This is a genomic window from Mycobacterium heidelbergense (assembly GCF_050205645.1).
GTDB lineage: Bacteria > Actinomycetota > Actinomycetes > Mycobacteriales > Mycobacteriaceae > Mycobacterium > Mycobacterium heidelbergense_A.
This window is the reverse complement of record NZ_JBNMQT010000014.1, coordinates 1-57,307: the sequence shown is the minus strand read 5'-3', so window position 1 is coordinate 57,307 and position 57,307 is coordinate 1. Positions and strand designations below refer to the sequence as shown.

At 67.9% G+C, this 57,307-nt stretch carries 54 protein-coding genes (1 of these 54 cut by a window edge); 27 read left to right on the top strand and 27 right to left on the bottom strand.

Features of this window, described 5'->3' with window-relative positions:
• The 3 genes from ACQI5H_RS16965 to ACQI5H_RS16955 all read right to left on the bottom strand — a co-directional run.
• A protein-coding gene (locus ACQI5H_RS16965) for a fumarate reductase/succinate dehydrogenase flavoprotein subunit (RefSeq protein ID WP_427080496.1) crosses the window boundary here: on the bottom strand, window positions 1–876 show its start. 1,044 nt of this gene lie to the left of the window's left edge; only the first 876 of its 1,920 coding nucleotides appear in the window; it begins with the start codon at window positions 874–876; its stop codon lies beyond the left edge, outside the window.
• A 48-nt stretch (window positions 877–924) separates the two neighbouring features.
• Window positions 925–1,746, bottom strand: coding sequence for a hypothetical protein (locus tag ACQI5H_RS16960; protein WP_427080495.1), 822 nt, complete (start codon window positions 1,744–1,746; stop codon window positions 925–927).
• Window positions 1,747–1,823: 77 nt separating this feature from the next.
• On the bottom strand, window positions 1,824–2,129 hold the full coding sequence (locus ACQI5H_RS16955) for a hypothetical protein (RefSeq protein WP_076123650.1): 306 nt from the start codon (window positions 2,127–2,129) through the stop codon (window positions 1,824–1,826).
• Window positions 2,130–2,242: 113 nt separating this feature from the next.
• On the opposite strand from ACQI5H_RS16955, the gene ACQI5H_RS16950 reads away from it, so the two are divergent.
• Window positions 2,243–3,004 carry an isocitrate lyase/PEP mutase family protein gene (locus tag ACQI5H_RS16950; RefSeq protein ID WP_427080494.1) on the top strand — a complete coding sequence of 254 codons (762 nt, stop codon included), beginning with the start codon at window positions 2,243–2,245 and terminating at the stop codon, window positions 3,002–3,004.
• A gap of 99 nt (window positions 3,005–3,103) precedes the next feature.
• Here ACQI5H_RS16950 and ACQI5H_RS16945 read toward each other — a convergent pair whose 3' ends face one another.
• The gene (locus tag ACQI5H_RS16945) at window positions 3,104–3,544 is read right to left on the bottom strand and encodes an Hsp20/alpha crystallin family protein (RefSeq protein WP_427080493.1); all 441 of its coding nucleotides are present in this window, start codon (window positions 3,542–3,544) and stop codon (window positions 3,104–3,106) included.
• A 215-nt stretch (window positions 3,545–3,759) separates the two neighbouring features.
• Between ACQI5H_RS16945 and nirB the strand changes: the two genes are divergently transcribed.
• Both nirB and nirD read left to right on the top strand, forming a co-directional pair.
• Complete coding sequence (gene nirB, locus ACQI5H_RS16940; RefSeq protein ID WP_427080492.1) at window positions 3,760–6,327, top strand: nitrite reductase large subunit NirB; 2,568 nt, start codon at window positions 3,760–3,762, stop codon at window positions 6,325–6,327.
• 13 nt (window positions 6,328–6,340) lie between these two features.
• Entirely contained in the window at window positions 6,341–6,697 is a 357-nt protein-coding gene (nirD, locus tag ACQI5H_RS16935) for a nitrite reductase small subunit NirD (RefSeq protein WP_427080491.1), read from the top strand.
• Between the two features lie 4 nt (window positions 6,698–6,701).
• On the opposite strand, the gene ACQI5H_RS16930 is transcribed toward nirD, so the two are convergent.
• The 10 genes from ACQI5H_RS16930 to ACQI5H_RS16885 form a co-directional block, all read right to left on the bottom strand.
• Window positions 6,702–7,151: a hypothetical protein gene (locus tag ACQI5H_RS16930; RefSeq protein WP_427080490.1), complete on the bottom strand. Its 450-nt coding sequence runs from the start codon at window positions 7,149–7,151 to the stop codon at window positions 6,702–6,704.
• A 31-nt stretch (window positions 7,152–7,182) separates the two neighbouring features.
• Window positions 7,183–7,938, bottom strand: a complete 756-nt coding sequence (locus ACQI5H_RS16925) for a sirohydrochlorin chelatase (protein WP_427080489.1) — start codon at window positions 7,936–7,938, stop codon at window positions 7,183–7,185.
• Window positions 7,935–9,080 carry a uroporphyrinogen-III synthase gene (locus ACQI5H_RS16920; RefSeq protein WP_427080488.1) on the bottom strand — a complete coding sequence of 382 codons (1,146 nt, stop codon included), beginning with the start codon at window positions 9,078–9,080 and terminating at the stop codon, window positions 7,935–7,937. Before ACQI5H_RS16920 ends, ACQI5H_RS16925 begins: the two co-directional genes overlap by 4 nt.
• A 77-nt stretch (window positions 9,081–9,157) precedes the next feature.
• Entirely contained in the window at window positions 9,158–10,555 is a 1,398-nt protein-coding gene (locus ACQI5H_RS16915) for a nitrate/nitrite transporter (protein ID WP_427080487.1), read from the bottom strand.
• 262 nt (window positions 10,556–10,817) lie between these two features.
• Window positions 10,818–11,363, bottom strand: a complete 546-nt coding sequence (locus ACQI5H_RS16910) for a GNAT family N-acetyltransferase (RefSeq protein ID WP_427080486.1) — start codon at window positions 11,361–11,363, stop codon at window positions 10,818–10,820.
• A 35-nt stretch (window positions 11,364–11,398) separates the two neighbouring features.
• Window positions 11,399–12,313, bottom strand: coding sequence for a 5-oxoprolinase/urea amidolyase family protein (locus ACQI5H_RS16905; RefSeq protein ID WP_427080549.1), 915 nt, complete (start codon window positions 12,311–12,313; stop codon window positions 11,399–11,401).
• Between the two features lie 29 nt (window positions 12,314–12,342).
• Window positions 12,343–13,017, bottom strand: coding sequence for a 5-oxoprolinase subunit B family protein (locus tag ACQI5H_RS16900; RefSeq protein ID WP_427080485.1), 675 nt, complete (start codon window positions 13,015–13,017; stop codon window positions 12,343–12,345).
• 99 nt (window positions 13,018–13,116) lie between these two features.
• Window positions 13,117–14,106, bottom strand: a complete 990-nt coding sequence (locus ACQI5H_RS16895) for an ABC transporter substrate-binding protein (RefSeq protein WP_427080484.1) — start codon at window positions 14,104–14,106, stop codon at window positions 13,117–13,119.
• Between the two features lie 56 nt (window positions 14,107–14,162).
• The gene (locus tag ACQI5H_RS16890; protein WP_427080483.1) at window positions 14,163–14,747 is read right to left on the bottom strand and encodes a TetR family transcriptional regulator; all 585 of its coding nucleotides are present in this window, start codon (window positions 14,745–14,747) and stop codon (window positions 14,163–14,165) included.
• Entirely contained in the window at window positions 14,734–16,026 is a 1,293-nt protein-coding gene (locus tag ACQI5H_RS16885) for a DNA polymerase domain-containing protein (protein ID WP_427080482.1), read from the bottom strand. The genes ACQI5H_RS16890 and ACQI5H_RS16885 overlap by 14 nt, the downstream gene beginning before the upstream one ends.
• 59 nt (window positions 16,027–16,085) lie before the next feature.
• On the opposite strand from ACQI5H_RS16885, the gene fadD2 reads away from it, so the two are divergent.
• Window positions 16,086–17,765: a long-chain-fatty-acid--CoA ligase FadD2 gene (gene fadD2 / locus ACQI5H_RS16880; RefSeq protein ID WP_427080481.1), complete on the top strand. Its 1,680-nt coding sequence runs from the start codon at window positions 16,086–16,088 to the stop codon at window positions 17,763–17,765.
• On the opposite strand, the gene ACQI5H_RS16875 is transcribed toward fadD2, so the two are convergent.
• A complete protein-coding gene (locus ACQI5H_RS16875) occupies window positions 17,762–18,106 on the bottom strand; it encodes an ATPase (RefSeq protein ID WP_427080480.1) in 345 nt (114 codons plus the stop codon). The two genes, fadD2 and ACQI5H_RS16875, sit on opposite strands and share 4 nt — an antisense overlap.
• A gap of 442 nt (window positions 18,107–18,548) precedes the next feature.
• On the opposite strand from ACQI5H_RS16875, the gene ACQI5H_RS16870 reads away from it, so the two are divergent.
• Window positions 18,549–18,998, top strand: coding sequence for a hypothetical protein (locus ACQI5H_RS16870; RefSeq protein ID WP_427080479.1), 450 nt, complete (start codon window positions 18,549–18,551; stop codon window positions 18,996–18,998).
• A gap of 177 nt (window positions 18,999–19,175) precedes the next feature.
• Here ACQI5H_RS16870 and ACQI5H_RS16865 read toward each other — a convergent pair whose 3' ends face one another.
• From ACQI5H_RS16865 to ACQI5H_RS16850, 4 genes are read right to left on the bottom strand one after another with little or no spacing between them, the layout of a single operon-like run.
• Entirely contained in the window at window positions 19,176–21,374 is a 2,199-nt protein-coding gene (locus ACQI5H_RS16865; protein ID WP_427080478.1) for an acyl-CoA dehydrogenase, read from the bottom strand.
• Window positions 21,375–21,419: 45 nt separating this feature from the next.
• On the bottom strand, window positions 21,420–22,382 hold the full coding sequence (locus ACQI5H_RS16860) for an NAD(P)-dependent oxidoreductase (protein WP_427080477.1): 963 nt from the start codon (window positions 22,380–22,382) through the stop codon (window positions 21,420–21,422).
• Between the two features lie 7 nt (window positions 22,383–22,389).
• Window positions 22,390–23,523 (bottom strand): alpha/beta hydrolase, encoded by a 1,134-nt coding sequence (locus ACQI5H_RS16855; protein WP_427080476.1) that lies wholly within the window; start codon window positions 23,521–23,523, stop codon window positions 22,390–22,392.
• Complete coding sequence (locus ACQI5H_RS16850; RefSeq protein ID WP_427080475.1) at window positions 23,520–24,173, bottom strand: TetR/AcrR family transcriptional regulator; 654 nt, start codon at window positions 24,171–24,173, stop codon at window positions 23,520–23,522. Before ACQI5H_RS16850 ends, ACQI5H_RS16855 begins: the two co-directional genes overlap by 4 nt.
• A gap of 90 nt (window positions 24,174–24,263) precedes the next feature.
• On the opposite strand from ACQI5H_RS16850, the gene ACQI5H_RS16845 reads away from it, so the two are divergent.
• A complete protein-coding gene (locus ACQI5H_RS16845; protein WP_427080548.1) occupies window positions 24,264–24,845 on the top strand; it encodes a VOC family protein in 582 nt (193 codons plus the stop codon).
• A gap of 36 nt (window positions 24,846–24,881) precedes the next feature.
• Window positions 24,882–25,430, top strand: coding sequence for a hypothetical protein (locus ACQI5H_RS16840; RefSeq protein WP_427080474.1), 549 nt, complete (start codon window positions 24,882–24,884; stop codon window positions 25,428–25,430).
• On the opposite strand, the gene ACQI5H_RS16835 is transcribed toward ACQI5H_RS16840, so the two are convergent.
• The gene (locus ACQI5H_RS16835) at window positions 25,363–26,052 is read right to left on the bottom strand and encodes a TetR/AcrR family transcriptional regulator (RefSeq protein ID WP_427080473.1); all 690 of its coding nucleotides are present in this window, start codon (window positions 26,050–26,052) and stop codon (window positions 25,363–25,365) included. The two genes, ACQI5H_RS16840 and ACQI5H_RS16835, sit on opposite strands and share 68 nt — an antisense overlap.
• A 98-nt stretch (window positions 26,053–26,150) precedes the next feature.
• On the opposite strand from ACQI5H_RS16835, the gene ACQI5H_RS16830 reads away from it, so the two are divergent.
• From ACQI5H_RS16830 to eccE, 15 genes are all read left to right on the top strand, one after another.
• Complete coding sequence (locus ACQI5H_RS16830; protein ID WP_427080472.1) at window positions 26,151–27,038, top strand: oxygenase MpaB family protein; 888 nt, start codon at window positions 26,151–26,153, stop codon at window positions 27,036–27,038.
• A gap of 92 nt (window positions 27,039–27,130) precedes the next feature.
• Window positions 27,131–28,723: a PPE family protein gene (locus ACQI5H_RS16825; RefSeq protein WP_427080471.1), complete on the top strand. Its 1,593-nt coding sequence runs from the start codon at window positions 27,131–27,133 to the stop codon at window positions 28,721–28,723.
• A 10-nt stretch (window positions 28,724–28,733) separates the two neighbouring features.
• On the top strand, window positions 28,734–29,639 hold the full coding sequence (locus ACQI5H_RS16820) for a class I SAM-dependent methyltransferase (protein ID WP_427080470.1): 906 nt from the start codon (window positions 28,734–28,736) through the stop codon (window positions 29,637–29,639).
• 144 nt (window positions 29,640–29,783) lie between these two features.
• Window positions 29,784–31,316: a PPE family protein gene (locus ACQI5H_RS16815; RefSeq protein WP_427080469.1), complete on the top strand. Its 1,533-nt coding sequence runs from the start codon at window positions 29,784–29,786 to the stop codon at window positions 31,314–31,316.
• A gap of 507 nt (window positions 31,317–31,823) precedes the next feature.
• Entirely contained in the window at window positions 31,824–33,677 is a 1,854-nt protein-coding gene (gene eccA / locus ACQI5H_RS16810; RefSeq protein WP_427080468.1) for a type VII secretion AAA-ATPase EccA, read from the top strand.
• A complete protein-coding gene (gene eccB, locus ACQI5H_RS16805; protein ID WP_427080467.1) occupies window positions 33,674–35,299 on the top strand; it encodes a type VII secretion protein EccB in 1,626 nt (541 codons plus the stop codon). The genes eccA and eccB overlap by 4 nt, the downstream gene beginning before the upstream one ends.
• The gene (eccCa, locus tag ACQI5H_RS16800) at window positions 35,296–39,276 is read left to right on the top strand and encodes a type VII secretion protein EccCa (protein WP_427080466.1); all 3,981 of its coding nucleotides are present in this window, start codon (window positions 35,296–35,298) and stop codon (window positions 39,274–39,276) included. Before eccB ends, eccCa begins: the two co-directional genes overlap by 4 nt.
• Before the next feature lie 31 nt (window positions 39,277–39,307).
• A complete protein-coding gene (locus tag ACQI5H_RS16795) occupies window positions 39,308–39,616 on the top strand; it encodes a PE family protein (RefSeq protein ID WP_076058332.1) in 309 nt (102 codons plus the stop codon).
• Between the two features lie 2 nt (window positions 39,617–39,618).
• Window positions 39,619–41,100, top strand: coding sequence for a PPE family protein (locus ACQI5H_RS16790; RefSeq protein ID WP_427080465.1), 1,482 nt, complete (start codon window positions 39,619–39,621; stop codon window positions 41,098–41,100).
• Window positions 41,101–41,140: 40 nt separating this feature from the next.
• Entirely contained in the window at window positions 41,141–41,434 is a 294-nt protein-coding gene (locus ACQI5H_RS16785) for a WXG100 family type VII secretion target (protein WP_076058335.1), read from the top strand.
• Window positions 41,435–41,463: 29 nt separating this feature from the next.
• A complete protein-coding gene (locus ACQI5H_RS16780; RefSeq protein ID WP_427080464.1) occupies window positions 41,464–41,754 on the top strand; it encodes a WXG100 family type VII secretion target in 291 nt (96 codons plus the stop codon).
• A 10-nt stretch (window positions 41,755–41,764) separates the two neighbouring features.
• The gene (locus tag ACQI5H_RS16775; protein WP_427080463.1) at window positions 41,765–42,649 is read left to right on the top strand and encodes an ESX secretion-associated protein EspG; all 885 of its coding nucleotides are present in this window, start codon (window positions 41,765–41,767) and stop codon (window positions 42,647–42,649) included.
• Window positions 42,650–42,728: 79 nt separating this feature from the next.
• A complete protein-coding gene (eccD, locus tag ACQI5H_RS16770; protein ID WP_427080462.1) occupies window positions 42,729–44,126 on the top strand; it encodes a type VII secretion integral membrane protein EccD in 1,398 nt (465 codons plus the stop codon).
• Entirely contained in the window at window positions 44,123–45,514 is a 1,392-nt protein-coding gene (mycP, locus tag ACQI5H_RS16765; protein WP_427080461.1) for a type VII secretion-associated serine protease mycosin, read from the top strand. Before eccD ends, mycP begins: the two co-directional genes overlap by 4 nt.
• Window positions 45,511–46,509: a type VII secretion protein EccE gene (gene eccE / locus ACQI5H_RS16760; RefSeq protein ID WP_427080460.1), complete on the top strand. Its 999-nt coding sequence runs from the start codon at window positions 45,511–45,513 to the stop codon at window positions 46,507–46,509. Before mycP ends, eccE begins: the two co-directional genes overlap by 4 nt.
• Here the strand turns inward: eccE and ACQI5H_RS16755 are convergent.
• A complete protein-coding gene (locus ACQI5H_RS16755) occupies window positions 46,496–47,680 on the bottom strand; it encodes an alpha/beta hydrolase family protein (protein ID WP_427080459.1) in 1,185 nt (394 codons plus the stop codon). The genes eccE and ACQI5H_RS16755 overlap by 14 nt on opposite strands.
• Before the next feature lie 154 nt (window positions 47,681–47,834).
• Here ACQI5H_RS16755 and ACQI5H_RS16750 point away from each other — a divergent pair, with 154 nt between their 5' ends.
• On the top strand, window positions 47,835–48,605 hold the full coding sequence (locus ACQI5H_RS16750; protein WP_427080458.1) for a trans-aconitate 2-methyltransferase: 771 nt from the start codon (window positions 47,835–47,837) through the stop codon (window positions 48,603–48,605).
• Between the two features lie 2 nt (window positions 48,606–48,607).
• Here ACQI5H_RS16750 and stf0 read toward each other — a convergent pair whose 3' ends face one another.
• From stf0 to bluB, 3 genes are all read right to left on the bottom strand, one after another.
• Window positions 48,608–49,405, bottom strand: a complete 798-nt coding sequence (stf0, locus tag ACQI5H_RS16745; RefSeq protein ID WP_427080457.1) for a trehalose 2-sulfotransferase — start codon at window positions 49,403–49,405, stop codon at window positions 48,608–48,610.
• A 66-nt stretch (window positions 49,406–49,471) separates the two neighbouring features.
• Complete coding sequence (locus tag ACQI5H_RS16740) at window positions 49,472–50,854, bottom strand: sulfatase family protein (protein ID WP_427080547.1); 1,383 nt, start codon at window positions 50,852–50,854, stop codon at window positions 49,472–49,474.
• A gap of 5 nt (window positions 50,855–50,859) precedes the next feature.
• Window positions 50,860–51,537, bottom strand: a complete 678-nt coding sequence (gene bluB, locus ACQI5H_RS16735) for a 5,6-dimethylbenzimidazole synthase (RefSeq protein WP_427080456.1) — start codon at window positions 51,535–51,537, stop codon at window positions 50,860–50,862.
• 67 nt (window positions 51,538–51,604) lie between these two features.
• On the opposite strand from bluB, the gene ACQI5H_RS16730 reads away from it, so the two are divergent.
• Window positions 51,605–51,898 carry a hypothetical protein gene (locus ACQI5H_RS16730; RefSeq protein WP_427080455.1) on the top strand — a complete coding sequence of 98 codons (294 nt, stop codon included), beginning with the start codon at window positions 51,605–51,607 and terminating at the stop codon, window positions 51,896–51,898.
• Here ACQI5H_RS16730 and ACQI5H_RS16725 read toward each other — a convergent pair.
• Entirely contained in the window at window positions 51,882–52,364 is a 483-nt protein-coding gene (locus ACQI5H_RS16725) for a hypothetical protein (RefSeq protein ID WP_427080454.1), read from the bottom strand. The two genes, ACQI5H_RS16730 and ACQI5H_RS16725, sit on opposite strands and share 17 nt — an antisense overlap.
• A gap of 141 nt (window positions 52,365–52,505) precedes the next feature.
• Here ACQI5H_RS16725 and ACQI5H_RS16720 point away from each other — a divergent pair, with 141 nt between their 5' ends.
• Entirely contained in the window at window positions 52,506–53,159 is a 654-nt protein-coding gene (locus ACQI5H_RS16720; RefSeq protein WP_427080453.1) for a L,D-transpeptidase family protein, read from the top strand.
• 6 nt (window positions 53,160–53,165) lie between these two features.
• Here ACQI5H_RS16720 and ACQI5H_RS16715 read toward each other — a convergent pair whose 3' ends face one another.
• Complete coding sequence (locus tag ACQI5H_RS16715; RefSeq protein WP_427080452.1) at window positions 53,166–53,657, bottom strand: nuclear transport factor 2 family protein; 492 nt, start codon at window positions 53,655–53,657, stop codon at window positions 53,166–53,168.
• A 109-nt stretch (window positions 53,658–53,766) separates the two neighbouring features.
• A complete protein-coding gene (locus tag ACQI5H_RS16710) occupies window positions 53,767–54,387 on the bottom strand; it encodes a TetR/AcrR family transcriptional regulator (RefSeq protein WP_427080451.1) in 621 nt (206 codons plus the stop codon).
• 38 nt (window positions 54,388–54,425) lie between these two features.
• Between ACQI5H_RS16710 and ACQI5H_RS16705 the strand changes: the two genes are divergently transcribed.
• Both ACQI5H_RS16705 and ACQI5H_RS16700 read left to right on the top strand, forming a co-directional pair.
• A complete protein-coding gene (locus tag ACQI5H_RS16705) occupies window positions 54,426–55,652 on the top strand; it encodes a hypothetical protein (RefSeq protein ID WP_427080450.1) in 1,227 nt (408 codons plus the stop codon).
• 154 nt (window positions 55,653–55,806) lie between these two features.
• A partial coding sequence (locus ACQI5H_RS16700) for an Hsp70 family protein (RefSeq protein WP_427080449.1) occupies window positions 55,807–57,307 on the top strand: 1,501 nt, incomplete at its 3' end.

Sequence of the window (57,307 nt, the reverse complement as noted above, 5' to 3'; positions counted from 1 at the left end):
GAACACCGGTGGGATGTACTCGAACATGAATCGCTTGCCGTCAGAGCTCTTCAGCACGCCGCCGTCACCGCGGACGCCTTCGGTGACCAGGATCCCCTTCACACTCGGGGGCCACACCATGCCCGTCGGGTGGAATTGCACGAATTCCATGTTGATCAGCGACGCCCCGGCCCGCAGCGCCAGCGCGTGCCCGTCACCGGTGTACTCCCAGGAGTTCGAGGTCACCTTGAACGACTTGCCGATTCCGCCGGTGGCCAGCACCACGGCCGGCGCCTCGAACACGACGAACCGCCCGCTTTCGCGCCAATAGCCGAAGGCTCCGGAGATGACGTCGCCGTCTTTGAGCAGCTCGGTGATCGCACATTCGGCGAACACCTTGATCCGCGCCTCGTAGTCACCGAGTTCGGCGTAATCCTCCTGCTGCAGCGAGACGATCTTCTGCTGCATCGTGCGGATCAGCTCCAGGCCGGTGCGGTCGCCGACGTGTGCGAGCCGGGGGTAGGTGTGGCCGCCGAAGTTGCGCTGGCTGATCTTTCCGTCCTTGGTGCGGTCGAACAGCGCGCCGTAGGTCTCCAGCTCCCAGACCCGGTCCGGTGCCTCCTTGGCGTGCAGCTCTGCCATCCGCCAGTTGTTGAGGAACTTCCCGCCGCGCATGGTGTCGCCGAAGTGGGTCTTCCAGTTGTCCTTGGGATTGGTGTTGCCCATCGACGCCGCGCAGCCACCCTCGGCCATCACCGTGTGCGCTTTGCCGAACAGGGATTTGGACACCACCGCGACCTTGAGGCCACGCTCGCGCGCCTCGATGACCGCGCGCAGACCCGCGCCGCCGGCACCAATGACGACGACGTCGTAGTTGTGCCGCTCGACCTCAGTCATGAAACCCTCGCTCAGCTTTTTCTATCTAGTAATCGGCGAATTGGCTTTTCAGCCAACAAATCTCAAGTCGGTGATGGTGCCGCTGGCCACCAGCATGATGTAGAAGTCTGTGAGTGCCAGCGTCCCCAGCGTGATCCATGCGAATTGCATGTGCCGGGTGTTCAGCTTGCTGACCTGTGTCCAGATCCAGTACCGCACCGGGTGTTTGGAGAAATGCTTGAGCCGCCCGCCGGTAACGTGCCGGCACGAATGGCAGGAAACGGTGTAGGCCCAGAGCAGCAGCACGTTGGTGACCAGAATGACGTTGCCCAAACCGAATCCGAATCCGGATGGGGAGTGGAACGCCATGATCGCGTCGTAGGTATTGACCAACGAGACCACTAGCGCGACATAGAAGAAGTAGCGGTGGCTGTTCTGAATGATCAGTGGAATCCGGGTCTCGCCGGTGTAGTGGGCCCGCGGTTCGGGCACCGCGCATGCGGTGGGCGACTGCCACACCGAGCGGTAGTAGGCCTTCCGGTAGTAGTAGCAGGTGATCCGGAAGCCGAGCAGGAACGGTAATACCAGCATTCCCAACGGAATCCACCACGGGAAATGGCCGAACCAGACACCGAGATGGCTGGCGCCCGGTTCGCAGGACGCGCTGACGCACGGCGAGTAGAACGGCGTCAGATAGTGGTATTTGTCCACCCAATAGCTATTGCCCCAGAAAGCGCGGGTGGTCGCGTAGAGGATGAACGCCAACAGGCCGAGGTTGGTCACCAGCGGCGGTTGCCACCAGCGGTCGGTGCGAAGTGTCCTTTCGGGCAATTGCGCGCGAGTGGCTGAGAAAACGCCGGACGCAGGACGGTTCGCCGTTGGTGCGCTCATCTAGTGTTCCTCTTCGAACGGGCTGTTGGTCGAAGGGTACACAGAGAGAGGCCTCCCTTTTACGGGGGGCTTGGTTGTCAGGACCTGCTGTGACCCCCGACACCCTCGTCGTCGACATCGCGCCAGAAGTCGGTGTCGTACTGGGTGTCGGGAATGGTGATCTTCTCGCCGGACTGCTGCACCGTGGCGCGGGCCAAATCCAATTCGGAGACGTCGGTATCGAGCAGTTCGATGTCGGACAGGATCCGGTCGGCGTCGATCACGATGCGACGCAGCGCCGGGCTGTCGCCATAGCGCGCCTTCAGGGAGCTCACGCACCGCCGCAGACCGCCGATGAGGTCGTGAAGTTCGGCGAGTTCGGTGGTGTCAGCGGGGCTCGACAACGGATCTCCTAGGGCAGAAGGGTGTTACGGATCACAGTACGCTCCCGATACTATCCACCCGACCGACCGCACGTGAGGCAGGTCACTCCGCACGGCCCCAGGGGGCAAACACCATGACAGGTCAGACCGCGCTGGCGCGCCGCGCCGCGGCGCTGCTCGAACTGCATCGGCCGGGCCGGCCGGTCATCCTTCCGACCGTGTGGGACGCCTGGTCGGCGCGCCTCGCCACCGACGCCGGATTCGTCGCGCTGACCGTCGGTAGCCATCCGCTTGCGGATTCGATCGGCAAACCGGACGGCGAGGGCATGTCGTTCGACGACGTCGTGGCCCGGGTCGCCCAGATCACCGCGGCCGTCGACGCCCCGGTATCGGTGGACCTCGAGTCCGGCTACGGCCAGCCGGCGGGGCGCCTGATCGAGGGCCTGCTCAGCGCGGGCGCCGTCGGGCTGAACATTGAGGACACCGTGCACTCCGAGGGCAAGCGGCTGCGGTCCGCGGCCGAACACGCCGAACTGGTGGGTGCGCTGCGGTCGGCCGCCGACGCGGCCGGCGTCCATGTCGTGATCAACGCCCGCACCGATCTCTTCCTGCGCAGGGACGGCGACGACGCCGACCGCGTCGACCGGGCGGTGGCGCGGCTGACCGAGGCCGCCGCCGCGGGCGCCGATGTCCTCTATCCGGTGGGCCGCCACGACCCGGAGACCTTGCGGCGCTTGGCCACCGAGTTGCCGCTGCCGATCAACGCGATCGCGCTGCCGGATCAGGATGACCCGGCGTCATTCGGCCCGCTGGGGGTCGCCCGGATCAGCTTCGGCCCGTTCCTGCAGGCCGCCCTCGCCGGTAGGGCCCGCGAGTTGCTCGCCCGCTGGGGTTAAACCCCGCAACGGGAACCGTTGTCGGGCAACGGTTTTAGTATTAGCGGGTGCGACGAATCCGGCGAAGCCGTTGCGGCCCCGCCGGATTCATTCGTCTGATTACTTACTGATGGCGATCCGCTGCGCTTGGGCACCCGCGTAGGCTCCGGTGACCCGGACCGTCAGCACGCCCGCGTCGTAGGAAGCCGCGACGGCCTCGCTGGTGACGTGGCCGGGCAGCCGGAACGACCGGCGGAACGAACCGTAACGAATCTCACGCAATGTGCGGCCGTTCTCCTCCTCGGAGCGCTCGTCACGGTGTTCGCCATGGATAACCAGGTGGCCATTCTCCACCTCGACGTTGACGTCCTTGTCGACGTCGATACCTGGCAGTTCGAGACGCACCACCGCGTCGTCGCCCTCCTTGGCGATCTCCGCAGCGGGCATAAAGCCACTGGTGACCGGCTTGAACCAGTCCGCGGTCGCGGCGGGACCGAAAAAGTCGCGCAGCCACCGGTCGGTGTCCCAGGCCGGTCGCGACCACAATGCGAGGTTACTCATGTCCGTCTCCTTGAACTCTGTTGGGAGTTTGCTGTGACCGGCAACTTGCCAGCCGGCTACTAGTACAAACATGAGTCGAGCACGCTAAAGTTCCACCTGCTCGTTCGCCGTGGGAGAAACACGTTCACAACCGCCCGCGTGAGGTGTGAGGTGGCCGTCATACGAGTGTCACATTGGGCGACGTTTCCTTAATTTCTCGCTTCTACTCTCTTGGCATGGCTTCCGCCGGAACTCCGTCCGCACACTGTGCCGCGCGCCACATCATCGTGGTCGGGCACGGCATGGTGGGGCATCGCTTCGTCGAGGCGCTCCGCGCCCGCGATGCCGACGGGACTTGGCGGGTTACGGTTTTGGCCGAGGAGGCCGATGCGGCCTATGACCGTGTCGGCCTGACGTCGTACACCGAAAGCTGGGACCGCGGCCTGTTGGCGTTGCCCGGCAATGACTACGCCGGCGACGAGCGGGTGCGCCTGTTGCTGAACACGCGCGTCACCGAAATCGACCGCGCGACAAAGTCGGTGATCACCGCGGACGGCCAGCGGCACAGCTACGACGCCCTGGTGCTGGCGACCGGCTCGTTCGCTTTCGTGCCGCCGGTGCCGGGTCACGACCTGCCCGCGTGCCACGTCTACCGCACGCTCGACGACCTCGACGCCATCCGCGCCGGCGCCGAACGCGCGCGTGACGGCGCTCACGACCTGGCGGGCGTTGTGATCGGCGGTGGCCTGCTGGGGCTCGAGGCCGCGAATGCGCTGCGCCAGTTCGGGTTGCAGACACACGTCATCGAGATGATGCCGCGGCTGATGGCTCAACAGATCGACGAGGCCGGTGGCGCGCTGCTGGCCCGGATGATCGGCGAGCTTGGGATCGCGGTGCATGTCGGCACGGGTACCGACTCGATCGAGAACATCCAGCATCCGGACGGCTCGACCTCGGTGCGGGTGCGCCTGAGCGACGGCGAAGTCATCGATGCCGGCCTCGTGATCTTCGCCGCCGGCATCCGGCCGCGCGACGAGTTGGCCCGGGCGGCCGGGCTGACGATCGCCGACCGGGGCGGCGTGATGACCGACTTGTCTTGCCAGACAAGCGATCCCGACGTATACGCCATCGGCGAGGTCGCCGCGATCGAGGGGCGCTGCTACGGCCTGGTGGGCCCCGGCTACACGTCCGCCGAGGTTGTGGTGGACCGGCTGCTGGAGGGCGCCGCGGAGTTTCCGGATGCGGACCTGTCGACGAAGCTCAAGCTGCTGGGTGTCGACGTCGCCAGCTTCGGTGACGCGATGGGGACGACGGAGAACTGCCTCGAGGTCGCCATCAACGACGCGGTGAACCAGACGTACGCCAAGCTGGTGCTCTCCGACGACGCCAAAACCCTGCTGGGCGGGGTGCTGGTGGGCGATGCCTCGGCGTACGGGGTGTTACGGCCGATGGTCGGCAGCGAGCTGCCCGGGGATCCGCTTGCGCTGATCGCTCCCGCGCAGTCCGGCGGGGGCGCTTCGGCTTTGGGGGTTGGGGCGCTTCCGGACTCGGCGCAGATCTGCTCGTGCAACAACGTCACCAAGGGCGATCTGAAGTGCGCGATCGCCGACGGCTGCGGCGATGTTCCCGCACTCAAGTCGTGCACCGCGGCCGGCACCTCGTGCGGGTCGTGTGTGCCGCTGCTCAAGCAGCTCCTGGAAGCCGAGGGCGTGGAACAGTCCAAGGCGCTGTGCGAACACTTCAGCCAGTCGCGGGCCGAGCTTTTCGAGATCATTTCCGCCACCGAAATCCGGACGTTCTCGGGCCTGCTGGAGCGCTTCGGTCGCGGAAAGGGTTGCGACATCTGCAAGCCCGTGGTCGCATCCATCCTCGCGTCGACCGGCTCCGACCACATCCTGGATGGCGAGCAAGCATCGCTGCAGGATTCCAACGACCACTTCCTGGCCAACATTCAGAAGAACGGCAGCTACTCGGTGGTGCCGCGGGTCCCCGGCGGTGACATCAAGCCCGAGCATCTGATTCTGATCGGGCAGATCGCCCAGGACTTCGGGCTCTACACCAAGATCACCGGCGGCCAGCGGATCGATCTGTTCGGCGCGCGGGTAGATCAGCTGCCTCAGATCTGGAAGCGATTGGTCGACGGCGGCATGGAATCCGGCCACGCCTACGGGAAGGCACTGCGCACGGTGAAGAGTTGCGTGGGCAGCGACTGGTGCCGTTACGGGCAGCAGGATTCGGTGCAGCTGGCCATCGACCTGGAATTGCGCTACCGGGGTCTGCGGGCACCGCACAAGATCAAGCTCGGCGTCTCGGGTTGCGCGCGGGAGTGTGCCGAGGCGCGCAGCAAGGACGTCGGCGTCATCGCGACCGAGCAGGGGTGGAACCTCTACGTCGCCGGCAACGGCGGCATGACTCCGAGGCATGCGCAGCTGCTGGCCAGCGATCTCGACACCGAGACGCTGGTCCGCTACATCGACCGGTTCTTGATGTACTACATCCGTACCGCCGACCGGCTGCAGCGCACCGCGCCCTGGGTCGAATCGCTCGAAGGCGGGCTCGATCACGTGCGCGAGGTCGTGTGCGACGACTCGCTGGGCCTGGCCGAGGAATTCGAGGCCGCGATGGCGCGGCACGTGCAGAACTACAAGTGCGAATGGAAGGGCGTGCTGGAGGACCCGGACAAGATGTCGCGGTTCGTGTCCTTCGTCAACGCCCCGGACGCCGTCGACTCGACGGTGACATTCACCGAGCGCGCCGGTCGCAAAGTACCTGTGCCTATTGGGATGCCGCGGGTCCGCGGGTGACGAGGGAGGAATTGTGACACTTCTCAACGACATTCAGGTGTGGACCATCGCCTGCGCCTACGACCACCTCATTCCGGGTCGGGGTGTCGGCGTGCTGCTCGACGACGGCTCGCAGGTGGCCCTGTTCCGGCTGGACGACGGGTCGGTGCACGCGGTCGGCAACGTCGACCCGTTCTCCGGCGCGGCGGTGATCTCGCGCGGCATCGTCGGAGACCGCGGCGGCCGCGCCACCGTCCAATCCCCCATCCTCAAGCAGGCTTTCGCACTCGACGACGGCATTTGCCTGGACGACCCAGAAGTGTCGGTGCCGGTGTACCCGGTGCGCGTCACGACCGATCGCCTCATCGAGGTCGCGCGCGTCGCCCCCTGATCGTTCAGTCGATATCGCCGACAAGGTAGCGCTGCATCGTCGGCCCGATCGCGTCGACGAGCGCGTCCACCGACATCGAGTGCAGCGGCTCGGATCGAACGCCGTAGCGCAGGATGCCCAGGCCGACCAACTGAGAGGCGCACAGCGACGCCCGCACGGCGACCTTGTCGGCCCCGAGGATTTTCAGCAGCGGTCCGAAAACCGGGCCGATGAACATTCCTTGGACGATTTCGGCGGTCTTGGCCATGCCGGTCGACGCGACCGCGCTCGCAGCGAAGGGCCCGCCACCGGCGGCATCCCAGGTGGTGATCAGCATGTGCAGCGTTCGGCGGCCCACCTGACTGGCCCCGCCGGTGACGATTCGATCGATGAACTCCGGTGTGCCGAACGGCAAACGCAGCATCTTGGCGACCGGGTCGAGGAGCCCACGCGATGGCTCTTCGCGACGCGACATGGTGCCAGGATCACCCGTCAGCGAGCAAAGATCAAGCGTTGCGAGCCTCGGCGCGCCTTGCGTACAAGGCTTTGTGCTCCACGGATTTCGACCTCAGCCTCGGCCGTTGGCCCGGGTATGGCACGGCCCTACGGAATCGGTTCGCGATCAACCGCGCCAGGCCGGGATGCGGGCCGAGAGGTTGGCTGACGAAATCGGCGCCGCAATCACGCAGCCGTTGCTGAAACAGCCCGTCGGCCAACAGGTACGAGGCGACCGCGACCCGGCGGGCGCCGTCCCGGCGAGCGCGCTCGACCGCCTCATCCACATAGGGTCCGCCGGTCGCCGCGAATCCCAGGGTCACCCGCGATCCGGTGAGCGCAGACAACAACGTCGCGGTGGTGTGCAGATCCGCGCGCGCTCGATGATCGGAGGTTCCCGCCGCACCGAGAATCACCGAATCCCCAGGCCGCCAACCCGATTGCATCAACTGGTAGAAGACTATCCGCGCGATCTCGCCGCTGGGCCCCAGGGCCGGGGTGACGATGACGTTCGAATGTCCGCTGGCGGCCACGTGGGCGGGCAGATCGGTGCGGACGTGATATCCGCGAGACAAGAACGCCGGCACCACAATGGCGCGCCGGCCGTCTGACTGCGACAGCACCTCGCTGGGGGTCGGGCCCAGCACGTCGACGAACGCCACCTGCACCCTGCGGTCCAGCAGCGTACCCACTTGCGCCGCAAGGTCTCCAATCATCGCGACGCCGCCCGGCGCGCGGGTGCCGTGTGCGGTCAGTATCAGGTTCATAGCCGTCCCGCGGGTTCGTCGACGGCCAGCCGGTAGCCGCGCTTGACCACGGTCGCGACAATGTTCCTGTCGCCCAAAGCCGTCCGCAGCCGCAGCACCGCCGTGTCGACGGCGTGCGGATCGTTGCTGTTGCCGGGCAGCACCCGTAACAGGTCGTCGCGGGCGACGACATCGCCGGGCCGTTGCGCCAGCGCGCGCAGGATCGCCATCCCGGAGCCCGACAGCGATTTGACCGAACCGTCCACCAGAGCGCAGGTTCCCCGGATGTCCACGCGGTGACCGGCGGCCTTCACGTTGCACGAGCCCAGCAGCGGCAGCTCTTCGGCAATGTGGCGGGCCAAGGCCCCCAACCGCATTCGCTCGGGGGACGACGTCGGGACGCCCTGTCGGATCAGCGGCTGGGACGTCACCGGGCCCACGCACATCGCGTGCACGTCGGTGCGCAGGGCCTTCAGCAGTTGGTCCTCGATATCCAAGTCGCGGCTGCGTTCCAGCACCGCCGCCGCGGCCGGTGCCGACGTGAAGGCGACGGCGTCGAATTGCCGTCGCGCAAGCTCGGTGACCAGCTGGTCGAACTCACCGCCCAGCGGTGTCGGTTTCCACCGGTACACCCGGATGGGCACCACTTCCGCACCCGCCGAACGCAATCCACCGACAAATTCCGGGAACGGATCCCACGCGTCGGCGGCGCCGTGCAGTTGGACCGCCACCCGCATTCCGGAGACATCGGATTCGAGCAGGTATTTCAGCAACTCGGTGGAGGATTCGGATTTCGGCGACCATTCCTCGTGCAGGCCGGCGGCGCGCAGCGCGCCCGTCGCCTTCGGTCCGCGCGCCACGATCCGGGCCGACGACAGCGCCGCGACGAGCTGATGGCCCACACCCCACCCCTCGGCGGCGGCCAGCCAGCCGCGCATGCCGATGCCGGTGTGCGCGACCAGGATGTCGGGTGGCTTGGCGATCAACGCCTCGGTGTTGCCGTGCAATTCGTCGTCGTCGGGCAGTGCGATCATGTTGATCGCGGGCGCGCTGAAGACCTCGGCGCCGTTGCGGCGCAGTAGCGCGGACAGCTCCTCGGCGCGGCGCGCGGACGTCACCGCGATCCGATAGCCGGTCAGAGGCACAGAGGGCTGCTGGGCCATATCAACTGTGTATGCCTACGACGTTTCCGCCGCGTTACCGCACAATTGCTGACGCATTGCCCTCGTTGCGACCACGATCACACCCGAGCCGGCTCGGCCTCGAGCGCCGGTCCTCCGACACTGTGCGCACTGACCGGACGGCGAACATATGTGGTCCAAGTCAAGACCGCGGCCACCACATAGGACGCTAGGAACAGCCAATACGCCGACGTTTCGGTGCCGCTGCGGAGGTAGGACTCGCGTAGCGCCAAGTTGATCCCCACGCCGCCGAGTGCGCCGACCGCGGCGCACCAGCCGATCAGCGATCCCGACATCGCGCGCGACCAGTGCCGGCGGTGCGCCTCGCCGGCGTCGAGCGTGCGACTGCGCGCCTCGAAGACCGACGGGATCATCTTGAACACCGAGCCGTTGCCCATGCCCGACAGAATGAACAGCACGACGAAGCCGATGACGTAGCCGATCATCGCGAAGGGGCCGTTGCGGCCACCGCGGTCGTCGAGCGTGCTGATGGTGACCAACAACCCGGCGCCCAGGATCATGCCGGCGAGGACGCCGAGGGTGACCCGGCTGCCGCCGAACCGGTCGGCCAGCCTTCCGCCGTAGATCCGCGCCAGCGATCCCAGCAGCGGCCCAACGAAAGCGATCTGCGCGGCGTGCAGCGATGCGTGCGAGGCGCTTTCGCCGCCCGCCACGAAGTTGACCTGCAGTACCTGACCGAACGCGAAGGCGAACCCGATCCAGGAGCCAAAGGTGCAGATGTAGAGCAGCGAGATCACGTACGTGTCGCGCTCGAAGAGGACCGAGCGCATGGTGTGCACCTCGATACCGTGGTCGAGGTTGTCCATCCACAGCGCGGCCGCGATGCCGACGATCGCGAGTAGGACCAGATAGACCGCGCACACCACGTACGGCGCCTGGTGACCGGCCGTGGCGAGCACCAGCAGGCCGACCAGTTGGATCACCGCGACGCCGAGGTTGCCGACGCCGGCGTTGATCGCCAGCGCGGCGCCCTTGAGGCGCTGGGGGTAGAAGGCGTTGACGTTCGCCAGCGAGGCCGCGTAGTTGCCGCCGCCCAGCCCGGTCAGAGCGGCGCACACGACATAGGGCCACAGCGGCAGGCCGGGATTGGCCAGCAGCACGATGGTGCCGACGGTGGGGATCAGTAGCACGAAAGCGGAAAAGGTCGTCCAGTTGCGGCCACCAAAGGACGCGATGCCCAGGGTGTAGGGGATACGAGCGCAGCCGCCGACCAGCGTCGCGACCGCGCCGAGCAGCAGCTTGTCGCCCGCGGTAAAGCCATACACGGATGCGGGCATGAACAGCGCCATCACCGACCAGAGGGACCAGATGGAAAACGCCGCATGGTCACCGGCCATCGTGCACAGCAGATTGCGGCGGGCGACCTTGTTGTTGCCCGCCTCCCAGGCCGCGGTGTCCTCCGGGTCCCAGTCCGTGATGCGGTGGTTGCGACCCATGAGGTATTCGCCTTTCCTGGACGGGATTTGGGGTGGCGCGGGTAAGGCGGCCACGCCCTGCCGCGAGTTTCGATGCTCACATTCGCGACCGAACCCCGTCAACTCGATTGCGCCGAAATCGCCTGTCAGTTGAATCCCAGTTGTCTGGTAACTCGCTGAAGGACAATCGGATTCGCGACTGTGGTATGACTCAGGCCCCGCTGTGAAATCCGGTGTGAGGTGCAATACATTTTGTGCTATACGGGCTTTCGCCCGATAGCACTTACCACACATCTCCCGCGCGCCAATCGCACATCAGGTCCGCGGAGGTATCCAGGCTGATTCCGACCGGCAGCACGAATATCGTCTCGTCGTCGTCGGGCGTGCGGGTCGGCCCGGTCGGGGCCAGTACGGAGGTGGGGCCGCGCCAGGGCAACCAGCCGCGGGTCGCGTAGAGCCCGCGCGCCCGGGTCGACGAACTGAGGGCCCCCACTTGGTAGGCGCCGCGCACCACCTGTTCGACGCCGTCGAGCAGCGCGTGCACCAGGCCCCGGCCGCGGCAGTCCTCCCGCACCGCGACGCCCTCGACGTAGCCGCAGCGCAGCGCGGTTCCCCGGTAGAGCAGTCGCCGCTGGACCACCGCGGCGTGCGCGATGATCGCGCCGTGACGCCAGATCAGGGCGTGCATGCCGCCCAGTGCGTGCTCCCAATCGTTTTCGGTGAAGTCGCCGGCGAAGGCGGTGCTGACCATCTGGCAGACGTCTTGCCGAGTCTCGACGTCGAGATCGGCGGTATGGACCAGGCGAGCGGTGTGAACCTGGGCGGTCACACCCCTTGTCTACCAGCCTTGTCCAGAGCCTGGTACTACGAGAACTGTCCGCCCACCGAGCTCGCGTGCGCCCCGGCCCCGACCGGAACGCGGGGCCGTGCCCAGTGGAACCGCACGTACTGGCCGGGCCGCACCTGGGCGACCTTGTCGACGTCCTCGTCGATCACCACGCCGACGACGGGGTACCCGCCGGTGACCGGGTGATCGGGCCCCAGGATCACCGGTAAACCGTTGGGCGGCACCTGAATTGCGCCGCGAGTCGCACCCTCGCTGGGCAGCTGGCGATCCGGGTAGCGATACTGCAGCGGGCGGCCCTCCAACCGCATCCCCACCCGGTCGCTGCGGTCCGAGGCCATCCAGATCGTGTGCACCAAGGCGTCGGGATCGACGAACCAGTCGTCGCGCGGTCCCGGCACCACCCGCAGTTCCACCAGATGCCGGGAAATGGCCGCCACGGGCGCCTGGTCGAGTTCGGGGTAGTCGTCGGTGTGCTCGCCGATCGGCAGCCGGTCTCCAGCCGCGAGGGGCGACGGGCCGATCGCGGACATCACGTCGTAGCTGCGCGAGCCGAGCACCGGTTCGACACAGATGCCGCCGCGCACGGCCAGATAAGTGCGCAGCCCGGCCCGCGGGGCGCCCAGCGAGATCACCTGGCCGTCGTGGACATGCTGAATGCTGTTGGTGCCGAACGTGATTCCGTCGACGGTGGGGTCGGTGTCGGCCCCCGTCACCGCGATGTCGACGTCGCCGCCGCGGACGCGCGCGCAGAATCCCCCGAACGTCACCTCCACGGTGGCGCGGTCGTCGGGGTTGGCCACCAGACGGTTGGCCAGCCTGTGCGAGCGGCGGTCGGCGGCCCCGGAGCGTCCGACGCCGAGGTGGGCCAGCCCCGTGCGGCCGAGGTCCTGGACGACGGCCAGGGGTCCGGTGCGCAAGATTTCCAGCTGGATATCCGGATTTGTCACGACGCCCTCCCTGGTCATGCGGCGCGGAACTGGACCCACATGCCCTGCGTCAGCAACGCCGGATTGGGCCGCTCGAGGTCCCACAGCACCGCGTCGGTGTGGCCGATGAGTTGCCAGCCGCCGGGCGACTGGCGTGGATAAATCGCGCTGAATTCGCCGGCACGGGCGACCGAGCCGGCCGGCACCGAGGTCCGCGGCTCGGAGCGGCGCGGTACCCGCAGGCGTGGATCGCCGTCGACCAGGTACGCGAAACCCGGTGCGAATCCGCTGAATCCGACCCGCCACAGGGTGGAGGTGTGGGCGTTGATCACCTGCGCAGTCGACAGCCCGGTGTGGCTGGCGACCTCCGCGAGGTCCGGGCCGTCGTAGACGACATCGATCACCACGTCGGCACGGCGATCCTCGGGGGCGGTCTCGGTGGCGGTGACCGGCATCTTGCGCAGACGCCGCCGGATGACGCCTTGGCTGCGCGGGCCGTCGAGCTTCACCAGCACGGTGCGCGCGGCCGGGACGATGTCGACCACGCCGGGCAGGGCCGCGGCGCGCAACGCGTCGGCCCACGCCAATACCTCTGCGGTGCTGCCACATTGCACCATCAGAGCTCGGTCGCCGTAGTCGAGTACGGTGTTGCCGACCAGCTCCGTGGGCAGGCCCCGGGAAAGGCCGCTGGTGAGGTCAGTCACGCTCATTACTCGACGGTAACCTCGGAATCCGGGCAGGTCGAGGGAATGCCCGCGGATTTTCGAGCACTGCCAGAGGTGCCTTAGCAAACGCTCAAACAGTGGGATCTAGCCCAGGATCTTGCTGATCTGCGGGGGCAGTTGGTCGGCGACCAACGGGTAGCTCAGCGGTGAGGAAAAGGCGATCGCGCCGGCCTGGTCCTTGGTGGTGAAGATGTGGCGGCTCTGCGCGGTCGCCTGCGATGCCGCCACCTCGGGGTCGGCGAGTATCGCCTTCTGGTCGTCCGGGCTTTCGGTCGTCCAGATCACCACGTCGGCGGAATTGAGCACCGTCTTGATCTGATCGCGCGGGATGATTGCGCGATGATCGCTACCGAACGGTTTGATGCTGTCGGCGATCACGAGGCCCATCTGGTTGAGGAAGTCCGTGCGCCAGCCCGCCGTGGTTGCGACCACCGTGCCCTGAAAAAGCGTGCCCTGCATCAACAATGCCTTCTTCGCCTGCCACTGCGGATTCTTCTGGGCGACCGCGACGAACTGTTTGTCGACGGCGTCGATCAGTGACCTCATCTGGTCGGCCTGGAACACCGCCTGCCCGATCGCGGTGGCCTGCTCCTTCCACGGCTCGAAGAACGCGTCGCCGTCCGACTGCGCGATGGTCGGGGCGATCGCCGACAGCTTCTGATAGGTGTCGGCGTCCACCCCGGCATTGACGGCCACAATCAAATCGGGCTTCAGCCCGGCGATCTGGTCGACCGGAATCCCGTTGTCGAGGTTGAGCACCACCGGATGTGCGGCGCCGAGTTTGGGCTGTGCCCACGGCCACACGGCGAACGGTTGGTCGCCGAACCAGTTGGTGACCGCAATGGGCACCACGCCCACCGCGAGCAGGTCGTCTTGTTCGGTGTAGCCGGCGCTGACGACGCGCTTGGGTGGCTCTTTGACGACGGTCTGGCCGAACAGGTGGCTGACCGTCACCGATCCGCGGGGAGCGGCGCCCGGCGCCGGCTTGGGTGACGAGCACCCCGGCGAGACGGCGGCGACCCCGACCGCCGCGGCGGCCCCGGCGAGCCGCAAGAATCCCCGCCGATTCTTCATCGCGTGAGAGTATCGCGTTTCGCGCTCTCACCTGCGCCGCCGCGCGGTTTGGCCGCTCAGCCCAGCGGCATGCCGGCGTCGACGAAGTCCATGGCCCGATAGACCGTCTCGGCGGTCTGTGGCGCATTGTCGAAGGCGGCCATCATGGCGCCGGTCAGCGCACCGACGAACACCCGGACCTCGAAATCGCTTGCGGGCCGGCCGATTCGGCGGCTGATCGCTTCGGCCATGACGTTGACGGTGCGGTAGTACTCGTCGTACATCGCCGCCTTGAGCTCCGGGATGGAGAACATCAGCCGCTGCCGGGTGTTCTCGAACTCCAGCTGGTCGGCGGGAAGCTGCGCCATGACGGTCTGATAGGCCCGGCGAAACGCCTGGATCAGCGACAGGTCGGGTGGCGCTGACTCGAAGGCCGCCAATATCAGCGGGTCCAGATCGTCGGCCAAAAGCAACGACTCCTTGGACGGGAAGTACCGGAAGAAGGTGCTGGGTGACACCTCGGCGGCCTCCGCGATCTGCTCGACGGTGGTGGCGGCGTAGCCGTTCTGCTCGATCAGGCGGAACGCCGCGCGCCTGATGGCCTGGCGGGTCTTGATCTTCTTGCGCTCCCGCAGACCCAGGGGCGGCTCAGTCGCCTGCATGAGGCGATTGTCCCGCATCCGCGGCGCCCCGTCTGGAAGCCGGCGGCGTGTAGCCCTCCCACGGGGAGTAGTCGGCGATCAGCTCTTCCTGCGGCGGGCGCTGGTCGGCCGGCACGTGCTGCAGGTTGATCCGGATCCGGTACCAGATCGAGCTCGGCCCGCGCATCCCGTCGACCAGAACGTCGGCCGGGTGCAGCCGGTCGGCGACGGCGGGGTAGCGGCCGCGCCACGTGTCCAGCGCGGCCATCGCCTCGTCCCTGGTTTTGGTGCGAGCGATCTCGATGAGCGGCTTCGAGGACTGGCGCCGGCCGTCGCCGCGCGACCCGGCGCCTTTCGGCGCCTTTTCCGCCGGCCCCAGTTCCTCGGCCAGCATCAGGAGCCGATCCAGCTCGCCGATGGCGTCGTCCATGCCCGCCCACGGATCACCCAGGTCGGAAAACCGGTCCGGCACGGTGGCGATGGTGAACGCCTCGGGTTTACAGCCGGCGACCTCGTCCCAATGCAGCGGCGTCGACACCCGGGCATCGGCGGTGGCCCGCACCGAGTAGGCCGACGCGACCGTGCGGTCCTTGGCGTTCTGGTTGAAGTCGACGAAGACGCCCTCGCGCTCCTCCTTCCACCAGCGGCTCGTCGCCGCCTCGGGCACCCGCCGCTCTACCTCCCGGGCCACCGTCTGGGCGGCCAGCCGCACCTGACGGAAGCCCCAGCGGGGCGCGATGCGTGCGTAGATGTGGAAGCCGCGCGACCCGGATGTCTTCGGCCACGCCGTCAGCCCGTAGTCCTCCAGCACCTCGCGGGCCACCAGCGCGACGTCGACGATCCGCTGCCAGGGCACCCCGGGCATCGGATCCAGGTCGACCCGCAATTCGTCGGGGTGATCGAGGTCGACGGCTTGCACCGGATGCGGGTTGAGGTCCACGCAGCCCAGATTGATCACCCACGCCAGCCCGGCGGCGTCGTGGATGACGGCCTCCTCGGCGGAGGTGCCCGACGCGTAGCGCAGCTCGGCGACGTCCACCCAGTCCGGCCTGTTCTTGGGCGCACGCTTCTGGAACACCGCCTCTTGCGAGATCCCCTTGACGAAGCGTTTCAGAATCATCGGCCGGCCGGCGACGCCGCGCAGCGCCCCGTCGGCGACGGAAAGGTAGTAGCGGACCAGGTCGAGCTTCGTGTGGCGGCCCGCGCCCGCCCCGCCGGGGAAGACCACTTTGTCCGGATGGGTGATGGTGACCTCGCGCCCGGCCACGTCCAGTGACACCGGAGCGGTCATGGGGTTCATGGTAATTCCGGGGAAATTTTCTCGGCCCATTGCGACCTGCGTCACATAGGGTGGAATTCATGCCTAACCTCTTCGACCTGCCCGGCCAGGCTGTCTCCAAAGTTCAGCAGTACCTCGAGCGGGGCACGGCCGAACTGCACTACGTACGCAAGATCTTCGAATCGGGCGCGTTCCGGATCGAGCCACCGCAGAACTACGCCGCGATGGGCGCGGAGATCTACAAGTGGGGCGAGTTCGGCATGCTGCCCTCGCTCAATGCCCGGCGCCATCCCGACAAGGCGGCGTGCATCGACGAGGAGGGCGAATTCTCCTATAAGGACCTCGACGAGGCCGCGCACGCGGTGGCCAACGGGCTGCTCGAGAAGGGCGTCAAGGGCGGCGACGGCGTCGCCATCCTGGCGCGCAACACCCGCTGGTTTCTGATCGCCTACTTCGGTGCAGCCCGGGTCGGCGCCCGCATCATCCTGCTCAACAGCGAGTTCTCCGGCCCGCAGATCAAGGAGGTGTCGGAGCGCGAGGGCGCCAAGCTGATCATCTACGACGACGAGTACACCAAGGCCGTCAGCAAGGCGGAGCCGGAACTGGGCTTCTTGCGCGCCCTCGGTTCCAACCCGGACGCCGACGAACCGTCGGGCAGCAAGGACGAGACGCTGGCAGACCTGATCGAGCGCGGCGACAAGTCACCCGCCCCGAAGGCGTCCAAGCACGCGTCGATCATCATCCTGACCAGCGGAACCACCGGCACGCCCAAGGGCGCGAACCGCAGCACCCCGCCGACGCTCGCGCCAATTGGGGGCATCCTGTCGCACGTTCCGTTCAAGGCCGGCGAGGTGACCTCGCTGCCGGCGCCGATGTTCCACGCACTGGGTTTTCTGCACGGCACCATCGGGATGTTCCTCGGCTCGACCCTGGTGCTGCGCCGCAAATTCAAGCCGCCGCTGGTGTTGGAGGACATCGAGAAGCACAAGGTCACCGCCATGGTCGTGGTGCCGGTGATGTTGTCGCGCATCCTCGACGCGGTGGAGAAGATGGACAAGAAGCCCGACCTGTCCAGCCTGAAGATCGTGTTCGTATCCGGATCGGCGCTGGGGTCCGAACTGGCGGAACGGGCGCTCAAGGACCTGGGCCCGGTGGTCTACAACATGTACGGCTCGACGGAGATCGCCTTCGCCACGATCGCCGAGCCCAAGCACCTGGAATTCAATTCGTCGACCGTCGGGCCGGTCGTCAAGGGCGTCAAGGTCAAGATCTTCGACGACAACGGCGAAGAGTTGCCGCAGGGCGAGGTCGGGCGGATCTTCGTCGGCAACGCCTTCCCGTTCGAGGGATACACCGGCGGAGGCAAGAAGCAGATCATCGACGGGCTGTTGTCCTCGGGCGACGTCGGCTACTTCGACGAAAACGGCCTGCTCTACATCAGCGGCCGCGACGACGAGATGATCGTGTCCGGCGGCGAGAACGTCTTCCCCGCCGAAGTCGAGGACCTCATCACCGGACATCCGGACGTCGTGGAGGCCACCGCGATCGGTGTCGAGGACAAGGAGTGGGGCCACCGGCTGCGCGCCTTCGTGGTCAAGAAGGGGGACGCCGACCTCGACGAGGACACCGTCAAGCACTACGTGCGCGACCACCTGGCCCGCTACAAGGTGCCAAGGGAAGTGGTATTCCTCGACGAGCTGCCGCGCAACCCCACGGGCAAGGTGCTCAAGCGCGAGCTGCGCGAGATGGAGATCGACTAGCGCCGTTCCTGGATGGCACGCGTGATCTCGGCCCCGAGTTTGGGGTCGCCCAGCAGCCGGTCGATCAGCGCGGTGAGGACCTCTTGTCCGGTTACCCTCGCGACCCCGATGCGGTCGGCCGCGTCCCGTTGCCAAATGTCGAGCGCCCGGTGTGTGGCCGCCGGCAGATCGACGGTGCGCCGTGTGCGCTGGATGCGGATCGGCCGCTCACCTGAGTCGCGTGATCGCGGGGCTGGGCCGCCGATCCGTGGGGCACCCGGTTGCCGGAAGCTCGTGAGGCGCTCGGTCGTCGTCGAGTCGTCGGGGGGCGTGCCGGGTGTGCGGCTGGGGTTGAAGCTCACTGCGGCGGCCGTCCCTTCGTGGGTGCAAGTCAGTAAATCAGTATGTGTCTGCTACCGATTCTGTCACTAAAGTCGCCCCGAGTCGCGCCGCGAGCCACGGGCGCCGCCGGCCGGCGTGTGGGGGACGACCACGGTAATCGCAGGACATAATTACGAAGTTCGCTGTGTGATTCTTGAGTCCAAATTCGCGGGCGGCACGGAGCGGCGCAAATTCATGAATCGCGTAAAGTAGGAAATGCGTACATCAGTAAGTCAGTAGACGCTTGTTTAGCTGCTATGACGTAAAAACAATGTCTACTGATCTCAGTATTTCTGGAGGTCTTTAAATATGAGTCCTGTATAAACTACTACCGGGATTTGCGAATTGGCTGTTGTTTGCCTGAGAATTTGTGGGTACCGTTTTAAGTATCAGATTGAAGGATCGTGGAGGGAGGTCGCGAAAATGATTTCACTGCGATCCATGCGTATGGCCGCGGCAAGCGCGGTCGGCGCCGGCGCGCTGGCCGGAGCCATGCTGGTCGGCGGCGTTCCCGCGGCGCAGGCCGCGCCGGCGCCTACTCCGGCGACAAGCTTCGACGCCGCCGGGCCGCACGGCGGCACACCGCTTAGCCCCGGTGTGATCCCCGACCGCCCCGGCGGGGGCGGAGGTGGCCATGGCGGCGGAGGCCACGGCGGGGGCGGTGGTCCCGGTCCTGGCCCCGGTTGGCGCGGCCCTGGTCCCGGTTGGGGTAAAGGCCCCGGTTGGGTTCCCGGCCCGGTTTGGCGCGGCCCCGATGTCGGATGGTGGGGTCACCCCGGCAACGGTTGGGGCAACATCCCGCCGGGTCGCGGCTTCTGGGCTCCCGGTCACTGGTGGGGGCCCGCCCAGCAATGGTGGAACTGGTGGTGGTGAGCCAAGCCGCTAGCTTCGCGTGGCGCGGTCAGCCTTGTCCTGCCGAGCGTTTAGGTTGACCCGCCCGCGCTGAGGGGGGAACGTCATGCCGGCCTACCACCGCGAGGCCGGCATGGCCCCCCGCCAAAGGCAATCCATGCCGACCCGAGACCGGCCTCGGGTCGGCATGGATTCTTTTTACGGGTCGCGGGGCAGGCCCAGGAGCCGCTCGGCGATGATGTTGAGCTGCACCTCCGACGTGCCCCCGTAGATGGTGGTGGCACGGCTGGCCAGCAGGTACTCGTCCCACTTGCCCGCCAACTGGTCCGGGTCGCCGATCGCGGCGTCGGTGCCGAAAGAGGACACCGCGAATTCGGCGTAGCCCTGGCCGGTGCGCATCGACAGCAGCTTCGAGATCGCCGCCGACGGCATGGCGTCGCCGCCGGCCAGCGTCAACAGCGTCGAGCGGAGGTTCAGCACCTTGGCGGCGTGACCTTCGGCGATCAATTGCCCGGCCCGGTGTTGCGCGATCTGGTCGAACTGGCCATCGCGGACGAACTCGACGAATTCCGGCAGGGTGGCAAGGAAATTCGCGTCGCTGCTGCCGATCGAGACCCGCTCTGCCGTCAAGGTGTTGCGGCTGACCTCCCAGCCTCGGTTGACGTCACCGAGCACGCACTCGTCGGGCACGAACACGTCGTCGATGTAGACGGTGTTGAACATCGCGTTGCCGGTGAGCTCGCGCAACGGCTTGACCGTGACGCCTTCGCTGCGCATGTCCAGCAGGAAATACGTGATGCCGTTGTGCTTCGGCGCCGACGGATCCGTCCGCGCCAGCAGCGCGCCCCAGTGCGAGTACTGCGCGTAGGTGGTCCAGATCTTCTGCCCGGTGATGTGCCACCCGCCGTCCGCCCGCGTCGCCTTGGTGGTCAGCCCGGCCAGATCCGACCCGGCGCCCGGCTCGGAAAACAGCTGGCACCAGACCATTTCGGCGCGGAAGGTGGGTGGCAGGAAACGTTGTTTCTGTTCTTCGGTTCCGAAGGCGACGATCGACGGAATGATCCAGGCGGCGATGCCGACCTGAGGCCGTTTGACCCGGCCGGTGGTGAACTCCTGGGCGATGATGATCTGCTCGACCGGGGTCGACGCCCGGCCCCACGGCTTGGGCAGGTATGGCAACACCCAGCCGCCCTCGGCGATCGCGACCTTGCGGGGCTCGCGATCCATCGCCTTGAGCGCCGCCACCTCGGCCCGAATTTCGGACCGCAGCTTTTCGGTATCGGGGTCCAGATCGATGTCAACGGCACGCATCCCCGTGGTGGTCGCGGTGTCCACCACCCTCTGCGGGTACTCCGACCGGCGTCCGAAGGACGCGGCGAGGATCACCGCCCGGCGGTAGTACACGTTCGTGTCGTGCTCCCAGGTGAACCCGATGCCGCCGTGCACCTGGATGCAGTCCTGCGTGCAGCGCAGTGCGGCCGCTGGAGCCAGCGTCGCCGCGACGGCGGTGGCGAACTCGACCGCGGAACCTGCTGTGTCCCAATTGTTTTGGCCTGCCTCGTCGATGGCCCGCGCGGCATCCCACACCGCGGCGGTGGCTCGCTCGGTGTCGGCGATCATCTCCGCGCACTTGTGCTTGATGGCCTGGAACTGGCCGATCGGCCTGCCGAACTGTTCGCGGATCTTGGCGTACTCCGACGCGGTGTCGGTGGCCCAGCGCGCCACGCCGATCGCCTCCGCGGACAGCAGCGTGGTCATCAGCGCGTGCGCGGTCGCCATGGTCAGGCTGCTCAACACCGCGTCGTCGCCGACCTCGACGGCGTTGGCCCGCACATGCGCGATCGGGCGCAGCGGGTCAACGCTCTTCACCGGCTCGATCTCCAGCTGGTCGGCGCGCAGCACCACCCACTCGTCACCGCTGTCGATCGCCACCGGAAGCACCAGCACCGACGCCTGCGCCGCGGCGGGAACGGCGCTCGCTTCACCGCGGATCACCAGCACGTCACCCTGCCTGGTGGCGGTCAGCCCGGAATCCAGCGCGTAGGCGGCGATGGCCGCACCGGACGCGAGGTCGGCGAGCACCTTGGCCTCCGGGTCGTGCGCGGAGATCAGCGCGCTGGCGATCGCCGACGGTACGAACGGTCCGGGTACCGCACCGTAGCCGAACTCGGCAAGCACGATGGCCAGCTCGAGGATGCCGAATCCCTGTCCGCCGACGGACTCCGCCAGATGAACCCCCTGCAGGCCCTGTTCGGCCGCCGCCCGCCAGTACGGCGGCGGGTTCTCGATCGGTGTTTCCATGGCCGCGTGCAGTACCTCCGACGGCGCGACGCGCGCCACCAGGGATCGCACCGAATCGGCGAGGTCTTGATGCTCAGGAGTTATCGCGATCGGCATTGGTCGCCTTCCCACGCTCTCTCGTTTCGGCCAGCGCCTTCCAAGCTAACAACCGGTGGGTTGGTTGACCACATTGGCCAGTGGAAGCCCGTCGCGCAGCCGGCGGCAGTTGGCAACGGCCTCGACCAGATACCGCCGCATGGTGTCGGCCGTGTACCAGGTGACGTGCGGCGTCAGCACCACGTTGTCCAGACCCAGGAGGGGATTGTCGGGCGCAACCGGCTCGGCGTCGAAAACGTCCAGGCCCGCCGCGGCCAGCCGGCCGGCGCGCAACGCGGCGACGAGCGCCTCTTCGTCGACGACGGCTCCGCGAGACGTGTTGACCAGTACCGCATCCGGTTTCATCCGGGCCAGCGCGTCCCGGTCCAGCAGACGGACGGTGTCGGCGCGCAACGGTAGGTGCAGCGAGACGATGTCGCTGACCGCCAGCAATTCGGGCAGCCGCCGCCAACCGGGCCGCCCGTCGTCGCGGGTGCTGGTGTGCAGCACGGTGGCGCCCATCGCGGTGACGATGTCGCCGACGCGTTTGGCGACGTTGCCGTAGCCGACCAGACCGACGGTGCAGCCGCCGATATCGCGTACCGTCTCGCCGAGTTCGGGGTCGGCCGGCCAGCCGGAACCGCGGCGCACCGCGCGGTCCAGGGCCGGTAGCCTGCGCAAGGCCGCCAGCATCAGCAACACGGTGCCCTCGGCCACCGACGGCGCGTTGGCGCCGGGCATATTCGCCACTGCGATACCGCATTTCGTCGCGGTCTCCACGTCGATGGTGTTGACTCCGGCGCCGAGTTTGTGCACCAGCCGCAGGCGCGGCGCGCGCCGCAGGTCCGTCCCCGACAGGGGCCGCAGCACATGCCAGATCACCTGCGCGTGCGGCAGCTCACGGTAGAAGGTGGCTTGCGATTCGGGGGAGTCATCGTCGGCACACCAACGGATGTCCAGCCAATCCGCTTCGGGTGCAACAAAATTGAGGACCTTGTCGCCGGGGACGAAATGGGCCAGTACTCTCACGAGATGCTTAGCGCCACCGCTTGGATATCCACTTGGCGATGGTATCGGCCTGTTCGGTGCGTGCGCCCGGCGAGCTGAAGTAGTGGTCGGTGTCGATCGAGCATTGGGATTTGTCGGTGGCGGCGAGTCCGTCGTAGATGCGCTGGGCATCCGACGGAAAGACGCCGGTATCGGCGTCGGCGTTGATCACCAGGGCCGGGCAGGAGATGCGGGCCAGATGCGGCTCGGCGCGAGTCTGCGCCACCCGCAGACTCCACATGCCGAGCCAGTTGCGCAGCGTGCAGGCGGCGGCGATGCCGTGCGCGGAGCGGTTGGCCTTGGCCGGGATGCCCGCGTAACACAGATTCGGCTGACGTTTGGTGGGCTCGATGCTCGGATCGACCATGCGCGGATCCGCCCACGTTCGCATAACGGTGAACGGCCGATCGGAAAACCCCGCGGCACGAACGCGTTTGAGCTCCATCTCGGCCCAGTCGGTGATGGCATGGTTGCGCGCGGTCTGCGCGGTCCGATAACGGGCCAGGAACTCCGGCGAGTACGGGGGACCGTTCGCCTCGTTGAACAGGTCGAGCTCGGGATCGGTGGCAACGGGATCATTCTCGTCGACGACGGCGGCGTCCATCCACGCCGTCAGCACCTCGGGGCGCCCGGGGTGGGCGGCGGTGGCCACGTAGCCGTCGGCAGGGATCAACTCGCCCAGCCCGGCCGCCGGACGCATGCCCTCGAGCGGGGTCACGTTCGGTTCGACGGCCTGGGACTGATACGCGGCCATCAACGAGCCGCCACCCGAATTGCCCAGCAGCACAACGGTATCCACGCCCTGGACTTCGCGCAGCCAGCGGACCCCGACACCGATGTCGACCAGGGCGTGGTCGAGCAGAAAGCTACTTTCGAAACCACGGAACCTGGTGTTCCAGCCGAGAAACCCGATGCCGCGGGTGGCGATGTAGTCGGCGAGATAGTGCTCGGAGAAGTCGATCTGGTAGTGCGTGCCGATCATCGCCACCTTCGGCTTTCGCCCGACCGCGCGGTGGTACAGACCCTGGCATGGATGGCCGCCGGCGCCTGCGCGGCCCGCGGTGGGAGACGGCACCCCGACGAACTCACGGATAACGCCTGCTGCAGGAGTATGACGAGTCACTTCGGCGGCTCTCCTGGGGAGTAGATGGCCCGGTAGTAGATGTTGGCAAGCGTCTGGATGCAGGCCCGATCGTCGGGCTCGCCGGAGCGCGCCCCGCTGAGCTGGATGTAGCAGAACTGGTTGAACATCGCCACGATCGCTTCGGCGATGAGCCGCGGGTCGTCTTCCGCGCAGTAGCCCTCGGCCTGGGCCCGTCGCACCGTCTCGGTAATGAAAGAGATTGGTATCGCGCACATTTCGGCCCAGTACTGGGCGAAGTCGTCGTTGACCATCGCCAACTGGGACACGCTGATCATCTCCGCCAGCCGGTGGCGGTAGGTGTGCCAGTGCGCGGCCGCGGCCTCGTACGCCCGCTCGCGATGCGACAGGCCGTGCCGAGTCACCGTCAGTGCGCGCTGGTTGGCCTCGTCACGGAAGCGCAGGGCCCACTGCCGGACCATCGCCTCTTTGGAGTCGTAGTAGTTGTAAAACGACGCCGCCGAGCGGCCCGCCTCGGCCGCGATGTCGGCGATGGTCGTGGCCAGGATGCCCTTGCGCGCGATAACCGTTCGGGCGGCCGCGTCGATCGCCGCTTGCGTGCGGCGGCCCCGGTGCGTCGGGAAGTCGGCGGCCTGGCCGGGCCGGCGATTGGGCTCTGCGGCGGTCAACACGTGGCGCACCTCCCTGGAGCAAAACTGAACCTGATGTTAGATTCAGATCTGAATCTTGGCCAGGGCCTGCACACCGATGGGAGCCGCAAGATGATCAAGCCGCACAACACCAACACGGAATTCGAGCTCGGCGGGATCAATCACGTCGCGCTGGTGTGCTCGGACATGGCGCGCACCGTGGACTTCTACAGCAACATCCTCGGCATGCCGCTGATCAAATCGCTCGATCTGCCGGGTGGTCAGGGGCAGCACTTCTTCTTCGACGCCGGAAACGGCGACTGCGTCGCCTTTTTCTGGTTCGCCGACGCGGCCGACCGGGTGCCCGGCATCTCGTCGCCCGGCGCCATCCCGGGCATCGGTGACATCACCAGCGCCGTGAGCACCATGAACCACCTGGCGTTTCATGTACCGGCCGAGAAGTTCGACGCCTACCGGCAGCGGCTCAAGGAAAAGGGTGTGCGCGTGGGCCCGGTGCTCAACCACGACGAGAGCGAGATGCAGGTGTCGGCGACGGTGCATCCCGGCGTGTACGTGCGCTCATTCTACTTTCAGGACCCCGACGGCATCACGCTGGAATTCGCTTGCTGGGTAAAGGAATTCACCGACGGTGACGCCCAGGCGGTGCCGAAGACGGCGGCCGACCGGCGACCTCGGGTCGAGGCCGTACGCTGACTGGCAAGACCGTGCGTAACCCGGGGGATGGCAATGATGACCGACGGGGTTCTGACCGACGAGCAGATCGCGGAGTTGACGCCCGCGCAGCGGCGGGAGCTGATCTCCCGGCTCGAGCAGCCACTGAGCGAGTTGATTGACCCGGACCTGATCAGCCGGATTCGGCGTATTCGGTTGGGCGTCATGATCGGTGGCTCGATCGCCATGATCCCCTGGCTTGTGTACCTGTCGGCGACGTTGCCGGAGAACTACGTCGCGCACAACTGGCCGGTCACCTGGGTGGGTTTCGATATTTTGCTCGTTGTGTTCATGGCGGCAACGGCCGTGTTGGGATACCTGCGACGCCAGCTGCTGGTGCTTGCCGCGTTTACCGCCGGAGTGCTGCTGATCTGCGACGCATGGTTCGACCTGCTGACCGCGGGACCCAACGACCTGCGGCTGTCGGTGATCACGGCGCTGGGGATCGAGGTGCCGGTGGCGATCCTGCTGATCACCGGCGCGCTTCGGGTCGTGCGGCTTACGATGATGCGCTTTTGGCTGCTGAAGCCCGGGATGCGGCTGTGGCAGTTGCCGCTGTTTCCGTGAGGCCGTACAGGTTTGGGTCGGCGAGCCGGTCGAGCAGCGAGGCGAGCTGATCGACCAGGCGGTCCGGTTCGAGCTGGACGTCGCCGGCCAGCCACGCGCTGATCGTCTGGCCGACGCCGCCGACCGCGAAGTGCGCCCCCGCCTTGATGCGGTCGTTTGCCGGCATCCGCAGCGCCTCGCCCGCATGCTGGCCGGAGAGCATGGCGAACAGCGCGGTGGACTCGGCGCGCTTGCGCACGATCACCGGATCGGCGAGCTGGGTGCTGAACAGCAGGCGCCCGATGCGGGCATCACCGGCGATGGTCCGCACAATGTTGGCCATCCCCGCTCGCGTCTGCTCGTGCACGGGCACCGCCGCGACTGCGGCCTGCGTGGTGGCGGCCAGATCGGCGACGACCCAATCGAAGACGCCGCCGACGAATTCATCCTTGTCCGTAAAGCTTTCGTAGAAGTACCGGGCGGCCAGGCCCGCCCGGCGGCACACACCGCGGACCGTCAGGGCCGAGACGTCCTGCCGTTCTGCCCCCAGCAGGTCCAGGCCGGCGGCCAATAGCCGGCCACGGCGAGCCGCGAGCCGTTCGGCGGCCTTCACCCCGCGGTAGGGCCGCGCGCTCTCGCTCATGAGGACCATCTTGACAGCGGAGCGGCGTGGGGACAATATCAGGAAACAGACGTTCTCACATTTAGCTCGGCGGCGGCCGCGGGAGGTCCACCTTGGCAATGCATGTCCACCAGCGGCACGTCGAGCGCGCGATCGCCGATCCGCCCCGGCCGCAGCGGCGACGCGTCCGGTCGCTGGGGATCGACGAGGGTTTGATGGGCGTGGCACTGCTGGCCGGCCCGGCGAACGTGATCATGCAACTGGCGCGACCCGGCGTCGGCTACGGCGTGCTGGAGAGTCGCGTCGAGAGTGGCCGGGTCGATCTGCATCCCATCAAACGGGCGCGCACCACCTTCACCTACCTCGCGGTGGCCACCGCCGGCAGCGATGCGCAGAAGGAAGCCTTTCGCCGCGCGGTGAACCGGGCCCACGCGGAGGTTTACTCCACGCCCGAAAGCCCGGTGCAATACAACGCTTTCGACGTGGACTTGCAGTTGTGGGTGGGTGCCTGTCTGTACAAGGGCGGGGTCGACATCTACCGCATCTTCATCGGTGAGCTGGACGACGAGGATGCCGACCGCCACTACCGCGAGGGCATGTCGCTGGCCACCACGTTGCAGGTGCCGCCGGAGATGTGGCCGCCGGATCGCGCCGCCTTCGACCGGTACTGGCAGGAGTCGCTGGCCAAGGTGCACATCGACGACGCCGTGCGCGACTACCTGTATCCGATCGCGGCGGGCCGCGTGCGGGGAGTGGCGCTGCCGGGCCCGCTGCAACGCATGTCGGACAACTTCTCGTTGCTGATCACGACGGGTTTCTTGCCGCAGCGGTTTCGCGACGAGATGCGGTTGCCGTGGGATGCCGCCAGGCAGCGCCGATTCGACCGCCTGATGGCGGTCTTGCGCACGGTGAACCGGCTGTTGCCGCGGTTCGTTCGGCGGTTCCCGTTCAACGTCCTGCTGTGGGACGTCGACCGCCGAATCAGGACGGGGCGCCCCTTGGTCTAGCGTCCCGGCGCGTACCTCGTGACTTGATAACGACAATCATTTTCATTAAGCTCCGGTCGGTCAGGTAAAACTCTCCAGCCCGAGGGGTGGCCGTGACCGCGCCGATTTGGATGGCCATACCGCCCGAGGTGCACTCCGCCCTGCTGAGCGGTGGCCCCGGTCCCGGGGCGCTGCTGGCGGCCGCGGGGGCGTGGGACTCGCTGAGTGCCGAATACGCTTCTGCGGCACAGGAACTCAGTACGCTCTTGGCCGCCGTGCAGGCCGGCGCATGGGACGGGCCGAGCGCCGAGTCCTATGTGGCCGCGCACGCCCCGTACCTGGCGTGGCTGACCCAGGCCGGCGCGAACAGCGCGCAGACGGCCGCCAACCACGAGACCGCGGCCACGGCCTACACCGCCGCGCTGGCGGCCATGCCGACCCTAACCGAACTCGCCGCCAATCACGTCGTCCACGGAATCTTGGTCGCTACCAACTTCTTTGGGATCAACACCATCCCCATCGCCCTCAACGAGGCCGACTATGCGCGGATGTGGGTGCAGGCCGCTACCACGATGACGACCTACCAAGCAGTGTCCACCGCGGCGCTGGCCTCGACGCCGCAAAGCGCGCCCGCGCCGCAGATCACGAAAAGCGATGCCTCGCCCCAAGACTCGGCGGACGAGAACCCCTTCCCCGACCCCACCGTCGACAACCCGCTGGACGACTTCATCGCCAACATCCTGAAGAACTTCGGCATCAACTGGGACCCCGCCCACGCGATGGTGAATGGCATTCCCTACGACGAGTACACGAATCCGGGAGAACCGATCTACTGGGTCGTCCGCGCCCTCGAACTCTTTGAGGACTTTCAACAGTTTTTCGTCTACCTCCAGACGAATCCGGCGCTGGCCTTTCAGTACCTCGTCGCCCTGGAGACGTTCGACTGGCCGACCCATCTCGCGCAGATCGCCAGCTTCCTGGGCACCCAGCCGGAATTGCTGGTGGTCCCCGCCCTCGTCGTGGCGGCACCCTTCGGGGCCGTAGGCGGTTTCGCGGGTTTGGCCGGGCTCGCCGCACTGCCCGCGCCCGCGGTCGCACCACCGCCCGTCGCGGCCGCGCCGCCTTTGGTGCCGGTGCTCGGATCGAGCCCCGTGACCGCTCCAGCCGCGGCGCCCGCCTCGGTGGCGGCGCCCGCGCCCGCTCCCACGGCGAGCACGGTGGCCAGCGCCGCGCCACCGGCGGCGCCGCCGGTAGCGACAGGGACGGCTTTCGTGCCCCCGTACGTGGTGGGGCCTCCCCGCATCGGACTCGGCACGGGAATCGGTGCCAGCGCCAGCTCCGGCGCCAAGAAGAAGGCTTCGGAGCCCGATGCCGCCGCATTGGCCGCCGCGAGCGCGGCACGCGAGGCGGCGCGGGCGCGGCGGCGGCAGCGGTCGCGACAGCGTGGCTACGGCGACGAGTTCATGGACATGAACATCGACGTCGACCCGGACTGGGACGCGTCGCCGCCGACCGAGGCGTCGGAACGGGGCGCCGGCAATCTGGGGTTCGCCGGCACCGCGCCCAAGCGATCGGTCGCCGAGGCGGCGGGCTTGACCACACTGGCCGGTGACGAATTCGACGGCGGCCCGAAGATGCCGATGCTGCCGGGCAGCTGGGACCCGCGCCGGAGCGAAGAGAGCGGGCGCCACGACCCGTCGGCGTAGTGTCGGTTGGGTGCGCAGCGAAGGCGATAGTTGGGATATCACAACAAGTGTCGGGTCGACGGCGTTGTTCGTGGCGACCGCGCGGGCGCTCGAGGCACAGAAGCCCGAGCCGCTGGCGGTCGACGAATATGCCGAGTTGTTTTGCCGCGCCGTCGGGGGCCCCGCGGCCGACGTTCTCGACGGCAAGGCACCCGACCATCCGCTGAAGACCGCGGAGTTCGGCCGGCATTTCGTCGACTTCCAGGGCGCTCGCACAAGGTACTTCGACGAATATTTCCGGCGGGCCGCCGACGCCGGCGTGCGGCAGATCGTCATCCTGGCCGCGGGACTGGATTCCCGCGCCTACCGGCTGGACTGGCCGGCCGGAACGACGATCTTCGAGCTGGACCGGCCCGAGGTCCTCGATTTCAAGCGTGAGGTGCTGGCCAGCCACGGCCTGCAGCCGCGCGCCGAGCGCCGGGAGGTCGCGGTCGATCTGCGTGAGGACTGGTCACAAGCGTTGCGGGCCAGCGGCTTTGATGCGGCGAAGCCGTCGGCGTGGATTGCCGAGGGCCTGCTGATCTATCTCCCCGCCGACGCGCAGGAGCAGCTGTTCGCCGGCGTCGACGGCCTGGCCGGCCACGGCAGCCACGTCGCGGTCGAGGACGGGGCGCCGCTGCCGCCCGACGAGTTCAAGGCCGCGGTCGACGAGGAACGTGCCGCCGCCGCCGAGGGCGACCAGCGCCTGTTTTTCCGGTTGGTCTACAACGAGCGGTGCGCGCCGGCCGACGAATGGTTCGGCGGGCGGGGCTGGACCGCGGTCGGCACGCCGCTGGCCGACTATCTGCGCGAAGTCGGCAGGCCGGTGCCCGAGCCAGACACCGAATCCGGCCCGATGATCGCCCGCAACACCCTGGTGAGTGCCATCAAGGCCTGAGGCCGCGCCAAAGAATCTCCGATGAATCGGCCGCGCCCGGGAACTTTCCCGGGCCGCCCGCCGACTACTAGCGGCGTGATGCGTGCGCCGCCTATCAGCCCAGGCGGCCGTTGATCTCACCCCGAGCGTTCCGGGAGGCCGCGAATGACCGCGCCGGTTTGGATGGCACTACCACCGGAGGTTCATTCCACGTTGCTGAGCAGCGGCCCGGGGCCCGGCGCCCTGTTGGCGGCCAGTGGCGCGTGGAGTTCGCTGAGCGCCGCCTATGCCGAAACGGCAGTCGAACTGACCGGAGTCTTGGCGGCGGTCCAGTCCGGCGCATGGGAGGGCCCGAGCGCCGAGCGGTATGTCACCGCACACGCGCCCTACCTGGCCTGGCTGGCGCGGGCCAGCGCCGACAGCGCGGCGGCGGCCGCCCAGCACGACGTCGCGGCCACCGCCTACACCGCGGCCCTGGCCGCGATGCCCACGCTGCCGGAGCTCGCCGCCAACCACGCCGTCCATGCGGTGTTGGTGGCAACCAATTTCTTCGGGATCAACACCATCCCGATCGCCGTCAACGAGGCCGACTACGCGCGCATGTGGGTCCAGGCGGCCACCACGATGACCACCTATCAAGCGGTGTCGACCGCGGCGGTGGCATCGGCACCGCAAACCGATTCGGCGCCGGTCATCATGCACGCCGACGACGACAGCGGCGATGGAGGCGATGGAGGCGATGACGGCGGAATCATCGACAATGACGGCGGCGACCCGACCCAGCTGAGCTGGTGGGTCAATCGCTTCCTCGAGATATTTCAAACCATTGGAAGGGATTTGGAGGAATTCCCGCAGAACCCTGCCAAGGCGATAGCCGATTTGTTACGCGACATTCCGTTGCTCATCGCCGACGAATTCGAGCACCTCGGCGAGGCCCTGCAGACCTTCCCCCAGCTTGCGACGATTCCCTTCTTGGTGCCGGCGGCAGTTGGGGGAGGCATCGCAAGCTTCGGCCTGCTGGCCGGGATCCAGCCCGACGTGGCCCCCGCCCCCGCCGCCGCGGTGCCCGCACCGCTGCCCCAGGCGCCGAGCGCGCCGGTCGTCGCCACCACCCCGGTGGTGAGCGCTCCCGCGGCCGCGGCCCCTGCGCCGTCCTCCACCCCGACGTCTGCGCCGGCGCCCGCGCCCACCTCGGCACCGGCACCCGCGCCCCCTCCGCCCCCGCCCATCACCGGTGTCGAGGCCGCTGCCTATCCCTACCTCGTCGGTGGACCGACCCTCGGGACGGACACGGGCCTGAGCACCAGTGCGCGGCGGAAGGCGCCGGAGCCCGATTCCGCGGCGGCCGCCGCGGCCGCCGCCGCGTCAGCGCGCGGGGAGCGAAGGGCGCGCCGGCGCCGGCGCGCAACGATGGACGACCACTACCGCGGCTACGAATTCATGGATCTGGACCCCGATCGTGGCGCAGAGCCCGATGCATTTGTGGATCCGGAGAACCTCGTCGCGCCTGCGGCGGCATCGGATCGCGGGGCGGGGACCCTGGGCTTTGCCGGCACAGCACGCAAGGACGTCGAGATCCCGGCGGCAGGGTTGACCACATTGGCCGGCGACGACTTCGCCGGCGGGCCGCAACTACCCATGCTGCCGGGCACCTGGAAGCCCGACCAGCGAGACCCCGGTGAGGAAGATCAGAGCTGAACGTCCGACTATGTTTTCTGACCGCTGCAACTCCTCGATTTCATGCTTGGCGATTCGCCGCAAGCCCTGTCCGAGCACGGGTTTGATACGCCGAGCCCGTCGGCGCGTTTTCTGTGAGCGAGTTCCCGCCGCTGCACGGACGGTTGAGCTCGGCCGGGAACTTTCCCGGTCGCCCGGCCGACCACTAGCTGCATGTCCGCTCCGCCCCCATCCGACGGTGCGGCCGTCAGGTTCGCCCCGATCGGTAAGGAGTCGCCGCGATGACCGCGCCGGACACCCGCCCTCGCAATTTTTGCTAATGAAAATCATTTTCAGTAAGCTGCCCTGCTTAGTAGCCCGCAACCAGAAGGGGGGTCGATGATCGTCCCGAATGCCCTGATCAATGGCCCCCGGACCGCGAGCCGTGCGGCGAAGCAAGGGAGCGCAGAAGCCTCGACAGTTAGCTTATGCAATGCTAACTTCAGGCGGTCAGGTTAGGGGAGGCTACACAAATGCGAGGAAGCTGCCGTGGAACGCGGTGACACGGGAATGCTGACGGCTCGGCCCGCCAATTCCCAGCCGGACGGCAGGGTGGACGGCGACATCGTCAGCCGGTTCGCCACGTGCTGCCGGGCGCTTGGCATCTCTATCTATGAACGGCAGCGTCCCGCCGACCTGGTGGCCGCGCGTACGGGCTTCACGGCGCTGACCCGGATCGCTCACGAGCAGTGCGACGCGTGGACGGGGCTGGCCGCCGCCGGCGACCTGTCCCTGCGGGTGCTGGACGCCGTGTGGCGCACCACGAGCACCGCAGGGGTCTTGCAGCGCGAGGTCGAACTGGCGCCCGGGGCATTGGGCTTTCGCTACGACACCGGGCTGTATTTGCAGTTCCGCGCGACGGGCCCGGACGATTTCGCCCTCGCCTACGCGGCGGCCCTGGCGGAGGCCGGGAAATTCGCCGACGCCGACAAGTTGGTGTCGGCCGTCACCGAGCGCCGCCCCAGCTGGCGCGAGGCCCGCTGGGTCTCGGTGGTGGTCAACTACCGCGCCGAGCGGTGGTCGGACGTCGTCAAGCTCTTGACGCCGATCGTCAACGACGCCGACCTCGACGAGGCCTTCTCCCACGCGGCGAAGATCACCCTGGGCACCGCGCTGGCCCGGCTGGGCATGTTCGCGCCCGCACTGTCGTATCTCGAGGAGCCCGAGGGCCCCGTCGCGGTGGCGGCACTCGACGGCGCACTGGCCAAAGCGCTGGTGCTCCGGGCCCACGTCGACGAGGAGTCGGCGGCCGAAGTGCTGCAGGATCTGTACGCGGCGCATCCGGAGAACGAGCAAGTCGAACACGCCTTGTCCGACACCAGTTTTGGGATCGTCACTACCACCGCGGCCCGGATCGAAGCCCGCACCGACCCATGGGATCCGGACACCGAGCCCAGTCCCGGCGATTTCGTCGACCCCGGGGCCCAGGAGCGCAAGCGCGTGCTGCTCCACGAGGCCGAACGCGAGCTCGACGAATTCATCGGCTTGGACAAGGTCAAGGACCAGGTGGCCCGATTGAAGAGCGCGGTGGCCATGGAGCTGGTGCGCAAGCAGCGTGGGCTCGAGGTCGCGCAGCGCACCCACCACCTGGTCTTCACCGGGCCGCCGGGAACCGGCAAGACCACCATCGCCCGCGTTGTCGCCAAAATCTATTGCGGCCTAGGCCTTTTGAAGCGGGAAAATATCAAGGAAGTGCATCGCGCCGACCTCATCGGCCAGCACATCGGAGAGACCGAAGCCAAGACCAACGCGATCATCGACAGCGCACTGGACGGAGTGCTGTTCCTCGACGAGGCTTACGCGCTGGTGGCCACCGGTGCCAAGAACGACTTCGGCCTGGTGGCCATCGATACTCTGCTGGCGCGGATGGAGAACGACCGAGACCGTTTGGTGGTCATCGTCGCCGGCTACCGCGCCGACCTGGATCGGTTCCTCGACACCAACCAGGGCCTGCGGTCGCGCTTCACCCGCAGCATCGACTTCCCGTCCTACAAACCGGCCGAGTTGATCGAGATCGCCAACTTCATGGCCGCCAAGCGCGACAGCGCGTTCGACCAGGGCGCCCTGCAGGACCTCGAAGCATTGTTCGCGCATCTGGCCGAGTCGTCGAAACCTGACGCGGCCGGCGTCGAACGGCGCGGCCTGGATATCGCAGGCAACGGCCGCTTCGTGCGCAACGTGGTCGAAAAGTCCGAAGAGGAACGCGAATTCCGGCTAGACCACTCCCAGCACGCCGAAACCGGCGAGTTCACCGATGAGGAGCTGATAACGATCACCGCCGAGGACGTGCGCAATTCGGTTGAGCCGCTGCTGCAAGGGCTCGGTCTGCAGGAGCCGGCATGACGAATCCGGAGCAACCAGAGGAGCGGCGTTCGTTCTCCTCGCGAACCCCGGTCAACGACAACCCCGATCAGGTCGTCTACCGCCGCGGTTTTGTCACCCGTCATCAGGTGACCGGCTGGCGTTTCGTGATGCGCCGCATCGCCTCCGGTATTGCCTTGCACGACACCAGGATGCTCGTCGACCCGCTGCGCACCCAGTCGCGCGCGGTGCTGATGGGCGTCCTGATTCTGGCCACCGGCCTGGCGGGCTGTTTCGTGTTCTCGTTGATCCGGCCCAACGGGCAGGTGGGCAACAATGCGGTCCTTGCCGATCGCTCCACCGCCGCGCTGTATGTGCGGGTCGGTGACGAGCTGCACCCGGTGCTCAACCTGACGTCGGCCCGGCTGATCGCCGGCCATCCGGTGAACCCCACCACCGTGAAAAGCAGTGAGCTGGACCGGTTTCCGCGGGGCAACCTGATCGGCATTCCGGGCGCCCCGGAACGCATGGTGCAGAACGCCTCGCACGACGCGAACTGGACCGTGTGCGACGCGGTCAGCGAGCCCGCCCAAGGCGGACACGCCGCCCACAGCACTGGCGTCACCGTGATGGCGGGCCCCCCTGACAGCCGGGGCACTCGAGCGGCGACGCTTGGATCCGGCCAGGCGGTCCTCGTCGACTTCGCCAACGACAAGGGCAGCAGCACCTGGCTGCTCTGGGACGGCCGGCGCAGCCAGATCGACCTGGCCAACCACGCGGTCACCGACGCCCTGGGTCTGGGAGCCGCCGACGCGCCCGCGCCGCGGCCCATCGCCGCGGGGTTGTTCAATGCGATCCCCGAAGCCCCGGCGCTGACGGCGCCCGGCATCCCGAATGCCGGTGCGCCCGCGAACTTCGGCGTGCCCGCCCCGATCGGTGCCGTCGTGGTGTCGTACGCCCTGGAGCAGAGTCCGTCGGGGGCGGCGCGGTACTACGCGGTGTTGCCCGACGGCCTGCAGCCGATCTCGCCGGTGCTCGCCGCGATCCTGCGCAACACCAATTCCTATGGCCTGGACCAACCGCCGCGGCTCGGCGCCGACGAGGTGGCCAAGCTCCCGGTGTCGCGAATGCTGGACACCACGCGCTATCCCGACCGCCAGATCGCCCTCGTCGACGCGTCCAAAAACCCTGTCACGTGTGCGTACTGGAGCAAACCGGCCGGCGCCGCCACCAGCTCGCTGAGCCTGCTGTCCGGCTCGGCATTGCCGGTGCCCGATGGGGTGCGCACCCTCGACCTGGTCGGTAGCGGTTCCCCAACGACAGCCACCCGGGTCGCGCTGGCCCCCGGCACCGGCTACTTCGCGCAGACCGTGGGCGGCGGCCCGACGTCGCCGGGCACCGGGGCGTTGTTCTGGGTCTCCGACACCGGGGTGCGCTACGGAATCGACAACGAGGCCGACAGCGCGACCGGAGCCGCCGGACACGGCAAAACCGTTGAGGCCCTTGGCCTCAACGCGCCCGCCATTCCCATCCCCTGGTCGATGCTGTCGCTGTTCGCGAACGGCCCGACGCTATCGCGCGCCGACGCGCTGCTCGCACACGACGGCTTGCCACCCGACAGCAGGCCCGGCCGGCCGGTGTCGGCCGAAGGAGAACCCCGATGAGCCGACTGATCTTCGAAGCCCGGCGCAGGCTGGCACCTCCGAGCACCCGCAAGGGCAGCATCAGCATCGAGCCGCCGCCCGAGCTGCCCCGGGTGATCCCGCCGTCGCTGCTGCGGCGCGCGATGCCCGTCGTGATCGTGATGCTGATCGTCGGCATGGTGGTCGCGTTGTTCGCCACCGGGATGCGGGTGATCTCGCCGCAGACCCTGTTCTTCCCGTTCGTGTTGCTGCTGGCGGCCACCGCGATGTATCGCGGCACCGGCAACAAGAACCGCACCGAAGAGGTCGACGCCGAACGGGCCGACTACCTGCGCTACCTGTCGGTCGTGCGGGACAACATCCGCACTCAGGCCGCCGAGCAGCGCGCGGCCGCCCAGTGGTCCCATCCGGACCCCACCGCCCTTTCAACGGTGCCCGGATCGCGTCGTCAGTGGGAGCGTGACCCGCACGACGCCGACTTCCTGGTATTGCGGGCCGGCCGGCACGAGGCGCCGCTGGCCACTGCGCTGCGGGTCAAGGACACCGCCGACGAGATCGATCTGGAACCGGTGTCGCACAGCGCTTTACGCAGCCTGCTCGACACCCAGCGCACGGTTCGCGACGTGCCGACCGGAATCGACCTGACGAAGGTCTCGCGGATCACCGTGCTCGGTGAGGCCGACGAGGTACGGGCGGCTTTGCGCGCGTGGATCGCTCAGGCCGTGACGTGGCACGACCCGACCGTGCTCGGGGTGGCGCTGGCGAGCCGCGACCCGGAGGGCCGCGACTGGTCCTGGCTGAAGTGGTTGCCGCACGTCGACATTCCCGGTGAGCTCGACGGCGTCGGCCCGGCGCGCTACCTGTCGAGCAAACCCGACGAGCTGATCTCGCTGCTGGGACCGGCCCTTGTCGATCGTCCGGCCTTCACCGGCGGGCCCGCAGATGCGTTGCGCCATCTGCTGATCGTCGTCGACGATCCCGACTTCGACGTGAACGCCTCGACGCTGGCCCTGGGCCGGGCGGGAGTCACCGTCGTGCACTGCTCGGACACGCCGCCGCACCGCGAACAGTATTCGGACCCCGAAAAGCCGATCCTGCGCTTGGCGGGCGGAGCCATCGACCGCTGGCAGACCGGCGGCTGGCAGCGCTATATCGACGCCGCCGATCAACTGAGCACCGACGAAGCGGCCCACTTGGCGCGTCAGTTGTCGCGGTGGGATTCGAACCCAACCCACACCGGGTTGCGGTCGGCGGCGACTCGCGGCGCCACCTTCACCACGCTGCTGGGGATCCCGGACGCGTCGCAGCTCGACGTGCCGACGATGTGGGCGCCGCGCCGGCGCGACGACGAGTTGCGCGTGCCGATCGGTGTCACCGCGACGGGTGAGCCGCTGTTCTTCGACCTCAAGGACGAGGCCGAGGGCGGCATGGGCCCGCACGGCCTGATGATCGGCATGACCGGCTCCGGGAAGTCGCAGACCCTAATGTCGATCCTGTTGTCGCTGTTGACAACTCACTCGGCCGACCGGCTGATCGTCATCTACGCCGACTTCAAGGGTGAGGCCGGCGCGGACAGTTTCCGCAACTTCCCGCAGGTCGTGGCGGTGATCTCGAACATGGCCGAGAAGAAGTCGCTGGCCGACCGGTTCGCCGACACGCTGCGGGGCGAGGTGGCCCGCCGCGAGTCACTGCTGCGCGAGGCCGGCCGCCAGGTTCAGGGCAGCGCGTTCAACTCTGTGGTCGAGTACGAGAACGCTCGAAATTCTGGCGCGCCGGGCGCCGAAGATCTCCCGCCGATCCCGACGCTGTTCGTGGTCGCCGACGAGTTCACCCTCATGCTGGCCGATCACCCGGAATACGCGGAGCTGTTCGACTACGTGGCGCGCAAGGGCCGCTCGTTCCGCATCCACATCCTGTTCGCGTCCCAGACGCTGGACGTGGGCAAGATCAAGGACATCGACAAGAACACCTCGTACCGAATCGGTTTGAAGGTGGCCAGTCCCAGCGTTTCTCGCCAGATCATCGGCGTGGAGGACGCCTACCACATCGAGTCGGGCAAGGAGCACAAGGGCGTCGGCTTCCTGGTGCCCGCCCCCGGCGCGGCCCCGATCAAATTCCGCAGCACCTACGTCGACGGAATTTACGATCCGCCCCAAACGGCCAAAGCGCTTGTGGTGCAGTCCGTTCCCGAGCCCAAGCTGTTCACCGCGGCGCGGGTGGAGCCGGATCAGACAACCGTGATCTCCGGCGCCGAGGACGAGGAGACGACCGGGCCGCCGCGCAAGCTGATCGCGACGATCGGCGAACAGCTGGCACGCTACGGGCCGCGGGCGCCACAGCTTTGGCTGCCGCCGCTCGACGAACCCATCCCGCTCACCGCGGCGCTGGCCCGGGCCGGGATACCGCAACGGGAGTGGCGTTGGCCGCTGGGCGAGATCGACAAACCGTTCGAGATGCGCCGCGACCCGTTGGTGTTCGACGCGACGTCGTCGGCCGGGAACATGGTGATCCACGGCGGAGCCAAGTCCGGCAAATCGACCGCGCTGCAAACGTTCATCATGTCGGCCGCGAGCCTGCACTCGCCGCGCGACGTCACGTTCTATTGCCTTGACTACGGCGGCGGGCAGTTGCGGGCGCTGGAGGACCTGGCGCATGTCGGCAGCGTCGCGTCGGCGCTGGAACCCGAACGCATCCGCCGCACCTTCGGCGAACTGGAGCAGCTGCTGCTGTCCCGTCAGCGGCGAGAGGTGTTCCGGGACAGGCACGGCTCCGCGCCCGACGACGGCTTCGGCGAGGTGTTCCTGGTCATCGACAACCTCTACGCGTTCGGCCGCGACAACACCGACCAGTTCAACACCCGGAACCCGTTGCTGGCCAAGGTGACCGAACTGGTCAACGTCGGGCTGGCGTACGGCATCCACGTGATCATCACCACGCCGAGCTGGCTGGAGGTGCCGCTGGCCATGCGGGACGGGCTGGGTCTGCGCCTCGAGCTCAGGCTGCACGACGCGCGGGACAGCAACGTGCGGGTGGTTGGCGCGCTGCGCCGCCCGGCCGACGCGGTGCCGCACGACCAGCCCGGCCGCGGCTTGACGATGGCCGCGGAGCATTTCCTGTTCGCGGCTCCCGAGCTGGACCAGGTGGCCGCGATCAACGCCCGCTACCCCGACCTGGCCGCGCCGCCGGTGCGGTTGCTGCCGACCAACCTGACGCCCGAGACCGTCGGCGCGCTGTACCGAGGCCCGGAGCGGGTGGTTATCGGCCAGCGCGAGGAGGACCTGGCACCGGTCGTCCTCGACTTCACCGACAACCCGTTGCTAATGGTGTTCGGCGACAGCAAGTCTGGGAAGACCACCCTATTGCGGCACCTCATCCGCACCATTCGCGAGAACTCCACGCCCGACCAGGTCGCCTTCACGGTGCTGGACCGGCGGCTGCACCTGGTCGACGAACCGCTGTTCCCGGACAACGAGTACACCGCGAACATCGACCGGATCATCCCCGCGATGCTGGGCCTGTCCCAACTCATCGATGCACGCCGCCCGCCCGCGGGACTGTCGCCGGCCGAGCTGGCGCGCTGGACCTTCGAGGGCCACACCCACTACCTGATCATCGATGACGTCGACCAGGTGCCGGATGCGCCCGCGATGAGCGGTCCCTACCTCGGGCAGCGGCCGTGGACTCCGCTGATCGGGCAGCTCGCGCAGGCCGCGGATCTGGGGCTGCGGGTGATCGTCACGGCACGCGCCACCGGGTCGGGGCACGCGCTGATGACCAACCCGTTGCTGCGCCGCTTCAACGACTTGCAGGCAACCACGCTGATGCTCGCGGGTAATCCGCAGGACAGCGGCAAGATCCGGGGTCAGCGGTTTGGCCGGTTGCCCGCCGGGCGGGCAATCCTGTTGGGCGACAGCGATAGTCCGGCCTATGTGCAGCTGGTCAACCCGCTGGTCGCCGAGTCCGTGATCGAGGGCGGCAGCGACGGCTTCGCCCACTGATGGTTAGTGAAACGAGAGGACAGGAGTAGCCATGACGTTGCAAGTGGTTCCTGAGGGGCTCGCGGCGGCGAGCGCGGCGGTGGAAGCGCTGACCGCGCGGCTGGCAGCAGCCCACGCCGCGGCGGCGCCGGCGATTACCGCGGTGGTGCCGCCGGCGGCGGACCCGGTGTCCCTGCAGACGGCCGCCGGGTTCAGCGCCCAGGGCCAGGAACACGAGGCCGTCGCCGCCCAAGGCGTCGAGGAGCTGGGCCGCGCCGGCGTCGGCGTCGGCCAAGCCGGGGCGAGCTATCTCGCGGGCGACGCCGCCGCGGCCGCTACGTACGGGGTTACGGGCGGCTGACAATGACCTCGCCCATCTGGATGGCTTCGCCGCCGGAAGTACATTCGGCGTTGCTGAGCGCCGGTCCTGGACCGGGGCCGCTGCTGGCGGCCGCCGGCGCGTGGACCGCGCTCAGCGCCGAATACTCTTCGGCCGCAGCCGAACTCGGTGGGCTGGTGGGAGCGGTGCAGGCGTTATGGCAGGGCCCGAGTGCGGAGCGGTACGTGTCCGCACACGTGCCGTATCTGACGTGGCTGGAGCAGGCCAGCGTCGACAGCGCGGGCGCCGCCGCGCAGCACGAGGTCGCGGCGGCCTCGTACGTCGCCGCCCTGGCGGCCATGCCCACGCTGGCGGAGCTGGCCGCCAACCACATCATTCACGGCGTGTTGGTGGCGACGAATTTCTTTGGGATCAACACGATTCCGATCGCCCTCAACGAGGCGGACTATGTCCGGATGTGGGTCCAGGCCGCAAGCGTGATGAGCACCTATCAGGCCGCCTCGGGACTGGCGCTGGCGTCGGCGCCGAGAACCGCACCCGCGCCGAACGTGGTGAATCCCGGTGCCGGTGAAGCCGACAACGCCGCGGTCACCGCCGCGCAGGACGGCCCGTTTTCCTGGCTGTCGAACCTGCTGCGGCAGCTGTTCAAATTCCTCCAAGATGTCGTCCAGGATTTCATCAACCTCCTGCAGAATTTCCTGACCAATCCGGCGGGGGCGCTGGGCGGCTTCCCGTTCCTCTTCTTCGTCGCCTACGAGGTGATCACCAACCTGCTCGGTTGGCCCACGTGGGCCATGATCCTGAGCGCACCTTTCGTGCTGCCGCTGGCGATCGGCATCGGCTATTTCCTGTTGATGGGTCCCCAGCTCGCGCCGGTCGCGGCGGGCGTCGGTGGTGCGCCCGCAGTTGTGGCGCCCAAGGGTTCTTCGGTGTTGCCGGCGGCGGGTATGGCGTCGCCGATCGCGAGTCCCGCCGGGGCGCCGGCATCCACGGCCGCCGCGAGTTCCGCCGCGGCTACCACGCCGGCACCGGTAGCGGCGACCGGAAGCTTCGCCTACATCGTGGGCGGCGGCGGTGACCCCGAAACCGGGCTCGGCCCGACGGTGGGTGGCCGCGGTGGCGTCAAGGCGCCGGCGGCGACCGTTCCGGCGGCGGCCGCGGCGCTGCCCAGTCGCGCCGAAGCACGGGCGCGGCGGCGCCGGCGGGCCGCAATGCGCGAGTACGGCGACGAATATGCGGACATGGACTCAGACATCGGCGTCCCTCCCGAGTACCCAGAGGAGCAGCTCGCCGCCGCAATCGCCTCCGGGAACGGCGCCGGACGGTTGGGTTTTGCGGGGACGGCGCACAAGGACGACGGGCTGCGGGCGGCCGGGCTGACCAAGCTGGCCGGCGACGAGTTCGGCGGCGGCCCGCGGATGCCGATGGTGCCGGGAACCTGGGAACACGACGACCCGAGCGAACCCGATGGGGAAGGGGGCCGACATAGTTCACGAGACGGCTAGCAGGAGTCAGTAACCGAAATCCGAAGGGAGAGAAATCATTATGAGTCTTCTGGACGCTCATATTCCACAGCTGGTGGCCGCGCAATCGGCGTTCGGCGCCAAGACGGCGTTGATGCGCAGCACGATCGGCCAGGCCGAGCAGGAGGCGCTGTCGGCGCAGGCGTTCCACCAGGGTGAGGCCTCGGCCGCGTTCCAGGCCGCCCACGCCCGCTTCGTCGAGGTAGCGGCGCGCGTCAACACTTTGCTGGACATCGCCCAGGCCAACCTCGGCGACGCCGCGGGCACCTATGTGGCCACCGACGCCGCGGCAGCCTCGAGCTACACCGGGTTCTGATCCCACCGACCTACGCGAAAGGACTTGTGATGTCGCAGATTATGTACAACTACCCGGCGATGCTTGCCCACGCCGGGGACATGTCGGGCTACGCCGGCACGTTGCAGGGGCTGGGCGCCGATATCGCCACGGAACAGGCCGCGCTGCAGAATGCGTGGCAGGGCGACACCGGGCTGACCTACCAGGCTTGGCAGGCGCAGTGGAACCAGGCCATGGAAGACCTCGTGCGCGCCTACCAGGCGATGTCCACCACGCACGAATCCAACACCATGTCGATGCTGGCTCGCGACACCGCCGAGGCCGCCAAATGGGGCGGTTAGTTCCGACTAGATGAGCGTCGAACCCAACGCCGTCGAGTTGACGGTCGATCACGCGTGGTTCATCGCGGAAAGCATTGGGGCGGGGAGCTTCCCGTGGGTGCTGGCGATCACCGCGCCGTATCGTGATGCCGCGCAACGCGACGCGTTCCTCGAACGTCAGAGGTCCGACCTGACCCGCATGGGTCTGGTGACCGATGACGGCTCCAAGACCGGCATCGTCAACCCGGCGGTGGCGGACTGGATCAGGGCGGTGTGCTTCCCGGACCGGTGGCTGGACCTGCGCTACATCGGCCCAGGCGCGGCCACCGGCACCGGCGAGCTGCTGCGCGGCATCGTCGCGCAGCGCGCCGGCGCCACGCCCACGAAAACCATCGTCGCGCTGCGCAGCGCGCAGTTGATCACGTTTACCGCAATGGATATCGACGACCCCCGGGCGCTGGTCCCGGTCCTCGGTGTCGGGCTGGCGCAGAAGCCGCCGGCCCGATTCGAGGAGTTCAGCATGCCCGCCCGCGTCGGAGCCAGGGCCGACGAGCGGCTGCGGTCCGGCGCGCCGCTGGCCGAAGTCCTTGACTACCTTGGCATCCCGGGATCGGCACGACGCATGGTGGAGTCGGTGTTCTCAGGTCCGCGCAGCTACGTCGAGATCGTCGCCGGCTGCCGCCGCGACGGGCAGCACGCCACCACCGACGTCGGAATGAGCATCGTCGACACCGCCGAGGGCCGGGTGCTGGTCAGCCCGTCGCGCGCGTTCGACGACGAGTGGGTTTCGACATTCAGCCCGGGGACACCCTTTGCCATCGCCTGCGCGGTCGAACAGCTGATCGCCCAGCTGCCCGACGGCCAATGGTTCCCCGGCCAGCGGCTGTCCCGAGACTTTTCCGCCCAATACTCATAGCAGCAACTAGATAGAAAGAGAGCACGATGTCCCAGGAACGGCCTCAGTATTCGAGGGTCCAGTGACGTCCGGCACCGTCATGCCTATCGTCCGCGTGGCCATCCTCGCGGACAGTAGGTTGACGGAGGTGGCGCTGCCCGCGGAGCTGCCGCTGCGCGAAATCCTGCCCGCCGTACAGCGTTTGGTGGTTCCCGCGGCGACCGATGACTCCGATGACGCCGGCGACATCCAGGCCGGTTCCCAGCTGAGCCTCGCCCCCGTGGGTGGGGCGCCGTTCAGCCTGGATGCCAGCCTCGACACCGTCGGGGTCGTCGACGGGGATCTGCTGGCGTTGCAGCCGGTGCCCGTCGGTCCGGCCGCGCCGGGGATCGTCGAGGATATCGCCGACGCCGCCATGATCTTCTCGGCCTCGCGGCTAAAGCCTTGGGGCACAGCGCACATCCAGCGCGGCGCGCTGGCCGCGGTGATCACCGTGGTCTTGCTTGCGACCGGACTGGGAGTCGCTTACCGAGTGGCGACCGGCGCGCTGGGCGGGCTGATCGCGGTCGGTGTGATCGCGGCCCTCACGGCGCTGGCCGGGTTGCTGGTCAGGCCCCGCGGGGCGGGGACGGCGCTGTCGATCACGGCGCTGGCGCCGATCGGCGCCGCGCTGGCGTTAGCGGTGCACGGTAAATTCGGAGCCGCACAGCTGATGCTGGTCGCGGCCGGCGTGACGGCCTGGTCCCTGATCGCCCTGATGGTTCCCAGCGCCGAGCGCGAGCGGATCGTCGGCTTCTTCACCGCGGCCGCGGTGGTCGGCGCCGGGGTGCTGCTCGCGTCCGGTGCCGAATTGATTTGGCGCCTACCGATATTGACCATCGGCTGCGGCCTAATCGTGGCGGCACTACTGGTCACTATCAAGGCGGCTCAGCTGTCCGCGGTGTGGGCGCGCTTCCCGCTGCCGGTCATCCCGGCGCCCGGCGACCCAACCCCGTCGGCACCGTCGCTGCGGGTGCTCGAAGACTTCCCGCGCCGCGTCCGCATCAGCGACGCCCATCAGAGCGGCTTCATCGCCGCCGCGGTGCTGCTCAGCGTCCTGGGATCGGTGGCGATCGCCCTGCGCCCGGAGTCATTGAGCGGCGTGGGCTGGTACGTGGTGGCCGCGACGGCGGCCGCATCCATCCTGCGTGCCCGAGTGTGGGATTCGGCCGCGTGCAAGGCCTGGCTGCTCGCTCAGCCGTACCTGGCTGCTGGCGTCCTCGTCGTGCTCTATGCGGCAACGGGACGCTACGGCGCCGCGCTGGGCGCGGTGCTCGTGCTGACCGTGCTGATGCTCGTGTGGGTGGTGGTCGCTCTGAACCCGGGAATCGCCTCGCCGGAAAGCTATTCGCTGCCGGCGCGCCGGCTGCTGGGCTTCGTCGCGGCGGGTCTCGATGGCTCGCTGATCCCGGTCATGGCGTACCTGGTGGGGTTGTTCGGCTGGGTGCTCAATCGATGATTCGAACCGGATTAGCCTGCGCCACGGCGGCTCTGGCCGTCGCGGTGTGGGCCGCTCCGCCGGCGTTCGCGGTGAGCCCGCCGGCGGTCGACCCCGGCGTGCCACCGCCCGGCGGCACCCCGGGACCCGGGGAGCCGATGGAGCAGCGCGGTCCCTGCAGTACCTCCGGTGTCATCCCCGGCACCGACCCCGGTGTGGTGACGCGCAGCCAGGCCATGCTGAATCTGCCTGGGGCCTGGCAGTTTTCCCGCGGCGAGGGCCAGCTGGTCGCGGTCATCGACACCGGGGTGCACCGCGGCCCGCGGCTGCCCAACGTCGAACCCGGCGGTGACTATGTGGAGACGACCGACGGCCTGACCGATTGCGACGGGCACGGCACCCTGGTCGCCGGAATCATCGCCGGCCAGCCCGCCGCCGAAGATGGCTTTTCCGGGGTCGCCCCCGCGGCGCGGGTGGTGTCGCTGCGGGCGATGTCGGCCAAGTTCTCACCGAGGACGCCGGGCGGGGATCCGATGCTGGCGCGCGCCTCCTTCGACGTCGCGACGCTGGCCCGCGCGATCGTCCATGCGGCCGACCTGGGCGCGAAGGTGATCAACATCTCGACCGTGACCTGCCTGCCGGTCGACCGGCCCGTCGACCAGGCCGCGCTGGGTGCGGCGATCCGCTATGCGGCCGTGGACAAAGACGCGGTGATCGTGGCCGCCGCGGGCAATACCGGGGCGACCGGATCGGTGGGCGGCGGAACGTCCTGCGAATCGAACCCGCTCACCGACCTGGGGCGTCCGGGTGATCCGCGGAACTGGGCCGGCGTCGCGTCGGTTTCCATCCCGTCGTGGTGGCAGCCGTATGTGCTGTCGGCGGCGTCGCTGACACCGGATGGCCAGGCGTCGAAATTCACCATGGCCGGACCGTGGGTGGGTATCGCGGCACCGGGCGAAAACATTGCGTCGGTGAGCAACCGGGACGGCGGCGGCCTCGCCAACGGCCTGCCCGACGACCACCAGCAGCAGATCGCGCTGAGCGGCACCAGCTATGCGGCCGCTTATGTGGCGGGTGTCGCGGCGCTGGTCCGCAGCAAGTACCCGGATCTGACGGCGTCCCAAGCGATCCGCCGCATCACCGCGACGGCGCATAACGGTGCCCGCGCGCCATCCAACGTCGTCGGCGCCGGCAGCGTCGATGCGGTGGCGGCCCTGACCTGGGAGCTGCCCGCCGGCAATGGGCCCGGCGCGGCGGCGGCGAAGCCCGTGGCCGTACCGCCGGCGCCCGCGCCGAGAGACAACACACCACGGACCGTCGCGTTCGTCGGGACCGCCGCGCTGGCTTTGCTTGTCGCGGCCGTGGCCGGCATCGCCGCGATCGTCCGACGAAAGGAGACCACCCCGTGAGTGCGCTACCGACTCCAGGAAGCGGCCGAATCACCTTGGCGGCGTTGGCCGTCGTGCCCGCGGCGCTGGCCTACCCCTGGCAGTCCACCCGCGACTACTGGCTGCTCGGTATCGCCGTCCTCGCCGTGATCGTGCTATTCGGCTGGTCGCGTGGACTGTACTTCACCACCATTGTGGGCCGCCGGCTGGCGATCATCGCGCGCCGAGGCGGGTTCGTGCCGCGGTCCGGCCCCGCCACCAAAACCACTGCGCTGCTGCGCATCGGGGCCCCGGTCGGCGATTCGGATGCCCTGCCACTGCCGGTGATCGCCGGCTACCTGGACCGCTACGGCATTCGTGCCGACAAGATCCGAATCACCAGCCGCGGCAACGAATCCGACGCGTCGCGCCGGGAGACCTGGATCGGGCTCACGGTATCGGCCGCCGACAACCTGACGGCGCTGCGGGCGCGCTCGGCGCGGATCCCGTTGCAGGAGACTGCCGAGGTCGCGGTGCGCCGGCTCGCCGATCACCTGCGTGAGCTCGGCTGGGAGGCCGGCACTGTCGGGCCCGACGACGTGCCGCGGCTGCTCACCCCGAATGTCCGGGAGACGTGGCGCGGTGTGCAGCGCGGCGCCTCGGATTACATTGCGGCATACCAAGTCAGCGTCGACGACGGGTTAGCGGACACGTTGGACGCGATCCGGTCCTATCCGGCGCGCGAGACGTGCACGGCGCTGGAGATCGCCCGCTCCGCGCCGGGAAATCGCACCACGATCGCGGCCGCATGCGCATTCCTCACCGAGGCGCCGCCGAAAAGCGGCGCGCCGCTGGACGGATTGACGCCGCAACGCGGAAACCACCGGCCCGCTCTGGCGGTGCTGGATCTGTTGTCCACGCAACGCCTCGACGGGCACACGGATGCACCCGCCGACCTGCTGACGCGGCTGCGCTGGCCCAGCGCCGCGGCCGGGAAGCACCGGGAACCGCGGACAGAGGCCGTCAGTCGAACATGAACCCGTGCAGGAAGCTGGTCATCCGGCGCAGATAGTCGAGCTGACTGATGTGCAGCACGTGGCTGCCCGGAAACCAGTGCAACGCACAGTGATCCCAATGCCGCCACAGCATCACAGCCTGGTCCGGCGGGGCCATCCGGTCACCCAGACCGGTGATGATCATCCGACGGTCGACCAGCGGCCGGTAGTTCAGCGGGCAGTGATAGGAAAGCCCGGCGTCTAACTCCTCGCGGCTGATCTTGGACAGCCGCAAGCCGAGCCCGACAAGTTTGTTGGCGGGGAACCATTCGTCGAACATCGTCGCGGGAGTGACGACGGGGCAGTTGGGAATCACGGCCTCGAGCCGGTCGTCAACCGAGGCCACGAGCGCGGACGTGTAGCCGCCCAGCGAGATTCCGGTCAGCGCGATGCGCTCGACGCCGGTGTGGCGCAAGTAGTCCACGATGGAACGGAAGTCGTGCACGGCCTGGGCCATCGCCTCCGCGAAGCCGCCGAGTCCGCCGGCGAAATAGCCGAATCCGCTGAACGGAGAGAACCTTTCGGCCCGTCGGCCGTGAAACGGCAGCGTGTACATCAGGACGTCGTAGCCGGACCGGTAATACCAAGGGAGGGAGAAGAATCGGCCGTTGGCCAGATACGACGATCCCATGAAACCGTGGATGACGCACAGCGTGGGGCGTGGTCCGTCGTCGTGGCGCCAGTGCTGCGCGCGCACGATGTTGTTCGACCCCCACGCACTCCATTGCCCGCGCATGGCGGGATTGATCGCCGTGAAGCTGCTGGGGAACGCAATGTTGTCCACGGTGCCGCGGGCAATCCACTCCGCGAGCCGACCCGCCGGCCGCGACGACACCCGCGGCAGTTCGGTGGGCGCCGGAAACGACGTCGCCGGATCGTGCTCGGCCGCCAGCTCGGCGTAGAACTTCAGGTTGTCGCGTTCGGTGGCGGACCCGGCCTGGCGCACCGAGGTGGCGAGAACCACCGGTGCAACCGTGGTCGCCAGCACCGACGAGACCCAGGTGCGCAGCGCGAGATCCCCGACAGCGGAGGCCTCGACGACCATCCGATCGCGGGACGACAACGCGGAGCGCGGCGGCAATCCCTCGGCGCCGGGCGGGACGTCGGCGCCTGGGGCGTCGGGAAGCGGAATTGGCGTGGGATCGAACGTCACGAACGCCGATGCTAGCCCGCCGGGCCGGAGCGGTTGGCCGGTTTCGGATCGGCTCTGTGGAATGCGGGCCCACTCGGGCGGCGCCTGGAGGCCATGCGGTAATACGGTTTTGTCTATCAGCGGACTAGCGACGGTATCGATCAGGAGGACCGCCATGTGGGATCCCGACGTCTACCTGGCATTTGCCGACCATCGCAGCCGCCCGTTCTACGACTTGCTTTCGCGGGTAGGTGCCGAGCGCGCACGTCGCGTCGTCGACCTCGGTTGCGGCCCCGGCCACCTGACCAAGTACCTGTCCAAGCGCTGGCCCGGCGCGGTGATAGAGGCCATGGACAGCTCACCGGAGATGGTCGCAGCCGCCCGGGAGCGCGGCATCGATGCCACCACCGGTGACTTGCGGGACTGGAAGCCCAAGCCCGACACCGACGTGGTGATCAGCAACGCGGCGCTGCACTGGGTGCCCGAACACGCCGACCTGCTGTTGCGCTGGACCGGTGAACTGGCGCCCGGATCATGGATAGGCGCCCAGATCCCGGCCAACTTCGACACGCCGTCGCATGCCGCGGTGCGGGCGGTGGCTCGCCGCGAACACTACGCAAAAACCATGCGCGACATACCATTTCGTGTCGGGGCGGTGGTCCAGTCGCCGACTCATTACGCCAATCTGCTGATGGACGCCGGATGCCGGGTGGACGTGTGGGAGACCACGTATCTGCACCAGCTGACCGGTGAGCACCCGGTGCTGGAATGGATTACCGGCACCGCGCTGGTCCCGGTCCGCGAGCGCCTCGACGACGAGAGCTGGGAGGAATTCCGCCAGGAGCTCATCCCGTTGCTCGACGATGCGTATCCGGCCCGGTCCGACGGAACGACGATCTTCCCGTTCCGGCGGGTGTTCATCGTCGCCCAGGTCGGCGGCACGTAACGCTAGGTGGGTAGGCCCAGCGACGGCGCCTCTTCCCGGTAACGGTCGACCCACTCGTCGGAGCGCTGATTGGCCTGCCGTTCCAGCATCGGCGGGGGAGCCAGCTTCGGATCCTGCCCCAGCGCGATGAGAATCTCGGCGACGATCGACGTCAGGTTGCGCCACAGCACCGGGTAGGAGATGTCGATCGGTTCGATGGCTTCCTCGTCGAACCAAGCGCGCCAGCTGGTTTCCTGGCCTCGCAGGTTTCTGACGATGTGGGCGATCGCGCCCGCGTGATAGGCGGCCCGCGAGTCGCGCTCGGGGTCCGGCCGGCCGCGCCACACCTGGGTCTGCACGGCGCGCCAGAACGACACCGCCTGCGACACCACGTCGGGTCGATAGATGTGCACGTATACCGGCTCGCTGCCGATCACATCGCGGATCGCCGCGCCCAGGGTGTCACCCGAGCGGTCGGGGAGTTTCGCCGCACGCTCCAGCAACAGCGGCGTCTGGTTCCACATCAGCTTGCCGCCCCAAATGCCGTTGGGCGTACGGCCGGAACTGCGGATGTGCTCGCGCCACGCCTCCGGCGTCGCGGGGTCCGGGGTGCCGGGAACCAGGGGCTCGAGCAGCTGCACGATCGACTCGTCCTCGACGTCGGCGAACCACTGCCGCGGCTGGGGCGCCATGCCGGTGGTGGGCAGGTATTGGAAGAACTCTTGCGGTTCCCCGGCGCATCCGGTCGCGCGCAGCGATTCCACCAGCAGTGTGCTGCCGCTGCGCTGTGTGGCGAGTACCAGATAGGACGTCGCGGACATCGGATTAGCCTACCGCGCAACTCATTGCGGCAGAATCGTCGCGAATTAGCTTCACGCTGAACGCAACTATTGCTCGGGCGGCGCTGCCTCTTCCTCCACGCCGCGGTCGACGGCGATCGCCGAGCGGCTGGTGGGTGCCCTGTGGTGGATCCGCAGATAGGTCTCGGTATAGCGCTGCGCGATGCGGGTGCCGGCGAAGTCCGACGGAATGACGTCCCCGGTTCGTTGGCGCCAATCATGCAGGCGCACAGCCAGATCGGAGGCGATCACCTCCATCCCGGTGCCGCCGCCGGTCAGCAGGTTGACCGTCTCGGTGGGGTCCGCGCGCAGATCGTAGAGTTCGCGTTGCGGGCGCGGCGCCTTGACGAAGGGCGCGACGGCGATGCCGGACGGGCTTTCCTCGATGTCCCACGGCAGGTCCAGCACCGGCCGCGGCACGTAGTTCTCGATATAGCTGTATTCCTTTGTGCGAATTGCGCGGATCGGGTCGAAGGAGTCGTGATAGGTCTTCATGGTGTAGACGTGGTCGCGCACCGGGTCGGCGTGGTTGTCCGGGGCGAGCAGGGCGTGCGCGTGCGAGACGCCGTCGACTTCGGCCGGGACGTCGAGGCCCAGCAGGTCCAGCAGGGTGGGGACCAGGTCCACGCCGCTGAACAGTTCGTCGTAGACCCGTGGTGCGATGTTCCGGTTGGTGGGCGGGCGGATCATCATGGCGATGCCGGTTCCGGCGTCGTACAGCGTGGATTTGGCGCGCGGGAACGCCGCGCCGTGATCGGTCAGGAACACCACCCAGGTGTTGGCGTCCAGCCCGGTGTCGGCCAGCGTGTCCAGGAGCTCGCCCACCGCGGCGTCCGCGGTGGCGATGGATCCGTAGAAATCCGCGAGATCCTGGCGCACCTCCGGGGTGTCCGGCAGATAGTCGGGCAGGTCGACGGCGGCGCGGTCGGCCGGCTCATAGCGATCACGTGGGAAGGGCCGGTGGGTTTCGAAGAACCCGGCCGTCAACAAGAACGGTTGCTCGGACAGCACCGGCGCGCCCTGCTGCAGCCAGTCCCGGACTCTGTCCACCACATATTCGCAGTAGGAGTTCGACACGTCGAATTCGTCGAAGCCAAGGCGTTTCGGATACGACGTCTCATGCTGCATACCGAAAAGCGCTGAGTACCAACCCGATCCGGACAATATCTGGGGAAGGGTGCGGACGCCGCTGCGGTATTCCCAGCCGTGGTGGGCCAGGCCGACGAGCCCGTTGCTTTGCGGGTAGCGCCCGGTGAACAGCGATCCGCGAGACGGCGAGCACAGCGGCGCGGTGGCGTGGGCGCGGGTGAACAGGATGCCCTCGGCGGCAAGTTTGTCCAGGCGCGGACTGGACACATCCGGGTTGCCGTAGGCGCCGAGGTGGCGTCCGAGGTCGTGCCAATGCACGATCAGGACGTTCTCGCCCGTCATTTCCGTCACATCGTCACCGCGCCGTTGTCCCGCGCCGGCTGGCCCCAGTGGTTTTCGGAGACGAACTCCGACAGCGGCCGCCCGACGGTCCAGCCGTCCAGTTCCAACGCAGGCCGGTCGGGAAATTCGGGCACCGGGCCCAGGCACAGGATGGCCACCGGTTCGGCGTCGTCGGGCATGCCCAGCAGGTCCGCCAACCGGCGCGGCTCGAACAGGGAGACCCAGCCCATGCCGAGGCCTTCCGACCGGGCCGCCAGCCACAGGTTCTGGATCGCGCAGGACACCGAAGCGAGATCCATCTGCGGCAGCGTCCGCCGGCCGAAGACGTGCCGGCTTCGGCCGTCACCCAGCGCGACCACGAACAGCTCGGCGCAGTCCAGGATGCCCTCGACCTTGAGCGCCAGAAACTCCTCGGCCCGCTCTCCCAGGGCCGCGGCGGTGCGCGGGCGCTCCTCGTCGACAAGTGCGTGAATGCGTCTCCGCAGCAGGTCATCGGTGATCCGGATGAAGCGCCACGGCTGCATGAGGCCGACACTAGGCGCGGCGTGCGCCGCCTGCAGCAAACGCACCAGCACGTCGTGGGGCACCACGCCGCCCCGCACGAACCGGCGCATGTCGCGGCGCTCGGAGATCACCCGGTACACGGCACGGCGCTCCTGCGGATTGAATGCGTGATCACTCACACGGCCATCGTAAGAATCGCCGCGGAGGAAAATGCTTCAGAGCGGTCCGTCACGAAGGGAGTGTCGCGTGAAGCTTTCCGGTAATTTCCCCGCATTCGAGCAGCTGCCCACCGACGGCAGCCTCGCAGGTGGTTACGGCCAGCCGTACCAGACGGCCGACGGCGCCACCGTGATCCCAGTGGCCAAACCGGTCGGCGTGTTCGTGATCCGCGGCGGTGAGGCGTGCTGGGTGGCGGCCGTGGATTCCAACCGGGTCGCGCTGATCGGAGTGCTCACCGGCCTGCTGGCGGCGGTGCTCGCCAGCTTGGCGGTGCTCCGGCAGCCGCCCTGGCCGCGGATCACGCTCACGGAGAATAGGTGACTCCGACGGCCCGAATGACGTATTCGGCCGGCACGTCGAAGGCCAGCGACCGCAGCGGCAACATGTCGAGCACGTCGTCCGGGATGGTCGCCTTGTAGTGCAGCTCGAGTTCGCCGCTGAACTTCGGGTCGACCTCGGCGACGTCGAGGTTGACCTCCAGGCCGGTCGCCGAAATCTCGGCCTTCGCCGCACCCGTCTGCGGAGCGTCCCAGCGCACGTCGACGGTCGGACCGGCCAGCTTCGGCAGCATCGACAACGTCGCCAGGACGCGCTCCGAGGTGAACACCAGCGAACCCGAGTAGCTGGCCACGCTGTGCGGTAACCGCGCGCCCGGTATGACGCCGCTGAACCGCCGGGTCACCGCGACGTAGTCGGCGAGATAGAGAAGGCCCTCCGCCTCGACCTGGGCGTGCAGGTCGTCGGGTAGCTTGCCGATGCCGAACAATCTCCGGACAAAGACCGCCATGACGCCAGTATGACTCGGTATGCCCGGGGCGTCTTGGCCGCTGGGGCCCCACGGTCGGCGTCGGTTGGTCACGCCACGGTGACACAACCGGGCCCAAACCTTGACTTGACCTGGGGTTGCCGCCACCTGACCATTGACTCCATGCGCCGACTGCTAGCTTTGCTGTGCGCCGCGGCGTGCGTGATGTGTGCGTCGGTGTTGTTCGCGCCGGTGAGCGGCGCGGCCACCCCCTGGTTTGCCAACTCGGTCGGCAATGCCACACAAGTGGTTTCGGTGGTCAGCACCGGCGGTTCGAACGCGAATATGGACATCTGGCAGCGCTCCGGCGCCGGCTGGCAGGACCTGCGCAGCGGCATTCCCACCCACGTCGGCTCGGCGGGCATGGCGCCGCAGGCCAAGAGCGGGGTGCCGGCCACCCCGATGGGCGTCTACACCCTCGACTCCGCCTTCGGCACCGCGCCGAATCCCGGGACCGGTCTGCCGTACACGCAGGTCGGGCCGAATCATTGGTGGAGCGGCGACGACCACAGCCCCACGTTCAACAGCATGCAGGTCTGCCAGAAGTCGCAGTGCCCGTTCAACACGGCGGACAGCGAGAACCTGGAAATCCCGCAGTACAAGCACGCGGTCGTGATGGGCGTCAACAAGAATAAGGTTCCCGGCGGCGGCGCGGCGTTCTTCTTCCACACCACCGACGGTGCCCCCACCGAGGGCTGCGTGGCGATCGACGACGCGCAGCTGGTGTCGATCATGAAATGGCTGCGGCCCGGCGCGGTGATCGCGATTACGAAATAGTCGGTTTTATGTCGCCAGCGCGCGGCCGGGCTTGATCTTAAAGTCCATGCCCGCCAACGACATTGTCGCGTCGTAGGTTCTGTCGTAACCGGTTCCGCTGATCTTCCAACCGTCCTCGGTGCGCCGGTAGGTGTCGCGGTAGAAGGCGGCGCCGATCAGCATGAAGTTGAGGTCGGCGACGATGACCCGGTCCTGCAGATACCAGCTGCCCGTTGCGGTGTCGCCGTCCACGGTGATGTCCGGATGGGTCACCCGGTGCTCGGTGATGACGTTGAGGGGCAGCGACGTCCGCATGTACTCGACCAGGTCGGCGCGGTTGGTGAAGTGCAGTTCGTTGCCGATCGACGGGCCGTAGTCGGCCGTGATGTCCTCGGCCAGCGTGTCGGCGAAGTCGTCCCAATGCTTGGTGTCCAGCGCGCGCAGGTAGCGGTATTTGACTTGCTTGATGGCTTCGATGTCCGCGAAGTCTTGAGGGGTCATCCCGTCATTGCAGCACACGGCGAAAGGACTCCCGCGCCCAGTAGCGGCCCTTCACCGAGATATAAACCACGTTGACGTTGTGCGGCGTGTCGTGTGCGTGGTTTATGTGTCGTGATATCCGCTCCCGTCATTGCAGCACACGGGTGACCATGTCGATCAGGGCGCGTCGTTCCAGGCTCCAATCGATGGGCGTCCCGGTGATCATCTGCGCCAGCACCACACCCCGCAGCGCGGCCCAGATCACCTCGGCCACACCGGCATTCGCGGGATCCTCGGTGATCAGCCGGCCGAGCTGGCCGATCGCGGAGTTCATCTCGAGCAGATGGCGTCGCGAGGATTCGCCCGGGCCGCCGCGGGTGACCCGCAGAATCTCGAAGGCCGCCATCGAAGTCGGGCTGCTGTAACAGCTCCACGCGGTGTCGACGACGACTTCGATCCGCTCGCGCAGCGGCAGCTCGCTGACGTCCGCCGACGACAGGCTCTCGATCAGTCTGTCCACTCCGTCGTCGACCACGGCCATCAACAGGCCGTGGCGGTCGCCGAAGTGGTACTGGATGACCCCCCATGTCACGCCCGCGCGTTCGGCCACGTGCTTGGCGGTGGCGGCGGCGAAGCCCTCCTCCACGATGCAGCGGACCGTCTCGTCGATGATCTTCGCGCGGGTATCGTCGCCGCGTTTGCGCGGCGCGGTGGTCCGCCGGGTGGGACCGACCGGGCGCCCGGGTGTCTGGCCTGCGACAATGGACATTGTTGACTTTATAACATAGTCGAGTCTATTTTTGGGCGGTGAGCGGATCCCGATACGCGCCGTTGTCGCGCGAGCAGCTGACCGTCCTGGTTCCCGAGCTGCTTCTGATCGGGCACATGATCGACCGTTCCGGGATGGCCTGGTGCATCAATGCGTTCGGTCGCGAGGAGATGGTGCAGATCGCCATCGAGGAGTGGGCGGGCGCCAGCCCGATCTATACCAAGCGCATGCAGCGGGCGCTGAACTACGAGGGCGACGACGTGCCCACCATTTTCAAGGGACTGCAGCTCGACATCGGCGCCCCGCCGCAATTCATGGATTTCCGCTACACCATCCACGATCGCTGGCACGGCGAGTTTCAACTCGACCACTGCGGCGCCCTGCTCGACGTCGAGCCGATGGGCGAGGAGTACGTGTTCGGGATGTGCCACACCATCGAGGACCCCACGTTCGACGCCACCGCGGTGGCGACCAACCCGCGCGCGCAGATGCGCCCCATCCACCGGCCGCCGCGGGTTCCCGCGGATCGGCATCCGCACTGTGCGTGGACGGTGATCATCGACGAGTCCTATCCCGAGGCACAGAGCATTCCGGCGTTGGACATCGTCCGTCAAACCCACGCTGCGACATGGGAACTCGGCGCCATCGATCGATCCGACGAGGGTCAGTCGGACTACTCCGGTGCTCTGCTCTCCGACTTCGACTTCGCGGCGTTCTCGCACTCGGCACTGGTCCGGATGGCCGACGAGATCTGCCTGCAGATGCACCTGCTGTACCTGTCATTCGCGGTCGCGGTGCGGGCACGCGCCGCCGATGACGCCGAAGCCGTCTCCATCGGCACTCGCGGCCTGATCGGCCTGGCCGGGCTGGCAGCGGAGCGGATTCATCGCGCGCTCGGGTTACCCGACGGGGTCGACGGGGCGATGCGGGTTCTCGAGCTGCACCCGCTGCTGAACCCCGCCGGCTATGTCGTGGCGGAGACCGAGGCCAACCGCCTGGTCGTGCATGCCTCGCCGGCGCACGACGACAGCGCGTGGATATCGCTGTGCTCGCCCGAATCCGTGCAGCCGCTACAAGCGATCGCAACAGCCGTGAATCCGCGGCTCGCCGTTGAGGTTTGCGGCACACGGACCGACTGGACCGCGGAACTGGTTGAAACCGACACGCCCGCAGCCGAACTGCCAGAGGTATCGGTGGCGAAGGTCAGTCGCGGATCGTCATTCCAGTTCGAGCCGAGGCGTTCGCTGCCGCTGACCGTGGTCTGACTTCTCGCCCCTTGTCAAGGGGTTTTCGGTACCGCTTCGGTGACACAACCGCATCGACCGTATACCAATGGCATTGCAAGCCATCTGCTTTGAGCGTGTCCACGGCTAAGGTTAACGCTGGCCACCGACCCCTATAGACGAAAGTTTTCGATCTATGTACGACCCGCTCGGGTTGTCGATCGGGACCACAAACCTGGTCGCCGCCAGTAACGGAAGTCCACCGGTTTCGCACCGCGCTGTGCTCACGCTGTATCCGCACTGCGCGCCGAAAATCGGCCTGCCCGATGAGAATCCGCCCTTGGGCGAACCGGGCGTGCTCATGCGCGGCTTCGTGGAGCGCGTCGGTGACTCCGTGGCGCTCATCTCCACCGACGGGTCCGCCCACGACCCGGACCTGCTGTTGGTCGAGGCCCTGGACGCGATGGTGCTCGCCGCCGGTGCGGACGCGGCCTCCTCGGAGATCTCCATTGCCGTTCCGGCGTACTGGAAGCCGTCGACGGTGCAGGCGCTGCGCGACGGGCTACGAACGCATCTGGGCTTCGTCCGCAGCGGCATGGCGCCCCGGCTGGTCTCGGACACGATCGCGTCGTTGACGGCCGCGAACGCCGAGCTGTGCCTCGCGGCGACCGGCGTGGTCGGGCTGCTCGATTTCGGTGGCTCCGGCACGTCCGCGACATTGGTGAGCATCGCCGGCGATTTCGAACCCGTCAGTCCCACATTGCGTTACCAAGAGTTCTCCGGCGACGAGATCGACCAAGCGCTGCTGCTTCGGGTCTTCGAGGAACTCGGGCACGGCAGCGGTATCGACCCCGCCAGCACCGCGGCCGTCGGCCAGCTCGGCCTGCTCAGCGAGCAATGCCGCGTGGCCAAGGAGCGGCTATCCACCGACACGGTGACCGAATTCGCCGCCGAGCTCGGTGGCCGGCGATGCAGCATGCGGCTCACTCGCGACGAGTTGGGCGACCTGATACAGGATCGCCTGAGCGGTTTCATCTATGCGTTCGACGACATGCTGGCCCGGCAGGGCAAGAGCTGGACGGACCTCGCGGCGGTGGTCACCGTCGGTGGCGGCGCCAGCATTCCGCTTGTCACCGAGCGCCTTTCGGTGCATTCCCGCAGACCGGTCGTCACACCGTCGCAGCCGGCGGTCGCGGCCGCCGCCGGTGCTTTGATGCTGGCTTCCCGTGGTGAAGAACGGGAACTCCGCACGCGCACGTCCATCGGCCTGGTCACCGCCGCTGCCGGGGGCGACGTCACCGAACTCGCGGCCGGCGACGTGCTCGTGATCGATCACGACGCGATGACGGATCGCGAATTGGCGTGGTCTCAAACCGAATATCCCGGCGATGTGCGGTTGCCGTACACGCCGGCCGCCTACGACGAGGATGGCCCGTCCGGCTGGTCGATGCGTCTCAACGTCATCGAACCGCCTCCAGAACGAACCTGGCGGCGATTCCGGCTGTCCCAGTTGATCATTGGTCTCTCCGCCCTGGTGGCCATGACCGCGGTCGGCGGCGTGGCCTACTCGCTGACTGGTATCGAACACCGGCAGGCACCGCCGGCGCCCAGCGTCGCGCCGGTGCCGCCGGTCGTCAGCCCCCTGGTGCCGAGGCCGCTTCCCCCGCCGCCCACCGAGGTGCCGCCACCGCCCACCG

Coding starts and splice junctions, on each gene's coding strand:
- ACQI5H_RS16960 (WP_427080495.1), bottom strand. CDS start 1,746: ATGAGCGCACCAACGGCGAACCGTCCTGCGTCCGGCGTTTTCTCAGCC.
- ACQI5H_RS16950 (WP_427080494.1), top strand. CDS start 2,243: ATGACAGGTCAGACCGCGCTGGCGCGCCGCGCCGCGGCGCTGCTCGAA.
- ACQI5H_RS16945 (WP_427080493.1), bottom strand. CDS start 3,544: ATGAGTAACCTCGCATTGTGGTCGCGACCGGCCTGGGACACCGACCGG.
- nirB (WP_427080492.1), top strand. CDS start 3,760: ATGGCTTCCGCCGGAACTCCGTCCGCACACTGTGCCGCGCGCCACATC.
- ACQI5H_RS16930 (WP_427080490.1), bottom strand. CDS start 7,151: ATGTCGCGTCGCGAAGAGCCATCGCGTGGGCTCCTCGACCCGGTCGCC.
- ACQI5H_RS16925 (WP_427080489.1), bottom strand. CDS start 7,938: ATGAACCTGATACTGACCGCACACGGCACCCGCGCGCCGGGCGGCGTC.
- ACQI5H_RS16920 (WP_427080488.1), bottom strand. CDS start 9,080: ATGGCCCAGCAGCCCTCTGTGCCTCTGACCGGCTATCGGATCGCGGTG.
- ACQI5H_RS16915 (WP_427080487.1), bottom strand. CDS start 10,555: ATGGGTCGCAACCACCGCATCACGGACTGGGACCCGGAGGACACCGCG.
- ACQI5H_RS16900 (WP_427080485.1), bottom strand. CDS start 13,017: ATGAGCGTGACTGACCTCACCAGCGGCCTTTCCCGGGGCCTGCCCACG.
- ACQI5H_RS16895 (WP_427080484.1), bottom strand. CDS start 14,106: ATGAAGAATCGGCGGGGATTCTTGCGGCTCGCCGGGGCCGCCGCGGCG.
- ACQI5H_RS16890 (WP_427080483.1), bottom strand. CDS start 14,747: ATGCAGGCGACTGAGCCGCCCCTGGGTCTGCGGGAGCGCAAGAAGATC.
- ACQI5H_RS16885 (WP_427080482.1), bottom strand. CDS start 16,026: ATGAACCCCATGACCGCTCCGGTGTCACTGGACGTGGCCGGGCGCGAG.
- fadD2 (WP_427080481.1), top strand. CDS start 16,086: ATGCCTAACCTCTTCGACCTGCCCGGCCAGGCTGTCTCCAAAGTTCAG.
- ACQI5H_RS16870 (WP_427080479.1), top strand. CDS start 18,549: ATGATTTCACTGCGATCCATGCGTATGGCCGCGGCAAGCGCGGTCGGC.
- ACQI5H_RS16865 (WP_427080478.1), bottom strand. CDS start 21,374: ATGCCGATCGCGATAACTCCTGAGCATCAAGACCTCGCCGATTCGGTG.
- ACQI5H_RS16845 (WP_427080548.1), top strand. CDS start 24,264: ATGATCAAGCCGCACAACACCAACACGGAATTCGAGCTCGGCGGGATC.
- ACQI5H_RS16840 (WP_427080474.1), top strand. CDS start 24,882: ATGACCGACGGGGTTCTGACCGACGAGCAGATCGCGGAGTTGACGCCC.
- ACQI5H_RS16835 (WP_427080473.1), bottom strand. CDS start 26,052: ATGAGCGAGAGCGCGCGGCCCTACCGCGGGGTGAAGGCCGCCGAACGG.
- ACQI5H_RS16830 (WP_427080472.1), top strand. CDS start 26,151: ATGCATGTCCACCAGCGGCACGTCGAGCGCGCGATCGCCGATCCGCCC.
- ACQI5H_RS16815 (WP_427080469.1), top strand. CDS start 29,784: ATGACCGCGCCGGTTTGGATGGCACTACCACCGGAGGTTCATTCCACG.
- eccB (WP_427080467.1), top strand. CDS start 33,674: ATGACGAATCCGGAGCAACCAGAGGAGCGGCGTTCGTTCTCCTCGCGA.
- eccCa (WP_427080466.1), top strand. CDS start 35,296: ATGAGCCGACTGATCTTCGAAGCCCGGCGCAGGCTGGCACCTCCGAGC.
- ACQI5H_RS16795 (WP_076058332.1), top strand. CDS start 39,308: ATGACGTTGCAAGTGGTTCCTGAGGGGCTCGCGGCGGCGAGCGCGGCG.
- ACQI5H_RS16790 (WP_427080465.1), top strand. CDS start 39,619: ATGACCTCGCCCATCTGGATGGCTTCGCCGCCGGAAGTACATTCGGCG.
- ACQI5H_RS16785 (WP_076058335.1), top strand. CDS start 41,141: ATGAGTCTTCTGGACGCTCATATTCCACAGCTGGTGGCCGCGCAATCG.
- ACQI5H_RS16780 (WP_427080464.1), top strand. CDS start 41,464: ATGTCGCAGATTATGTACAACTACCCGGCGATGCTTGCCCACGCCGGG.
- ACQI5H_RS16775 (WP_427080463.1), top strand. CDS start 41,765: ATGAGCGTCGAACCCAACGCCGTCGAGTTGACGGTCGATCACGCGTGG.
- eccD (WP_427080462.1), top strand. CDS start 42,729: ATGCCTATCGTCCGCGTGGCCATCCTCGCGGACAGTAGGTTGACGGAG.
- mycP (WP_427080461.1), top strand. CDS start 44,123: ATGATTCGAACCGGATTAGCCTGCGCCACGGCGGCTCTGGCCGTCGCG.
- ACQI5H_RS16750 (WP_427080458.1), top strand. CDS start 47,835: ATGTGGGATCCCGACGTCTACCTGGCATTTGCCGACCATCGCAGCCGC.
- stf0 (WP_427080457.1), bottom strand. CDS start 49,405: ATGTCCGCGACGTCCTATCTGGTACTCGCCACACAGCGCAGCGGCAGC.
- ACQI5H_RS16740 (WP_427080547.1), bottom strand. CDS start 50,854: ATGACGGGCGAGAACGTCCTGATCGTGCATTGGCACGACCTCGGACGC.
- ACQI5H_RS16725 (WP_427080454.1), bottom strand. CDS start 52,364: ATGGCGGTCTTTGTCCGGAGATTGTTCGGCATCGGCAAGCTACCCGAC.
- ACQI5H_RS16720 (WP_427080453.1), top strand. CDS start 52,506: ATGCGCCGACTGCTAGCTTTGCTGTGCGCCGCGGCGTGCGTGATGTGT.
- ACQI5H_RS16710 (WP_427080451.1), bottom strand. CDS start 54,387: ATGTCCATTGTCGCAGGCCAGACACCCGGGCGCCCGGTCGGTCCCACC.